Here is a 54,428-nt window from a genome sequence, read left to right on the forward strand (position 1 = left end):
TCAGTGTAGTGGGTGCATCCGGTAGATGCACATGTACCATTGGTGAAAGCACGGGACACCCCTCAACCATCCGGGAACCTCCCCGGAATTCCGAGAGGAACGACCGCAGATGACCCGGGCTCAGGATTCCAGAACTGAAACCTGAGTAGGGCGACTGGAGACCGCTGCGATTCGCGATGAATGACGGGACGTCAAAGCCCGACTGAAGCTTTCCGAGCCACAGCGAAGAGCAATCCCGGCAGGACGGCTTGGCCTTACCGGCGGCGGTCGAGGAGAGGTGACCGCCGTGGTCGCGAACGAGAACAGGGTGGGCGTACAGGCAGGGGCCGACTGCGGCCAGCGCTGGGCCGCTCTTAAAGATTACAGAAGGCGCAACGTTCTGACCTGCGAAAACGTGAAAGTTGTATGCTCCCTGGCTGCATACAACGCGTCGCCGGAGCCTGAGTTGTATGCACGTAGCTGCATCAAGGGATGTGAGCAAGGGGCACGCCGTCTCGGTGCATCGTTCCGCGAATAACATGTCAACCCTGGTATGTTATGCGCCTCGATGATCTTCGTGAGGAGGGCCAGTGGCCCAGTCCCAGAGGCGTAGCGCGCCGGCCGACGCTAGGGCCGTACGCCCGGCACCGGTCCCTCAGCAGCCCGATGACTTCAACGGTCTGGAGTCCGCGCGGGACCTGCTGAAGAGGCTGGAGGAGCTGGGGCGGAAGGGCGGCACCTTCTCCACGAAGGGCGACTCGAAGCCCTACGCCTTCTACGGCCGGATCCACCTCAGCGCGTCCCAGCGGCTCCAGGACGAGCTGTGGAAGTTCGGCTTCTCCTCGATGGCGAGGAACGTGCTGGACCACATGACGGTCCACCACGACGACCAGGCCATGGTGAAGATGACCCAGCGCGGCCTGGCTGAGAAGTTCGGCTGCTCGCAGTCGAAGGTCTCCCGCTCCATCGGCGAGCTCTCCCGGCAGAACTTCGCCTGGAAGGAGAGCAGGGGCATGTACCGGCTGCACCCTCTGTACGCCTACCGTTGGGGGAGCGAGAAGCAGCACGCCCTGGTCAACAAGCTGGGCCCGAAGGTCCTGACGGCCCGCGAGATCGTCATCCCGAACGTGAGGAAGGCAGAGCGATGAGCGACAGCCCCATCCCCGGCTTCCGCAACCCGGAGGCCTTCGAGGTCCTGCCGAACGCCCGGCTGAACCCCACGGCGCGCGACGTCTTCGACATCCTCCAGGCCCGCCAGGAGCCGTGCGGCCTCGTCAAGATCCGGCAGGCCGACCTCGCCAAGCGCCTCGACATCAGCCAGGCCGCGGTCTCCCGCGCGATTGGCCAGCTCAAGGACAAGGGCCTCCTCGACGGCCGGCACCGTCAGGGCAGCGTGCTCATCCACCCGCTCTTCGCCGCGTACGAATCGCTTCCCCACATGCTCAACCACCTGAGCGACCCCGACACCTTCGTGTGGCCGCTCAACTTCCCCACAGGCGAGATCCGGCCCCCGCGGGCGAGCGACGCGCGCACCGACACCGGCTTCGACCCCAACCCTGATCCCGATGGCGGCGAGGACGCTCCGGCTCCCGAGACCCGGCCAGCACTCCGGCTCGCCGGCTGATTCCCCCTCCACGAGCGAAGGCTCCGCACCCTTGGTGTGGAGCCTTCGCTCGTTGTCCTGGAGGTGTATTCACTCAGGCTGCATACACCTCCAGGGTGGGGCGGTGCTGGCCCTCGGAACCGTTGTGCGCCCTGAAGCCGCCGACGTCGGCCCCGTCGGCTGGGGCGAGCTGTCGGTAGCGCTAGGGGAACTGTCTTGTTCTGGAGCAGCAGAACAAACGGCAGCGGCCCCGGTGGCCGTGCTGCGTTCGTTGCTGCCCGGGTTAGGGCGGCCTTGCTACTCGTGCAGCACCCGTGTGCCGTCTGGGCCGTGCGAATACTGCGCTGCACTCCTCGCCGGGCGTGCAGCGGCCCTCTTGCACCCTTCACCACCAGGAGCAGCAGGACGTCGGCGGGAGCAGCACGGTGGCGCTGCTCCGGACGGTGACAGCCGCCAGGCGGTCGCGGCCTGACGGGGGCGGGACGCGTCTTGCACCCCATTAGTAGGTAGTACAGGTAGTACCTACGTGCGGGTTGAGTTTCCTTCCCCCTGAGGCAGAGCTCGGGTCGGGGGCAGCGAGACGGTGGCGACGGAGGAGGGAGCGCCGGCGCCCGTCATGGAGCCGTTGCCGAGGTGCAGGGCGCTTCACCGTTGCCCGAAGCGCTGTACGCCGTTGTGAGCGCCTTTCAGGGCCTTGATCGTCGGCTCGGGAGCCCGGAGGGCTCAGAACGCCGCAGACGGCCGTACAGCGCCGGGAAGGATCATGTGCGCCGGGCGGTGGGGTCGGCCTCAGCTGAGGAGAGGGCGGGTGATGTGTGCCCGCGCGGCGAGCTTCGCCCTCAGGGGGAGAGATCTACAACCCGCACATAGGTACTACCTGTACTACCTACCAATGGGGTGCAAGACGGGTGCCAGCCGGTCCGGGCCGGGGCCCTGCCAACGGGGACTCTGTTGCACTCGTGCGTTGCCCCGGCGTGTTGCAGGGCGCACCCTCGGCCTGGAGCTCTGGGCCGACGGCGGCGCGGCGATGGGTGCAAGACACCTCAGGCGCCTAACGTGTCAAGCTGCGGCGGCGAGTTCGACCGGGAAGGCGGTGTGTTCGTCGAACAGCTTGTGGTGCTGGAGGCAGTGGTAGAGCTGTCCGAGCATGCGGTTGAAGAGGTTCCTCTGGGCTGAGGCATGCCAGTCTCCATGGTTGTCGCGGCGCCTTCGGTAGTGGGCTTTGGCGCCTGGTGAGGCAGTGATGGCGGAGAAGGCCCACAAGTAGCCGGCGTGGTTAAGGCGGTCGTTCTTGACCCACCGGCGGGTGATGCTCGACTTCTTGCCGGAGGCCCTGGTGATGGGTGAGGCGCCGGCGTATGCCTTCAGGCCACGGGCGTCGGCGAACCTGGTGCGGTCGTCTCCGATCTCGGCGAGCACCCGGGCACCGATCTGGACGCCGAGGCCGGGGAAGCTGAGGATGATCTCAGCGTCCGGGTGCTGAGGGAAAGCCTCTTCGACCGCCTTGGCCAGGTCGTCGGCGGCGGTGCAGGCTGCCTGGAGCTGGACCAGGAGCGCGAGCATCTGTTTGCCGAGCGCGTCCTCGACCAACGCCGGCTGGTGGGCCCAGTCAGCGCGGAAGACCTCCCGGAGCCGTTCGGCCTCGGCTGCGATGCCGCGTTGGCGGCCGGCTCGCTTCAGAGCCGCCTGCAGCTGCGTGCGCGAGAGCTGCGCGGCTCGCGTCGGTGTCGGTGCCGCCTTGAGAAGCTCGTGGGCTTCCGGCCGACATAGACCGTTGCGCCAGGACTCGAAGGCGGCCAGCGCGGAGGGGTAGTACTCCCGCAGCAGGGAGCGGAGCTGGTTGGAGATCTGCTGCCGGTTCCAGGTGGCGTCCTGCTGGGCACGTGCGAGCACGGCGACTGCGCGGGCCAGGTCGCTGTCCTGCGGCAGGGGCCGGTGGGCGTGCATGTCGGTGCGAAGGATGTTGGCCAGGACCAGGGCGTCGCCGGGGTCGGACTTCTTGCGGGAGACGCTGTGGCGGTCCCGGTAGCGGGCCGCGGCCATCGGGTTGATCGCGAACACTTGCCGTTTGCCGGTTCGCAGCACCGCGACCAGTAGTCCGCGGGAGGTCTCGATCGCGACTGGGATCGGGGCCTCCTCGGTGTCGCCGTATTCGGCGAGAAGGTCCAGCAGGATCTTGTAGCCGGCCGCATCGTCGGTGATGTGCCGCTTGGCCAGTAACTGGCCGCTGTCGTCGACCAGGGCGACGTCGTGCGTTCGTTCGGCCCAGTCGATGCCGCAGTAGATCAAATCTTTCCCCTCCATCATGCTATTCCTGCTGCTCACGAGCTCGTGCGGAACCACGCGGCGACCTAATCCCAGGACTCAGCCTCATGGCCGGTCCGCCACCTCAGTAGCCGTTCGTGGCACCAGCTCGTCCCACGGGCCTCGGTCTGTAGCGGGAGCTCGAACGGCTCGGGCTTCTCAAGAGGTCACCGTGAAGCGGGCTCGTACCACCAACACCAACGAGCGATCTTTCGACGGGTGTTGACGCTCGGCGACGTTGGACGACGCCGATCTTTCGGTAGGCATCGCGTGCCCGGAGGGACGTCAGTCGTCCGTCCAGCGCCGACGGGCGCCAACACCTGTTCGAGGGTGGTGTGCTGCGGGAACGCCGCACGCTCTGCCGGGAGGCGTCGCAACGGCCCTGACTCGCGAAGGCGTCCGGCCGACGTCCACGCAGCACACCATGAACTCATCACCGCTGGTGAAGGCCGTGAAGGCACCGGATGCCGCAGCGGTCCAGCGGCGGCTGCCGCGAAGGTGCCGGACGCTACCAGTCTCCAGCGAGGCATCGCGGCCAGAATGCTGTTAGGTATCCGCCCGGCACCCGTGAGCGCCACCATCCATAAGGGAAGCGTGGTGGTGGCCGAGGAGGCGTCGGGACGCGCACGGTCTTGCACAAGTCCTCAGCGGGAACGGGGTGCAAGTAGGCATCATCCCGGCGCCCGCGCGACCACCACCAGCATCCACGGGACCGTGGTGGCTGCCGCGAAGGCGTCGGGCGCCGCCGCTCTGGGTGCAGGCATCCAGGCCCGGAGCATGACAGGCATACGCCCCACGCCCACGCGACCACCACCACTCGAGCAGTCCGCCGGGCCGCTGTCCCCCGGACTGCTCTTAACTCCGGATTAGGGTGCAAGGCGGGTGTCGAGCCCGCTGGCGAGGACTGCCCGGCTGTACTTCCGGTACTTCGCCTACGGCGGGTGGGAAGAGCGCGCCCGTCATCAGGTCAGTCAGTCCTAGGTCTTCCTTATACGCGAGCGATCCCTCACCAACCGACAGACCCGATCCCTCACCAACCAACGAACATGCGGAGAGGCCGGCCGGGCCCGGCAGCACGCGGTCGGCCTGGTCCAGGACGTCGCGGGTCAGACCTCGAGGTAGGCGACCACGACCACGGTCCGCAAAGCCGTGACCCAGTACAGGAGGCGTACGCGCTCGACCTCGTCGGCATACTCGCGCAGCTGGGGGCCGGCGGTGTCGCCGGGGATCGGCTCGCCGACCTCGGGGTCGACGGAGACGACGACCAGGGCGCGGTCCAGGGCGTGGATCTCCGCCTCGCTGGTGATGTTCTCCAGCTGCTTGGCGGCGGAGTCGGAGAACGCGATCCGGGCGCGGCGGGGGCCGTGCTGCGGGGGCATCAGGCGACGGCCGGGCGCTGGGAGGCGAGACGGGCGAGGTGGGCCTCGCGCAGCTCCTCCCACGGGGTGCACTGCTCGGGGTCGGGCAGGCCGTTGGTGGCGATGTCCTCCAGGACGGCGGCGAACCGGTCGGCGTCGGCGCGGGTCCTGGCCGCGTACGCGCGGACCGCTTCGGCGGCCGCGGGCTCCAGCTGCCGGGCGGCGGTGTCGGCGGGGGCCGGCTGTTCGCTCATCGAGGACTCCAGGGCGAGTAACTGGCGGGTCTCACCACGGTATCGCCGGGCAAGCGGGGCGGGGACCGCTCTGGCCGAATTGGGGATCGGTTGCATCCGTAGCCGCACCCGGAGGGGCGTCACGCTGATCGACGCGAGGCCGGAAACCGGGGGTCAGCCCCGTGATTACGGGGCCGGTGGGCAGCGTGACACCCCAGCGTGACAACCGGATCAAGGGGCGCGTGACACAGGAGCGTGATGTCCCGTGCCATTGAATCTTGACCGTTTGTCACCGAAGGTTGACCGGTGCGTGCCCGCGTACCGCGGCGGGAGCGTTGGCACGGCTCCCCCTCGCCTTCCCCTGCCCCGTGGGCAGGGGAAGGCGAGGGGGGCTGCTACTTGTCGCGCTCGCAGAGAGCGACGGCCTTCACCGAATACACGTGGAACTTGGCCACCCACGCGTTGGGGGTCACCGCGGACGGACTGTTGCTGTCGACGAAGTCGGCGGGAGAGCCGCCGTTCGTGAACGCCGGCGAGCCCTGGTAGCCGCCGCCGATCAGGTGCGATCCGCTGGGGCACTGGGCCAGCGACACGCCGCCGTTCGAGGACTCGGGCCCGACCACGGAGAAGGTGCTGTCATCGGCCGACGCGGCCCCTGCGGTGACGAGACAGGCCGCTGCCGCAAGGCCGGTAACGGCCACCGCACTCAGTACACGACGCATGTTGCTCCAATCAACGGCGAGAGCACGAAAGCCCTCTGGCAGACGAGACAAGAGCGCACCCCGAAGACCCGAGCGGTGCCTCACCGTGCAGTCATCCCTTCGAATGATCTTGTTGCGGCATCCGATCAAGCTGAGCGGCTGATCATGACTGCTCCGGCGGCAGCATCAATGCCACCAGTCAAAGTTCAGTGGCAAACGGTCAAGGTTCGATGGCACTCGACACCGACCGCCCGCACAGAGCGTGATCACCCCCAGAGGGGGCTGTCACGCTGTCGTGCCTGTCACGCGCAAACGGCCCTGGAGGGGGTTTCGAGGAGTGTTCCGCCCTCGGAACGCGATCATTTCGGACATTCGGGCGGCTGGTGTCACGCGGTCAGCGACGGCCGTGACAGGTGGCGTGACAGGGCACGTGACAGCCAGATTGTGACGCTCGGTGAGCGTGACGCCGATTGGAGCGGGACTCCCCCAGTCCCCCAGGAAGGTGTCCACCAGCGGATAGGCGGCGTCGGTCCCCCAGATTCCCCAGCTGCCTAACAGGGTGCTGGGGAATCTGGGGGACCGCTCTCGGTGATCAGTTCGCGAGCGGCGGCCAGACGTGCGGCCCGGTGCACTGTCCGCACCGCAGGCGGCGCAGCCGGCGCATTCCAGGCAGAACTGCTTGGGGACGCGTGGGCAGTCGCAGATCGGGTTGTAGTCGGGATCGTCGTCGCCCTCGAACCAGGGCTCCCCGAGCGGCGGCGCGTAGTCGACGTGGACCTGGCCGTCGGCCGTCAGGTCCTCGTACCGGGTGCCGCAGCCGGTCACCTCCGAGGCCACCACCTGGTCGCCTGCGCTCACCGGTCACCCGCTTCCGCCAGTTCGGCGGGCGCGAGGCTGCGCTCCAGCCAGGCGGCGAGCGCAGCGGTGGCCTCCGGGTCGGCCTGGGCAAGGCGGCCGGCGAACCCCAGCTCGCCGTCGGCAGCCGGGGCGCCGGTGCGGGCGAGCGCGGTGAGCAGGGCGGCGTGGGCTCACACCGATTCGGGCAGCGAGTCGGCGGCCGTACGCGCGGCCGGGTCGGCGTAGTGTCCGGAGCGGTCGGCGAGGGCCTGCGCCAGCCAGCCGTCGACCACCGGGTGGTAGTCGCCCCGGTGGACCAGGACCTCGCGGGCGGCCTCGTCTCCCGGCCGGGTCTCCACGGTCCGGTCGAGTCGGCCGGCTCGCATGTGCGCGGCGAGTTCGTCGGCGCGGGCGGCGAGCTGCTGCTGCTCCTGGAGGCGCTGCTGCTCGGCTTCCTCGGCTCGCCGGTCGGCGGCGAGCTCGTCCTGGACGACGGCGTCGGTCTCCGGGGCGTAGACGCCGCCGGCGGTGACGAGCAGCTGCGTGATGCGCTCCCACTCAGAGACTTCCGCCGGGCCGCGTTCGTCGTCGGCCAGGTCCTCGCGGTCGCGGTCCATGTGCTGCCGAAGCCGGGCGTCCTCGAGCGCGGCCGCGGCCTCGGTGACGGTCATCCCGGCGGCGCGGCGGCGCGGCGGCGCACCGCGCGGCGGCCGACCTTCGCCTGGTCGACCGGCCGGCGGGGCGCGGGCGTGCCGGGCGCCGGGAAGCGCCGACGGCGGGATCGGGGAACAGGGGTGCTCACGGAGCCTCCCGATTGTCGCGGGAACAGGTGACGGAATATCCGGCCGCCAGGCGGGTGCGCGGCAGTCGTAGACAGGTTTATAGCAGCTACGAATTCCGCGCTGCTAAAAGCGGATGTCGAGCCACTCCACATCTGCGAATTTCACCTCCAGGCCCGCACGGCCGCCACCGCCTTGCCGGAAATAGGCGTCCGCGATGGCCTCCGCAACCGCGTCATGCAGATCACTCTCCGTCGCACCCTCCCCCTGTGCGGCGAGGATCGCAGCCGCGCGGGAGGGGGAGACGGCGACTGTGATGTCCCGTACCCGGCCCGCGTCCGAGGTGCCCTCCGGACCGAGGCCGAAGTACGCCCGGCAGGAGATGACCAGCCCGCCCGAGGACGCCGCACGCTGCCTCGCCTGCGCTCTGACCTGCGGTTGCCACTCCGATTCGGTCTCCCGCACCAGCGCCGCCTGGAGACGCTTGTTCGGCTTGGTGGAGGCACCCGAGAGGTAGCGCTGCACCGTCTTGCGGGAGACGCCCAGACGCTCGGCCAGGGACTTGGTGGAGCCCTTCTCCCGCGTGCGAAGGAATTTCATCTGCGCTCGCGCGGATTTCGGCGCGGGCCGGGTGAACAGGGCCCGCTCCGCTCGGGCGAGGCCGTCCAGGATCTTGGCGCGCGTCCTGGCCGCGCGCTTCGCATCGTCAGCAGTCATGTGATCATTTCGCCCCGCCGGGCCTGTGGACAGAGACCGGCGGCCGGGCCTGCCTCCCGTGGTCGGCATGACGACGACTCCCCCGGACGGCCCGCCGGTGCCGGTGCGGTCCTGCCCGACGGCCAGGAGCTCACCGCCCGCCTGTGGTCCCGGCGCCAGACGCCGCGCGGCTGGCTGTACGAGGTGGGGCTGCCCGCATACCGCAACACCGAGGACGGCGACGTCCAGGCGGCTGAGTACCGGGTATGGGTGCGCGCCCCCGAGCACGTCCGGCCGGTCGACGGCGTCTCCTACGACGTGGTGCCCACCGAGAGGCTGCCGCCGCCGTCGCCAGTGCGCGAGGCGCTGGGGCCGCGCCGCCCCTCGGGGTGGGTGCTGCAGAAGGCCGGCGGCCGCGGGCCCGGCGGCGCCGTGCTCCACGCCGTCGATTGCACCGAGGCGCCGCAGAACGCGCCGCTGCTGACTCTGGAGCGGGCGCTGGACGTCGCGGAACAGCCCGGCACCCGCCTGTGCTCCATGTGCGGCGCGGCGCAGGAGCTGGATCCCGTGCTGCGCGGCTTCGACCACATCGACGGCGGCTGATCTCCACCCTTGCGGGTGACGGCGCCCTGGTCGGCGTGGACGCCGGGCCGCTACGTTCCCCCTGACCTGGTGATCGAAGGGGGAGGGCGTGGGGATGGGTGAGCAGCGGGGCGCGTTACGGGGTCTGCGGGTGGGTGGTGATCGTCATCGAGGTGCCGGTGTACCTGGTGTGGCTGGTCCAGGTCGGCTACCTCACCGGGCAGGAGCTGCCCCGCGGCGACATCGCGCGGTGGGCGCCGCCCGTGCTGCTGCAGCCGGTGGCCGTGCTGTTCTGCGTGATGGCCGGCTGGACGTGGTGGCTGAGCGTGGTGGCCCGCACCCGGTCCCCGCTCCGGGAGGGGTGGATCATCGCATCGCTGGGGTTCGTCGCGGTCAGCTCGGTGTTCTGCGGGGTGGTCTCAGTCGACGACCCGTCGGTCTCGGTGGGCCTGCTGAGCGCCGCCGTGACCGGACTCGGCATGATCGGGATGTTCTTCATCCCGGCCGCCGCCTCCCGCCAACTGCCGGACGTCATCCGCCGGCGCGCGGCCGAGCGGCGTGCCGATGCGGGCCAGGCCGAGGCGGACGACGCCTGATTGCCCGGACCGGCGCCCGCGGGGGATGCTGCGCGTCCGACAGCGAAGGGGAGAGGGTGTCCGAGTACGACGAAGAGGCCGCTGGCGAAGCGCTCAGGAAGGCTACTGAGCTGCTGCCGGACGATGGCATCGACGACGGGAGCCGAGGCGGCGCAGCAGGCTGTCCAAGAGGCTCTCCAGGTGCTCCCCGGCACGCCGGAGCCAGGCTGGACGCCCGAGCAGGAGAAGCAGATCCAGGCGATGGTGCACGAGCTGCGCACGGTCCGGAAGATGGACCGGCCCGGAGCCGGCCTTCTGCGTCGGCGTCGTCAGGAGCAGGCGCGCAAGCGCTACGTCGGCCTGGCCATGTTCAGCGACCCGCAGCTGGTGGACGAGGCCGAACTGCGCATGTGGAAGCAGAACATGACGGTGGCCGTCCTGCTGGAGTTCGCGGTCAGCGACATGCGCCGAGACGACGTGCAGTCGGCGGTGACCCGTCTGGAGATCGTGCACGCCGCAACCTACGCCGACCTGACGGAGTTCAAGCAGAAGATGGCCGACGGGGAGCAGGACGACGACGCCGGCAGCACGTGACCGTACTACGATTGCCGCGTTGGACACGGCAGCGCGTGTATGAACATCCGACCCCCACGGCTACGCGTGTGAGGCCCCGCACCGGCGCATCAGCGTAGGGCGGGGCCTCACGGCTGTCACCGGGGGGCTACCTGCGCGCGGTGGTGTTCTCCCGGATCGCGGCGGCGACCTCCAGCAGCGTGTACGCGAGGGCGGACAGACCTGTGCCGGCGGCCCGGACCAGGGCGTCTTCGTTGCCCATCTGTGCGTCATTGTGGTCCATGGCCCCGGCCCGGCTGGTCTCACCGGTCGCAGGACTCAGCGTGGTGTCCTGCGTGCGGGCCTGTCGGCGCCAGAGGCGTTTCATCCAGCCGGCCAGTGTCACGATGAGTGTGGCGCCCAGGCTCCCGAGGAATTCGGGCAGCGCGGCGGAGAGTACGTTCACTTCAGTCTCCGTGCGGTGCGGTCTGCCGCCGCGGCCCGGTCCATGTGGCGGTCGCCCAGTCTCCGGAGTTTGCGCCGCACGCTGTCTCCGAACTGCCGCTCGTAGCTGAGTTCCCTGGCTACCGAACCCCAGGAGTCGCGGGCCGCTGACCACTCCAGGGCTAGGGCCTGCTCGGCAGGTCGCATCGCCTTCAGCACCGAAGCGATCCGCGTGTCGAGCTCGTTGGACAGCAGCTTCTGTTCGGGGGTGCGGTGATCGACCAGCAGGTCTTCGACGGTTCGGGTCGCGTCAATCGGCTGCCCCAGCAGGAGGGTCCGCTTCCCTCTTGCCTTCCGCTCCCACAGCGGCTGCAGCTGGCTGTGGTGCTCCTCCGCCTCACGCTTGAGCACGCCCTTGACGTAAAAAGCACCGTATCTGGATGCCAACAGGTCGACCCAGTCCCCTAACAGGGCCATCTCCACGGCTTCGCGCCAGCGGCCGGGGTGCCGGCCCAGTACGTCTTTGGTGAACGCGTCGACAACCTCAGCGTCGCCCTCAAGTGCGGCGTTCCGTGCGAGGAACGCTTCATGTACATGTGGATGGAACGCGATCAGCACGGGCGGCCGCCTGAGCACGGCATCCAGCTGCAGCAGAATGATTGCGAGGAATTCGGCACAGTCACGGGGTCCGAAGATTTTCTTCGCCAGGTCCTCAGCTGAGGACTGCGTATCTCCTTCCTCCGGTGGCAGTTCTGCCAGCACAGCTGTTAGCTCGTGCTTGTACTTGCGGAACTCCTCGATCAATTGGACTGCCAGATGGATCAGGTGCTCGCGATGGCAGATCCTGGTGCCGTCGGCACCGTCCGTCTCTGCGTAGAACGACTCGAGAGTCTGCTCCATAGACTCAGAAGCTGTACGAATGCGGTCCTGCAGGGAAGTTGGATCTGGTCGGGGCGGTGTGTTCACGAGGAACTCCAGCGGCGTCAAGGTGAATGAGTGCATGAGGCTTCTCCACCTAGGCCCGGGAGCGCCTTGGCCCGGCAATAAATCTCGCAGCCCTCTCTGTGATCTACGCCACACCATCTCTGACCTGGGGCGCACCGCCGGGCTCGCCTTCCGGCATACCCCCGCAGGAAATGCGCGGCCGTTCAGATCCGCGTGTAGCTGCTGCTGAAGTTCATGGACACCGCGATGAAGAAGGACGACTCGGTGGAGACGCTCGCCCGGATCGAGGCGCTGAACGCCGTGACGTACGAGGACTACCAGCAGGCCAAACGAGCGCTGGCAGACCGTGAGCCGAAAGACGTTGAGCCAGTCAGGTGATAGGGGCGAGGGAGGCGCGAGCGCGTGGTCCATCGTGGCTGTGTGAACCAGGAAATGATCGACCAGGTAGGGCACTTCACCGCCCGGATGCCGCATCAGGGTGAGCCTTACGAGCCCTCTCCTGTCCCGACGGCCACCGTGCAGGAGCATCGATGCTCCGAGGAGGCGTGCAACAGGTGCGAGGCCAGAGACGCGCTCGCCACGGGCCGCGATGTGTACGCGGACATTGAGATGAGCCTCAAACGGGTCCGTGATCTTCTCGAAGTCGCGGCCCTTATGGGGCCAGCCGACCATGACGTGCGGATCTCTTATCTGGACAGCCCCATGGCTCCAAGAAGCGGGTGCGGTTCCGGCGCACTCGTCGACGCCGCGTACCGAAGTGTCAACGCGGCTCAGATGCTCCTGTGGGCGGCCCGCGGCCAGGACTTTCGCTATCTCGCACGGGCCAACAGCTTCCTCACCGCCGCGGCGTACGGAGCCGCCCGCGCCACGGACCGCATGATCGTCTTCGCGGGAATCCCGGAGAGCCGTGAGGGGGCAGTTTCCGCCTGAGGTGATGCTGGCCTACCCAGTGCGGGCCCCCCACCGTGGTGCACGTACGGGTCGGCTACCTCACCGGGCAGCGCCTGGACGACGAGCACGCCGCTCGGTGGGCGCTGCCTGTGCTGAGCGTAGTGGTCACCGGGCTCGGCAAGGTCGGGCTGTTCTTCATCCCGGGCGCCGCTCCCAGACCTCATCCGCCGTCGCGCTGCCGCCAGACGCACGGGCCCGGACCGACCAGGTACCACCCGGCCGTGACCGGAGCCGTGCACGGGGCGTTGGACACGGCAGCGCATGAACATCCGACCCCCCCCCGCGGATACGCGCGTGAGGCCCCGCACCGGCGCAGCAGCGCAGGGCGGGGCCCCACAGTGTCCGGGTGACCATGCCGCTCTGGACGGCGGCATCTGGCGGTGGATGTGTGGAAAAGGTGTGCAGGGAGAGTGGTGGGAACGTCATCCTGGACACCATGCCGAACCTCGCACATCCCCTCTTCAGCGCTCCGGTTGACGGTATCGACGCCGAGATGGTCCGCGGCTTCCTGGACCTGGAGTTGGAGGAGAGTTTCACCGTCGACTACAAGCGCGGCTTTGACTCGGCGGCCGAGACCGTCGCCGCGATGGCGAACACCTACGGCGGCCTCATTCTTATTGGCGTCGATGCCCGCCAATCCGACAAGAACCTGCCCGGCCCTCTGGTCGGGGTCAAAGCGATCGACAAGGACCGGCTGGTCAGCAAGATGGCCACCACCTTCGATCCGCCCGGGTGGACACCCGACGTCATCCCGGTCACCGTGGACGACAAGTTGCTCCTGGTGGTCCGCATCGATCCGGACACCGTGCCACGGCCGCTGTTTCACCAAGGGGCGGTCAGGATCCGCCTGGACGGTCGCAACGCGACCGCCGACCGCCGCCTTGTCGAAGTGATGTTCCAGCAGGCCGACGCGGTCTCGCCTCAGACGTACTTCAGCGACCCGCGCTTCGCACCCGACAATCACGCGGCACCCCACAACCGGGATGCCTACCGCACCACGCCGCCGGACATGGTGATACGCGCCGCAGCTTCCCGTCCCCTGCGGCGGAATTCGGCCCGCCTACGCCTGCACGGCACAACGGTCGACGCGCTCATACAGGCGCTGAGCGCACCCAGCTTCACCGGTGGGCACGTGTTGCCGGAACGGCTGCACCTGTTCGCGCGGCGTGTGGACGCGCAGCAGTACCAGGAGCCGTGGGCGATCGATCCCGAGCACGGCCACGCCTGGTTGGTCCGGCTCGCCGCCGGCCACCAAGCCCCCTCCACTCAGGACGGCCCTCGTGTACGGCTGGAGTGCACGGTCAGTCTGGCCAACAACGGTACGAGCCTGGACGTTTTCTTCGATCTGCTGTTCTGGACCCAGGGTCAGAAGATCGCGGATGACCTGTGGGTGCAGGGCTGTTACGAGGCAGTACGGGCCCTCACCCACGACGCTCTGCCGACTCTTACCGAGCGCCTGCTCGGGACGTCGCTGACGCCCGCTCCGCCGATCGAGCTGCACATCGCCTCGGGCAAGAGGGAGCAGCCGTTGCTGGATGACACGCTCAGTACGGAGTGCCTCGGTCAGCGCACCGGGACCGGCGGTCTTCGCCGCGGCACCGACTACCTGCCGGACGAACTCGTGGCCACCGGCGACCTCTCGCAAGCGGTCACCGAGGCCCTGCGCAACATCGCCCTGGACTGGCGCTACCTTCACCCCCACCTTCCTCTGATGCACGACTGACCATCGCCATCACCGGCCGCTCGCGAGGCACGATGCCGGTGCCGGGCGCCAGGCGCCCGGCACCGAGGGGTGGGTCAGCTTCACGGCGACGGGGTTGTGCACCTGGGGCACCCTCGCCCCTGCTTAACGGCCGAGAGGCGGAACCGGCTGACCAGACCGCAGGTGACGCACTGCGCGGTCCACGGTGCGGTGACAGAGCGGGGGAAGGGTTCGACCGGGAGGAGGCCAGCGTTGAACATGACACCGTTGGCCCGGCGTTGCCCTCTCCAACCGCGCCACATCCTGCGCTCTTGGCTGTCGGCCGTCTTCCTGGCCTCCGACTCCTCTTTCTCCTTGGCCTTCACCCGGTGATATGCCTGGATGTAGATGTGGAACTGGTGCTCCTTGACCTGGCAGGCGTACAGGTAGGCCCGCAGCTGCTCGACGCTGCTTGGCAGCTGCTGGCGGTGGGATATTCGGTAGGCGACGCTCCGGGACAGGAACGCGAACGGCTTCCGCGTCTCGTCGGCTTCGCGAGCAGCCTGTACCCGGTCTTCCAGTTTCTGCATGGGAGGGCGGTTGTTCTCTTCCCAGACCCTGGCCAGGGCCCTGCCGAGCTCGTCGCGTGTGCTCACCATGCTCGGGTGCGGGGCTTGGGTCAGGAAGCGTCGCTGCCGTCCAGGAGGCCGGGTGGCCTTCTCGTACAGCTGTTTTGCTTCCTCGGCGTCGAGACCGAGTTTGGCGACGTATCCGTCCACCACGGGCTTCTTGGGTGCGACAGTTCCGGCTTCAGCCCGCTGGACGGTCGAGGTCGACTTTCCGATGGTGTGGGCCGCCTGAGCTTGAGTGAGCCCCAGCGCGGCACGGCTGCGACGCAGAGCATCGGCCAGCTGACCCACGGCGCTGTCAGCGTCCGGCACCTTCTTGAGGCGCCGGACCTTCCGTACGGTAGTCATGGCGTGGGGTCAGATCGGGGTGGCCCGCAGCTCGACCAGCGCTGGGCGCAGCAACGCGGCCAGCCTGCCAGTGGTACAGGCCCGCGCTACCACGGCGCCGAAAAGGCCAGCGCAGCCGACGACGAGGACCGCGGTGGCCGGCTTCATCCCCTTGAGGATCAGCACGGCCACGAAGAGGACCATGACCGCGATGATGACGACCTCGGGGCCGCTCGGGCGCGGCCGCGGGTCGACAAGGGTGTTCAACATGCCTAGCTCCTACTTCAATTGCGCGTAGCTGTGCAGGACGTCGGTGGTCCTGCTTCCAACCAGGTTGTGCCGCTGGGCGGTTGGCTCGCCGGTCGCGGTAACGGAAATGCTGCCACTCCATGACCATGCGTCATGACCGATCGAGGAGTTTTATTCACAGTCATCCCACCCTCGAATTCGGTTCGCGATACGCATAAGTGAGAGCCATAGGGCAAATCATTGGCCAAAGGGCAAGCACTCTCCGTAATGAAGAAGGCGCCGACCAGGGTGGCTACGGAGTCGCTCGCCAGTGCCAATTCGGCAGAACGCCACAACTGCGTAGATGATCATGTAAACACCCAGACGCAAACCAGTTTGGCTTGCCCTCAACGCCCCGAGACTGGGACGATTTTTAAGCCCCTGCGCCGCGTAGCTCCAACCAGGTTGATCAGGGACACCGTGCGGGCCCTGGTTGGCTCCGGGCCCGCAACGACGAGCCGACGGCATGCGCTGTCGGCTCGTCCGCGTTTCCCAGCCGTGCGTTGGCGGCACCGTGCCGACTGACCAGATGGACGCGACAGTCCTCCTACAAGACGCGAGGCGCCTCGTTCCCGGCAGTTGGGATGCCGGTGTGACTGAGCCCTTCGGTTGGCGGATGAGCACCGCAGTTGGCGAGTTGAGCGTGATATCTGGCAGTGGCTAGCTGGGGCGCTACGGGGTGTAGTGACTGGCCTGTGCTCCCAGGACGTTCAGCAGAGCCAAGATCTCGGCGCTGGGAGATCCCGGCGGCGCGGTGTAGAGCACGAGGTACTGGTCTCGGTCGGTGAGAGTGAGCGTGTCGCAGTCGACAGTGACCTCCCCGACGGCCGGGTGGCGGAAGGTCTTCGTGAGCATCGGGATGGTCTTTACGTCGTGCCGTTCCCAGAGGCGGGAGAAGTCGGGGCTGGCATCACGGAGTTCGCCGACGAGTCCGGTCACCGCGGGATCGGTGGGGTAGCGGGCGAGGGTGGTGTGGAGCTGCGTCACGACGCCCAGCCGGAAATCGGCGGCGTCGGAGAGCCCGTAGAGCGTCGCATCGGCGCGCTGTGGCCCGGGGAAGGCCCGGCGCGCGAGGTTGCGGTCCTCGGGGGCGAGTGGGGCGAAGTCCTCCATGAGCGCTGCCGCGAGGTCGTTCCAGGCGAGGACCTCGAAGGCGGCGGACATCACGAAGCCGGCCGTTTGCGGCAGCCGCTGAAGGAGCGCGAGGATGCTGGGGCGGACGTCGCGCCGGTGCAGTCCGGTGCGGTTCGGCGCGGTGCCCGCGAGGACGTGGAGGTGGCCGGCCTCCGCGTCGGTGAGCCGCAGCGCTCCCGCGATCGCGGCCAGGACGTCGCCCGAGGGGCGTGGCGCCCTGCCCTGTTCGAGGCGGGTGTAGTACTCGGTTGAGATGTGCGCGAGGACCGATACCTCTTCGCGGCGAAGACCTGGTGTGCGCCGGCGCGGGCCGGAGGGGAGGCCGACGTCCTGTGGGCGGAGCCGCTCGCGGCGGCTGCGGAGGAATGCCCCGAGCTCCTGCTTGTCCATACGGCAAGTGTGCGCGCAGCCGGGCGGCGGATCCTGGTACAGCCTGTGCCTGTATCCGGCCGGCAGCCGACCGGACGCTGTTGCCATGACGAACAACACGGACACCACCGACGGCGCACCCATCGGCCTGCTCAGCGGCAAGATCATCTTCATCACCGGCGCCAGCCGCGGCATCGGAGCGGCCGCAGCCCGGCTCTTCGCCTCCGAGGGAGCCGCTGTCGTGCTCGCCGCCCGCAGCACCGACGCCCTCGACCGCATCGTGAAGGAGATCCGCGCCGACGGCGGCGTCGCCGACGCCGTCACCTTGGACCTCGCCGACCCCGCGAGCGTCCGCGCCGCTGTCGACCACGTCGAAACGCTTCACGGACGGCTGGATGGCGCCTTCAACAACGGCGCCGTTCCCCAACGGCAGTTCGGCCCGGTCGAGACCACCAGCGACGAGGACATCGACGAGCAGTTCACCGTCAACTTCCGTTCGCACTGGACGGCCATGACCACCGAGGCCGCGCTCATGCGGCGGGGCGGCGGCGGGGCGATCGTCAACACCTCCAGCATCGGCAGCCGCCGCGCGAACCCCGCCCTACCCGCCTACGGCGCCATGAAACGCGCGCTCAACAGCCTCACCGAGACCGCCGCGGTGAACTGGGCCGGTGACCGTATTCGAGTCAACGCCATCACCCCCGGCGGCACCTCCACCGAAATGATCGACACCTGGGAAGCAGCGACTCCCGGCATCGTCGAACAGATGACCAAGTCGATCCCGCTCGGTCAGATGGCGGAGCCTCGGCAGATCGCCGAGGCGGCCGCGTGGCTGCTCAGCGACCGCGCCTCGTACGTGACCGGCGCGATCCTGCCGGTCGACGGCGGCGCCGGCGCCTGACAAGAGTGACCCGGGTCCTGATACGCGCTTCATCGCCATCGTCAACGCTAGCGGTCACCTGCTGCACGTCATGAGATTGGACGACTCCTGGCTCGGCTCGGTCGACCTGGCCGTGAAGAAGGCCAAGACCTCGGTGCTGTTCCGGATGCCCGGTGCAGCCCCGGAGCTGTTGGCGTCTCCCGCGGCACCGCCGACCGAGACGTGCACGTGGCCGAAGCCGCCGCCAAGGCGTACTGCCCCGCCCGCCTTGCAGGGATCGACCGGCGACTGCACCGGTCGGGGCCCTTGCTCCGGCCGCCCGAGCGGTAAGGAAAAGCCAACGTCCGCCACCCGGGATGCTCGCCAACTACAGCGCTCCTTCGCCACCTGAAGCGCTCAGTCACATCCGGGCCTCACGGCTGTTCGGGCGCGGCTGCTACAGGTCGAACTCGAGGTGCTCGATGTCCGTGAACCGGACCTCTTCCAGGCTTCCGGCGCGGCGGCCGCCGTCCTGGAAGTAGACCTCCTTGAGGGCTTCGGCGGCGATCTCCTGAAGGCGGGCGTCGCTGGCGCCCTGTTCCTGGGCTTCGAAGAGGCGGGCGGCGTAGACCGGGGGCAGGGCGACGGTCAGGTGCCGGATGCGGTCCTGGTCCGTCGACCCGACCGGCGCGGTGTAGCCCATGCGGGCGCGGGTGTCGATGACGATGCCGCCGGTGGTCGCCGCCTTCGCCCTGGCCTTGGCCCGGATCTGCGGCTGCCACCTCTTCTTCACCTCGCGCTCTATGCGCGCGGCGAGGTCGGGGCGGGGCTTCTTGATCTGGTCCTTCACGTACCGCTCGACGGTGCGCTGGGAGACCCGCAGCATCTGAGCGACCGCCTTCGTGCCCTTGAGCTGCTTGACCAGGTACCGCATCTGCGCGCCGGCCGACTTCGGCGCCGGGCGCGTGAACGCCTTCTGCACCGCGGCCTCCAGGCCGTCCCCGAACAGGCTCATCGCCGCCTTCTCCTACTCTCCGTTGTCGGCGTCGGTGACGGTGCCGTCCTTGATGTACCGGGCGAGGTTGAGCTCCGGCGCGTTGAACCGCTCGCGGACCTCCTCGCCCCACAGGACGGACTGGGTGCCCTCGTGCTTGACCAGGCCGGGGTTGATGCCGAGCTTGAATCCGCCGGGCAGCGGCTTGCCGTCGCGGTAGGGCAGAAAGTCCAGCGGCGAGGGGCCGTTCGAGGCGTAGACGACGCAGTCGGACAGGATCGCCACCGGGTACTGCCCGGTGAACGCCGCGTGCTTGACGATCTTGCGGTGCAGGTTCATCCGGGTGCGGGAGATGACCGCCGCGCGGATGTCCGGCCGCCAGGTCGGGCGGGACAGGGCCCGCCACGGCTCACCGGGCCGCCAGCCCTCGCCCCGGGGGCGCTCGCGCAGCTTGCCCAGGCCGCCCTTGACCGTGGCCTTGATCGCCGAGACGACGATCGCCAGCTCCGGGTCACGGTCCTTGTAGCCGTTCATCGCGGCGAGGAAGTCGGCCGGGGCGAGGTCGGCGTCGACGCCGAGGTCGGCCATCGTGGCGAGGTAGGCGTCGCGGAGCCGGTTGTACCAGCCGTCCAGGTACCGGCCGTTGTCGTACCGGACCCACGCCTCCAGCGGGCGCACCTCGTAGCCGAGCTCCACCGCGTAGGCGACGGTGGGCGTGGCGTACCAGGCCGGGCCGGTCGGGCGCTCGCCCTTCGGCGTGAACGGGGAGGGCAGCAGGCTGCCGTCCAGCTCCACCCACTCCTTGCCGACCTTCACACGGGACAGGTCGACGTGGGACAGGTCGACCAGCCACGAGCCGGGCAGCTTCGGATCGAACGCGGGGGCCTTGACGTGCGTCGCCTCGCCCAGGCCGACGATCAGACCGTTGGCGCCGGCGGCGAAGGCCATGTTGACGTCGATGCCGACGAGGTGGCGCAGAGTGCACTCCGCGTCGGTCATCGGCCGTGCCCAGTCGTACGCCTCCTCGAACAGCTTCTCCGCCGGGCCGCGCACGTGGAACCGGGGCAGGTCCTTGAGGACGGGGTGGCCGTCGGGGACCTCGCACGGCGGGAAGTCCATCGGGTCGATGGCGTCCTTGCCGAGCGAGCCGGGGTTGTGCTCGGAGTGCCGCTTGCCGTCGGCATCCGGCTCGGAAGCGCGGGTCGGCGGGTGCAGCGCCGTCATCAGCTCCAGGCCGGTCACGGCGGTCGAGCCGCGCGGCGTCATCACCCTCGAGGCGTACACGCCCAGGACGCGGGCGAGTTCGGCCGGCGGGAGCTGGGCGGCCTCGCCCCAGTGCCGGGTGTCCAGCGCGTTCCAGGAGGGGATGCACAGCTGCACGCAGGCCCGCTCCGAACCGGTGGCGGGGCGGTAGATCCGCGCCCACGGGCCGAAGCCGCGCTTGGTCAGCTTCCACTCCGCCCTGGCCAGCTGCTTGATGACCTTGTGGCCCTCGGGCAGGCGCCCGGAGAGGCGCTCCTCCTCCGTGAGCGTGACGGGCAGGCCGTACCGCTCCAGCGCGGACGGAGTGAGGACGATCAGCGGGTCGGCGTCCTTGCCGGGACCGGCGAGCTTTGGCTGACCAAGCTTGGCCTCGCGCAGCGTCCAGTCCACCAGGGTCGGGATGCTCTTGGCGTGCACGTCCAGGACCAGGCCGCCGGTGCAGTACGCCAGCACCGTGCCGTCCTCCTCGACATTGACGACAGCCAACGGGCCGTTCTCGAAGCGCGGGTCGGCGCCGCCCGCCGGGGTGCCGGCCGGGGCCGCCTTCCGTGCGCCGGGGCGACGCGACGCCGACGTGCTCCTGGCGGTGCGCGCCGGGCGGGGCGCGGCGGCCGGAGCAGCAGCAACGGGGGCCGGGGTGGCGGGGGTCTGGGTGTTCTCGGTTGCAGTCATGACCGCAGCCTCGGCCGCCGGGCCTGTGGACAGAGATCGGGCTTCCGCCGGGTCGGGGGCGCCGATGAATGCGGCGGGCGCTGGGGCCGGGTAGAGCTCCGCGAGCTGCTTGAGCAGCCGCGCGTACGCCTCACGCTCTGGGCCGCGCGGCTCGGTTGGCTTCGTGAGTGACTCCCAGCCGGACACCGTGGCCCGACGCACCCTCAGCGCGCCGGCGACGTCGTCCAGCGTGAGGCCGTGCGCGGTGCGCAGCCGCTTGCGCTCCGCCGCCGGCGGCAGCGGAGAGCGGGACGCGACCAGCGCGTCGACCGCGTCGAACAACTCGGACATGGAAGACCTCCTCTCTACATCCTATCCCATTAACCGTACAAACTACGGTATGACTAACGTACGTTTACCGTACGTTCCGCGTACGGGCCGGAATGGCGACGCCGAGGGGTTCGAGCCGCTCCGGCGTTGGAGGCCTCGGCGCCTCTTGGTCAGAACTTCTGCTGAACTGCTGAACTTCAGAGTTGACGCGAGTTGCTTATGCTGCTTAACTTCGAAGCGAAATTCAGCTAAACGAGGGTCCTTGGGCCACTGATGGCAGGAGACCGCATGGCCACGCTCAGCATCCACTTCGACCCCGCCGTCATCGCCCGGCTCACGAGCGCGAGCGGCGATGACACCATTCACGTCACCTTGTCCCTCGGCGGCGGATCCGACACCGAGGCCGCGGCGCCCGTCGTCCCCCACGGGCCGCTGGCCGCGCTGATGCAGGCCGGCCTGCTGGAGCCGGGCACGGTCCTCACCTTCCACCAGCGCCGCGCGAACCGGTCGGGCCGTGCTGTCGTCACCGCGGACGGCCAGCTCATCGTTGACGGCCACTCCTCTGCGTTCCCCTCCCCGTCGAAGGCGGCGGAAGCCGTCACGGGCAACGTCATCAACGGCTGGACCCTGTGGCACACGCCCGACGGATCCACCCTGGACCAGCTGCGCCAGAAGCTGGACACCGAGTAGCCGGCCCTGCGTTCCGGCCCCCGTGCGACGCGCGCGGGGGCCGGAACGGCGCACCGGATCGGACGGTAGAGCTCGAACGCGGCCGGGAGACGTTGGTGGAGAAGTACGGCGAGCTGTTCGCCGAGGTGGTCATGCCGAAGCTGACGGCGGGCGCGGTCCCCCAGGAGCACCCGGTGGCGGTGTTCGTGGCCGGGCAGGCCGGCAGCGGCAAGACGCTCGTGATGGACCTGGTGCACGCCGCCCTCGAACGGCGGGGCGGCGCGGTGCGGGTGGACCGGGACACCTATAAGACGGTCCACCCGCACTACGCCGCCTTCCTGGCGCAGGACGTGCGGACGGCCGGGGTGAGGGTGCGGCGGGTGACCTACCGGTGGCAGGCCGAGGTCGAAGCCCACGCCCACGGCCGCCGGTACGACGTGGTGGTGGAAGAAGCCCTGGCCGACCCGGCCGGGTGGCTGGCGCGGCTGGCCGCCTACCGTACGGCCAGCTACCGGATCGAGGTCGTGGCCCTGGCCGTACCGGAGGCTGTCTCGCAGCTGGGTGTGCTGGACCGCTACCTTCGCCTCGCCGAGGAGGGCCGGGCCCGGTACGTGGGGTGGGACAACCATGATGCCTGCGCGGCCGCGCTGCCCGCCGTTCTCACCGACCTCGAGGCCGGGCGCCTGGCCGACAAGGTCGTCGTCGTCCGGCTTCTGTGCACTGGATGAACGCATCGACTCACTCGTACCGCTCGCCGATAGAGCGCTCAGTGAGTCGACCATCCCGGTCGTAGGTTGACCCAATGGTTCACGGCGGCAGGTAGTGCCGCGATTGGCCGCGACAGGGCGGTTACCAGATGGTTGGGTCAGATGTCCCGGGATCCTCCATTCTGCGGACCTGCCGCTCCGGCGCTCGTACAGTCTCAGCGTGGTCATGCTGGCGCCGATGCACGCGGAGATCGTGCGTGTGCCGGTGAGCGACGAGCTTGCCTACTGGACAGTGCTGGCCGGGCCCACCCTGAGCGTGGTCGGCGATATCGACGACTATCTTCGTCACCTGCGGTTCGGCCGAGCCTGCAAGGAGTCGACGACCAAGACCTACGCCGGCCACCTGAAACGACTACACGTCTGGTGCGATGAACGCGGACTCTCCAGGAGTGACGCCGCCTTCCGGCTGGCGACGTACGTGATGCACCTGCGGACCACGCGCCGGGCGACCAGTGGCCGTGGGTTCGGACGTCTGCCGGAGGAGTCGGCGCTTGCACCGGCTCTAGCTGCGAACCACGGGTTCTACCTGCATCTGGCCGACCTCGGGCGCGTGGAGGCCGGGGTCATCGACGCGCTGTTCACGACGGTCCCGGCCCGGTCCGACGGCGGAACCGTCGCGGTCAGGCCGCGCATCCGCGTGGACTCGCGGCCGAGTCACGCCTCCGCGCGGCCGCCGGCCGCGACGCATGACGAGTTCGCTGGTGTTCTGGGGGCGGCGCAGACAACTCGGGACCGGTGCATGGTGGCCCTCATGGCCTGCTGCGCGCTGCGGGTGGGGCAGTTGGTGTCGCTGAAGCGTGAGGACATCCACTTCGTCCCGGTTGGCCGGACCGTTCCGGGGTGCTCCTACCTTCAGGGTCCGCACCTGCACCTGCGAAAGCGGGGCGGGCATCCGAAGGGCGCGGCCAACAAGAACCGCGGCACCGTCATCCTTCCGGTGCCCAGCCCAGTGGAGATGCTGTACGCCGACTGGCTGCGAGAGCGGATCGGCATCCGTCGAGCCGCCGACAGCCCGTGGGCTTTCGTGACCTTCCCCGGCCCTACCGGCGATCCGGGCGGCGAAGCGCTCAGCGCCCGCCGGGTACAGGACCTGCTGGCCGACCTGTCCGCACGGGCCGGCCGCATGTCGGTCGGGCGCAGTCGATGGCTGCGGTCAGTGCGGCTATGGTCGGTGTCCTACAGCGGGTAGTGCTGGTCGCGGTTGAGGGTGACGAGCTGCACGGTGGTGAACTCCTTGACGGAGTCGGTGCCGCCGAAGCGTCCGTAGCCGCTGTCCTTGACGCCGCCGTAGGGGGTCTGCGACTCGACGGCGAGGGTGGGGCCGTTGATGTGGACGTTGCCGGTGGCCCAGCGGGAGGTCAGTTCGAGGGCGCGGGTGACGTCCTTGGTGAAGATGGCGCCGGACAGTCCGTACTCGGTGTCGTTGGCGATCTCCAGCGCGTGCTCGGCGTCGCGGGCGCGTACGACCGCCGCGACCGGGCCGAAGGTCTCCTCGCGGTAGACGCGCATGGCGGGTGTGACGTGGTCGAGGACCGCCGGGCGCATGAAGGTGCCGGTGCGTTCGCCGCCGGTGAGCAGGGTGGCGCCCTTGGCGACGGCGTCCTCGACGAGGGCGGCGACGGCGGCGGCCTGTGGCTCGCCGATCAGGCAGGCCAGGTCGGTGCCGTCGTCCTTGCGCGGGTCTCCGACGCGCAGCGCGGCGGCGCGTTCGGCGAGGCGGCTCGCGAGTTCGTCGGCGATCGGCTCGTCGGCGACGATGCGCCCGGCCGTCATGCAGACCTGGCCCTGGTACATGAAGCTGCTGAAGACCGCGGCGTCGACCGCCGCGTCGAGGTCGGCGTCCCGGAGCACGATCAGCGAGTTCTTGCCGCCGAGTTCCAGCAGGACGGGCTTGAGGTGGCGGGCGGCGAGTTCGGCGACGATCCTGCCGACCTTCGTCGACCCTGTGAAGTTGACGTGGCGCACGGCCGGGTGCTCGACGAGGGCGCGGACGATGTCGGCGCCGTCGGCGGGGGCGTTGACGATCACGTTGGCGACGCCCTCGGGGAAGCCGGCCTCGGTGAGTACTTCGCCGAGGAGCAGGTGGCTGCCGGGGCTGAGTTCGGAGCCGCGCATGACGGCGGTGTTCCCGCACGCCAGCGGTACGGCGACCGAGCGGGTGGCGAGGGACATCGTGCCGTTCCAGGGGGCGATGCCGAGGGTGACGCCCATGGGGCGGCGGATGGCCATGTTGAAGACGCCGGGGCGATTGGAGGGGATGATGTCGCCGCCGATCTGGGTGGTCAGCGCGGCGGCCTCGCGCAGGTTGTTCACGCCCATGACGGTGTTGTGGTGCACCCATGCCTTGGTCGCGCCGACCTCGGCGGTCATCAGCCGCTGGAGGTCGGGTATGCGCTGTTCCAGCAGGTCGGCGGCGCGGTTGAGGAGCCGGCGGCGTTCAGCGGGCAGGGTCTGCGACCAGGCGGGAAAGGCCGCGGCGGCCCGGTCCACGACGGCGGTCGCCTCGGCGACGGTCGTGGCGGGGGAGGTGGTGGCGACGTTTCCCGTGAGCGGCTCGACGCGCTCGAAGGTGGCACGGGCGTCGACCGTGCGGGAGGTCTCGGTGGAGGTCATGGTGAGCTCCCTTTCTGTGGGGCAGGCGCGCCTGGCTCCAGGCGTGTGCTGGTTCGGGAACGGGCCTGTCGGCCCTTCGGGGTGGGCGGGGTGTCCCGGTCGGGGCGGCCCCGCCCGTCGTCCGGTTCAGCCCGTGCCGAGTTCGCGCCGCGCGTACTGGGCGAGAGTGGTGGGTTCGCGGCCGAGGAGCCAGCGCAGCACGTTGGGGTTGCCGAGGAGGCCGTAGCGGTCGTAGTGGGTGGCGAGCCGGATGAAGCCGTCCACCGTGTAGTCGGGGGCGTCCTTCGGGAGGGTGTCCCGGACGTCGACCTGCTCGGCGCGTACGTCCGTGCCGCCCGCCCCGGCCAGGACGCGCGCGACGTCGTAGCCGGTGAGGGGGTCGGCGGCGCACAGCTCGTAGGTCGCCCAGAGGTGTTTCGCGGGATCGGACAGGACGGTCGCGGCGACCTCGCCGACGTCGGCGAGGTCGACGAAGGACAGCGGCCGGTCCAGGGAGAAGGGCTGCCGGAAGACACCGGTGCGCAGGCAGTCGGCCACGTCCACGTTCTGCATGTAGTGCATGGGCTGGAGGATCGTGAACGGCAGCCGCGAGCCGAGCAGATGGCGTTCGACGGCGAGCTTCGACTGGTGGTTGAGCAGCGGCTCCAGCTGCGGGTGGGTCACCGACATGAGGACCACGTGCCCGACGCCGGCCCGCTTGGCGGCGTCGAGGACGTTCTGGCCCATGGTGATCTCGCGGGGGTCCATCGGGGGGCCGATGTGCACCAGGGCGTCGCAGCCCTCCAGCGCGGTGTCCAGTTGGTCGGGACGGGTCAGGTCCGCGACGGCTGCCTCGCTCGCCCCGTACGAGCGGGCCTCGTCGAGGCGCGGGGGGGAGTGCACCAGGGCGCGTACGTCGTGCCCCGCGGCGGCCAGTGCGCGCAGGACGTGGCGGCCGGTGGTGCCGGTGGCGGCGGTGATCGCGATCATGGGGTTGACTGCCTTCCGATGCGGGTGCGGTGTGGGAGCGTGGGGCGCCAGGGGCGCGTCACCGCCCCGGGGCGCGGTAGCGGTCGGCGATGTCGGCCCGGTTGCCGTCGGAGAGCAGCTCCCGTTCGGCGTCGGTGAAGCGGTCGACCGACCCGGTGTCGGCCAGTCCCGGGACGCAGACGGTCTCGCCCAGCTCGACGGCGGCGGCGGTCGCCGTCGCGACGTCCTGCGCGGACATGACGCCCGGCTGGTTCTCCTGGCTCTGGTTGCCGGACCACTCGGTGGCGACCCGGCCGGGGCAGACCACGGTGGCGGTCACGCCGGTGCCGGCCAGCTCGGCGGCCAGCGCGCGGGTGAACGCCACGGTGGCGGACTTCGCCGCGGCGTACATGGTGCGCGGCGGCAGCGTCATCGAGACGGCGTCCGTGTCCAGGGTCCGCTGTCCGGTGCTGAAGGCCAGCAGCGAGGCGATGGTCACGACGGCGCCCTCGCCCCTTTCCCGCAGGGAGGGCAGCACGGCGTGCGCCAAGGTGACCGGGGCGGTGGCGTTGAGCCGCCAGAGCTGGTCGATGTCGGCGGCGGACAGGTCGTGCAGCGGCTTGTAGCCGGACACGCCGGCGCAGGAGACGAGCAGCCGCACGTCGCCCCTCGCCGCGCGCCCGGCGACGTCGGCCAGGCCGTCGGGGGTGGCCAGGTCGGCGACGAGGATCTCGGTGCCGGCGCCGCTTCCGGCGGCCTGGGCGGCGACCTCCTGCAGGCGGTCGCGGCGCCGGGCGACCAGCACGAGGTCGTAGCCGCGGGCGGCGTAGGTGAGGGCGAGGGCGGCACCGATACCGCTGCTCGCGCCGGTGATGAGGGCAAGAGGACGATTCGTCATACGAAGAAGGTATCAAATTTTTGATAAGCATCAAAAAATATACGGCGGCCAACATCTGTAAGCTTGTCGCATGAGCAGTCGTCCCGCGCCCGGTGCGCCATCCCCGGCGGAGGAGATCTTCGGCCGGGTCGCCTGGGCACTGCGCCGCGCCGACCTGATGCTGCAAGCGGTCAAGGAACCCCCGCTGCGCGGCGTCGGCATGCCCGGCTCTCAGTACACGGTGCTGATCACCCTGCACGCGTCCCCCGGGCTGACCGGGGCGGAGCTGGCCCGCACCATCGGAAGCACCCCGCAGGCGGTGGCCCTTCCGCTGAGCAAGCTGACGGCGCGGGGACTGATTGAGCGCCGGGCGCATCCGCGGCACCGCAGCGTCCAGGAACTCCATTTGACCGACGCCGGCCGCGAGGAACTGGCGAAGGCCGAGGACGTCGTCATCGACCTGGAACGCCACATCCAGCGGTCCCTGGGCGACCAGCGGTACCTCCAGCTGCGCGAGCTCCTGGGACAGGTCATGGAGGAACTGCCCCACTGGACGCCCCCTCCGGCCTCCTGAAGCGGGCCTCACGGCACCGCCCGCCACCGTCAGGCGGCCGGGGAGAGTTCCCGGGGGAGTTCGCTCCCCCGGCCCGTGGACCTGGACCGGTCGGGCAACGCCTCGACGCGTTTCGGGCATGGTCGGTCTGCGGGTAACGGGTGGTGTCGCCGCCGCCTGCGTGCCAGTTGTCCGGGCCATCGGTGCCTGGTTCAGGGGATCAGTACGGTCTTGCCGAGCAGGGCGCCCCGCGCGGCCTCCTCGTGGACGTCCACGATGTGGGCGAGGGGGCGGCGGTCGGCGACGTTGATGCGCAGGTTTTCCGAGGCCACGCGGTCCAGGAGCTGGGTCAACTGCGCCGCGTCGCTGCGCACCGCCATCCGCACGACGCGCACGCCGCGGCCCGCCTCGGCTCCAGGTGGCGTGGTGCCGGTCACGAACGCGCCGTCGTCGGCGACCAGCTGGGCCAGGGCGGCGGCCTCCTCGGGAGTGGACGGTGCGAAGTGGAGCACCAGGTCGAACGGTCCGTTCGCGGCTTCCGCGACCGGGGCGGCGGTGTGGTCGAGGACGTGGTCGGCCCCGTAGTCGCGCACCCGGCCGGCGCTGCGCGGGCCGGCGCTCGCGGTGACCTCGGCGCCGGCCTGGTGCGCGAGCTGGACCGCGTAGCCGCCGACGGCTCCGCCGGCGCCGTTGACCAGGACGCGCTGCCCGGCCCTGAGTTCGCCGTGCTCGAACAGCGCCTGCCAGGCGGTAAGTCCGGTGGCGGGCAGCGCCGCCGCGTCGACCAGGTCGACGCTCTCGGGCACGGCGGCCAAGATCTCCGTCGGGGCGAGTGCGTACTCGGCGGCGGCACCCCCCGTGTTCAGCGGCAGGAACGCGGCCACCCGCGTGCCCTCGGCCAGGCCTGTCACGTCCGGGCCAGCTGCCGCGACGGTCCCGGCGAGGTCCACGCCGGTCGTGTAGGGCAGCTCGAGAGGGAGGAACTGGCGCATGGCTCCGGAGCGGAGCGCCGCGTCGGCGGGATTGAAGGAAGTGGCGGCGACCTTGACCAGCACCTGCATGGGGCCGGGCGTCGGGGTCGCGACCTCCTCCGCGGAGAGCACCGAACTGTCGCCGTACTTGTGGAAGCGGACTGCTTTCACGTTGTCCTCCTGCTCGTGAGTTTCTCGGCCCTGTGTGCGAAGGGCCGGTTGGTTCAGACGTCGGCCGGCGCGCGGTCGATGACGGTCATCTTCTCCTCGAGGGTGGCCTGGACCTCGTGGACCTCGCCGGTGACGCCGGCCGACTCCAGGGCCTCGCGGACGGTGCCGGGCGGGGTGTCGGCGAGGCGGACGCGGCGTCCGGTGAGGGTGACGGGCAGGCCGGCGCGGTCGAGCGCGGCGAAGGCGTCGGCCCAGTGCTCGGTGTCCACCTCGCAGGCGGTGGTGTCACCGACGATCTCGCGCTCGGTCCCGGCGGCCCACCGCCTTCCCCCGGGACATCAGGACGAGCCGGTCGCACTGCTGGGCTTCCTGCATGTAGTGGGTGGTGACGAGGACGCCGGTCCCCCGTTGCGCCTGGTCGTGGACCTCGTCCCACAGGCGGGCGCGGGCCAGGGGGTCGACGCCCGAGGTGGGCTCGTCCAGGACCAGCAGCTCGGGGCGGTGGGCGAGCGCGATGGCGAAGGCGAGCTGGCGCTGGAGGCCGAGGCCGATGTCGGAGACGAGTCGGTGCTCCAAGGCTGCCAGCCCCTGGCCCAGCCCGGCCGGTTCGGACCCGAAGGCGGCAGCGGCGAAGGAGGCGTTCTCGGCGACGGTGAGCGTCGCCCAGAGACCGAGGCCCTGGGGGACGTAGCCCAGGCGCCGCCGTGTGGTGCGGTCGGGCGCGCGGCCGAACGTGGCCACCGTCCCCCCGGTGGGCAGCGTCAGGCCGAGCAGCATGCGGATGACGGTCGTCTTGCCCGCGCCGTTGGCGCCGAGCAGGCCGACGATCTCGCCGGGGGCGACGTCCATGGAGACGGCGTCGACAGCGGTGAAACCGCCGTACCGCTTGGTGACGCGGTCCGCGCATCAAAGCATCGCCTCACAGATCACACACAGCCTGACCTAGGGCTATGGCCGCGCCCGGTGCGCAGAATACGCCGTGCCGGCGAAGTCCTGTACGCCAACGAGCTCACGCCCCAGGGCCACTGGCGCCACCCGGTCGGTGCACGCGAGGCACTGCTGGCTGAGCGGTTACGCCCCTGGAGCGCGGCGCAGACCGGCGTCTTCCGCCGCCAGCTCGCCGAAGCCGACCGGCGAGCGCACGATCCGCGGCTGCCCGAGGACTGGTCGCTGGCGGTGCGGCGCGACGCCGAACGCGCGGCTGCTCTCGCCGAGCCGCTGCGTCGCACCGCCCAGATGCGGCGGGAGGCAGAGTTGTTCGGGCACGAGCACCAACCTCTTCAAGGGAAGACGGCAAAAGGATCATTGTCGGCCGCGGCCGGTTTCGCGTCCACTTTCGGCGGCTATCGGTCCGCGCTGACCAGAGTGCCTGCTACGGCAGGCCGTGCGCCGTAGGTTGGGGCCGAGACGATCATCACCCTGGGGGATCCATGGCCGACCTGCGCGCGCTGTTCAGCTCCAACAACCCGGCCTTCGACGCCGCGGAGGCATTCACCGACCGGCAGCACCAGTGGGCCCTGGTCGCCGCTGCGCTGGAGGAGCACCTGAGCCGCACCGCCGCCCCCGGCTTCGACGTGGAGGACCTCGAAACGCCCCGCACCAACCTGATCGTCTTTCACGGCGTCGGCGGCGTCGGCGGCGTCGGCAAGTCCACCCTGCTCCGCAAGATCGAAGCCGCACTGAGCGCCGCCGAACACCGCCCCGACCAGTGGGGCGCGCCCACCTGGACGCAGCGGCTCCTGCCCATCCGGATCGACCTGGCCCGCTCCGCGTCGACCGGCTCGGACTTCGAACGGTCATCCTGACCATCCGCCTCGCTCTCGCCGGAGCGCTGGGCCGCACACTGCCTTCCTTCGACGTCGCGCTGCGCCACTACTGGGAGCACGTCCACCCCGGAGAACCGCTGGACGAGTACGTGCGGCGCACCGGGCTGGCGGGCCGCTTCGCGAAGATGCTGCCCCAGCAGTTGCAGGCCGGAGTCGGCGAGGTCGCCGCCGCCCTGCAACTGCCCGGGCTGGTCGGCTCCGCCGCCGGACAGCTCACCTCCGCGCTCGTCCAGGCGCTGCGCGAGCGTCAGAACGCGCCCAGGCCCTGGCCGGCGCCGCACGGACCGCGGCACTGCTGGAAGCAACCCCCGACCTGGAGGCGCTGTCCTACTACCCGCACCTGCTGGCCTGGGATCTCAGCCGCCTGCCCGCGAAGAAGCGGCTCACGCCGGTGGTCCTGCTGGACACCTTCGAGGACACCGGCGACCGCCACCGCGACTTCGAGCGGCTGCTGCAGCGCCTGGTCTGGCTCATGCCGAACGTCTTCTTCGTCATCGGCGGCCGCAGCCGGCTGCCGTGGGCCGATGCGGCGCTGCACGGCCAGCTCGACTGGACCGGCCCCGCGGCCTGGCCCGGCCTGGCCCTGCCCTCGGCCGCGGTACCGCAGCCGAGGGCGGCCGCGCACGCCGGCCGCCAGCACCTGATCGGTGACCTGTCTCCCGAGGACTGCGACGACCACCTCGCCCGCCGCCTCACCCTCGACGGGCAGCCCCTCATCGGCGCCGACATCCGCGCCGCGATCACCGCCCGCTCGCACGGCCTGCCCCTCCACCTCGACCTCGCCGTCAGCCGCTTCCTCGAGATCCGCCGCACCGGCCGCACCCCCACCCCGGCCGACTTCGACTGCACCTTCCCCGCCCTCCTCGCCCGCACCCTCTCCGACCTCACCCCCGACGAACGCCACCTGCTGCGCAGCGTCGCCCTGCTGGACGCCTTCGACCTGGACCTGGCCACCCGCGCCGCCGGCCTCACCCAGCAAGCCCCGGCCCGGCGCCTGACCGAGCGGCCGCTGATCACCGAGAACCCGTACGCGCTATGGCCCTACCACCTGCACCGCGCGATCCGCAGCGCCGTACGCGACGACGACCACAGCGACGACCGCTGGACACCCGCCGACTGGCACCAGGCCGCCACTCGTGCCCTGGCCGCCCTCGGCGACCAGTGGACGAGCGCCGCCGCCCTCGCCCCCAGCCGCATGCTGCTGGTGGCGTGCCTGCGCCAGGGCCTGCGCCTGGCCCGCGACCATCGCCTGACCGGGCTGGGCTGGCTCATCGAGGCCGCCTTCGCCTACACCGACGACTCCGTCTGGGAACCCCTCACCCTGCCCACCACCGAGGCCCCGGACACCCCGGCCGACGCCGTGGCCGAGCTCCTCACCGCCATCGCCCGCCGCCAGCGCGAGCACCGCCAGCGCACCGCCGACCGCCTCACCGCCGTCCTGGACACCGGCCTGCTCCCTGCCGAGCTGACCGAGATGGCCCTGTACTACCGGGCCAAGGCCCACAAGGACCTCAGCCAGAACGACGCCGCCCGCACCGGCATGCAGCAGGTCGCCGACATAGGCGGCCGCCTCGCCCCCAAGGCCCGCCGCGGCCTGGCCAACCTGGCCCGCCTCGCCGGTGACTTCCCCACCGCCCTGGCCGCCGTCCCCACCCTGGGCTGGAAAGGCCGCCACTACCGGGTCCTCGGCGACATCCGCTGGTCCCACGCCGATACCGCTGCCGCCGTCACCGCCTTCGAAACCGGCCGCGCCGAGGCCGAGCAGCACGGTGCCGTCGGCGAACGCGCGATGATGCAGGTCCGCCTCGCCCTGGCCGTCTCCTTCGCCGACCCCGACCGGGCCGACGACGAACTCGCGCTCGCAGACCAGCTCCTCGACGGCCTCGACCAGCGCTCCAACACCCTCCTCGCCCAGGTCGTCGCCCTGATCAAGGACGCCGGAACCGGCGGCGTCACCCACCGCGCCCAAAGCCTGCACGCCGACATCGAGGCCGCCGGCCTCCCCTTCCTGCACCGGTTCGTGGAGCTTGCCCTCGCCTTCCACCACGCGGTCCGCGGCGAGGACCAGGAGCTGGCCGCCGTCATCGGCCGGCTGCGCACACTCACCGCCACCGGCGACTTCGCCTACTTCACCGACATCGCCCACTTCATGGCCGCCCTGCCCCTGCCCGAGCCCTCCACCATCCGCTGGACCACGAGCGAAGACCATGTCCGCTCCGCGTGGCGCGGCCTGGTCCAGGCCCGGCAGGAACACCTGCTCGGCGACAACTGACACGAACGCGCGGCGGCCCCGACCAGAGGTATCCGGTCGGGGCCGCCGCACGCACGGGCAGGGCGCTGAACGTGTAGAAGTCAGCCTGCGTCGGGACGCCGGCCCACCAGCTGGGTGAGCAGCTCGACGATCTGCGCCTGATTGCGGTCGATCTTCTCGGCCAGCCCGCGGACCGCGCCGGCGAGCTCGTCCACCTTCCCATCGAGGTTGCCGACCTTCTGGTCAAGGTTGCCGACCTGGAGACGCACGGCGGTCAGGTCGCTCTTGACGATGCCGAATTCCCGATCAGTACGCTCCGAGACCTCCTCGAAACGGCGCGTCAGCGCGGCAATCTCGCCCTGTGCGATGGGGTCCTCGGGCACGCGGGTCTCCTGCCAGATCATCGGATGGCCGTCAGTGGCCCTCCACGATATCGCGGGCTCCGCCCCTCCATGCCGACCAGTCACGGGCCTCCCGGCTCCAGCTCCGTGAGTCTGTCAGCGGCGCTGAATGCGCTGCAGGTCCTCCAGCAGCACTTCACCCTGCCGCAGACAGGATGGTGCGGGCGACGTCGGTGTCGGTTCGTCGGCGCAGGGTCGGCGGGTGGGAGGCAGCAGCCTCCAGCATGCGGCTGGTTTCGGCCTGAGCAACCGGTGCCCTCAGGCCAGATGACCCGATCTTCCGGCGGTGGAAGCCCCGCACGAGGCAGCATACGTAGCGAATTCGCACGACTACTGAACGCGACGAAATGGGGGATGATGGCCCGCCAGCCGAACCCGGATCTCACCACCACCCTGACGATGCTCCACACCACCGTCATGCACACGGATCAGAGCATCCGGGGCGCGCTCGACAAAAGTGTCGAGAAGCTGGAGTCGGCCGGCCAGGCCGCGCAGGAGAAGACGACCAAGGAGGTCGTCGACGAGCTCGGCCGGATGCGCACGGACTTCCGCGACGTCCGCAACAAGCTGAACACCAGCGGTGAATCGCTCAACAGCGCCGTCCGCGACGTGGTCGCCCAACTGCGCGCCGAATTGCGGGAAGTCCGCATCGCGCTCGCGGACCTCACCCCACCCGCACCGGCGCCGCACCTTGCCGCTCTGCCTGCCCCCGCCCCGGCCGTCCACGAAGCAGCCGGCGCCGACGGTGAGCGCACCGACCCTGCTGCCGCACCGGTCGCCACCGTCACTGAACCCGACGAGCTCCCGGTTGCTTCGCCCCCCGCCTCGATCCCGGCGCAGCGCTCCACCGATCAGAACCCCTCACCCGGTACAGCGCTGCAGGAAGACGCGGTCCGCCAGGCCGTCCGTGAGGTTTTCGCCGAAGAGCTCGCCCCCGTGCTCGCCGCACTGAACGCTGCGGACAACAGCAACAGCGCGACGGGCGGCCGGCATGACGTCACCAACCGGGTGCTCGAAGCAGCCGCGGAAGTCAGGCAGGAGGTCAGCTCCGCCGTGGAGGAGGCCCGATCCGAGCTTGCCGTGATGCAGCGGGAGATCGCGGGACTGCGTGCCGCCGTGAAGGAACTGCACCCCCGGCCGGACACCACAACCGAGACAGCCGAGGTGAGCCCGGAGCACAGCGTCCTGCTCAAGACGGCGGCCCGCGTCTCCTCCGCCAGCCTGCTGTGCCATCGCGATATCTGGGAGTTCATCACCGCCCACGCCGGACAGCACCCGCACTTCCGAGTGCCGCCGCGGGTCGCCGACGAGAAAGACGAGCGGATCCGCGCCGCACTGTCCGGCCGCTCCCTGATCGCCCTGCTGATCAGCCTGCACTCCATCAAGCACACCGCCAGCGACGGTGACGGCGACCAGGAACTCGCCGCCACTCTCTATGAGCGGATCGAGGAAAGCCTGACCGGCCTCTCCACCGGCGGTGAGCCGGTCACCATCACCCTCGACGACCGCACAGCCTCCGCCCCGGATGACGAGAGCCACGCCGAGGGCGACGGCGAGCCCGAAGACACCGGCACCCCACCGGCCTCCACGGAGCACGACCCGGAACCCGGCGACGAGGCCGGCCCCACCGCCGGGTGAAGCGTCGACACAGCCGGACCGCCCGCCACAACTGCTCCCCTCACGCCGTGGTCCACGGCTCAGCAGGCTGCGCGCCGGCCTGGTGGACTGGCACACCCGTCTTGACGACGCCTGAAGGAGAACATGATGAGACTCGTCCGGCTGGCTGCGATCAGTGCGCTCACCATCCTGATGGCGGTGTTCACACCGCACGTCCTGCGCACCGAATCGACGTGGCAGGCCGCGGCCTGGCTGGTCGTGCTCGCCGCCGCGCTCAGCGGCATCGCCGCGTTCATCCGCGCGGAGCTGCTGCTCCGCCACCTGGAGCGACAGTCTGACAGCGACGTTCCCGGAACCTGACCGGCACGACCAGACACCCGAACCGGCGCCCATGCAAGGCTCACGGTTGACGCCTGGCGGGCGCAGCAGCAAAGCAGAAGGCCCTCACCAACTGGTGAGGGCCTTCCAAGGTCTGACCCCGGTCGCATGACGTAAGCCAGAGGCTGAACCGGGGAATCTGCCGACCATGATACATCAGGGGGGTGCAGATACAACCGACGGCGGAGCAGCTCAAGCTCCTGGAACCGCTAATTTCCCGGCCCCGCCTGGCTCCCTTCTTTGCCGCCACGGCCACGCCGCCGGCGGCGATGGAGCTGTACCTGTGGAACGCACGTCTGTCGGCCGCCTTCGGCGAGGTGATCGCCCTTGCCGAGGTCATCCTGCGCAACGCCATGGCGGAGCAACTCGCCGCCGCGTACGGGGCCACCTGGTACGCGCGTGCCGAGCTGTTCGACGACCGCACCATGAGCGGCTTCAGGACCACGTGGCGCAACATCACCATGCCCGCCGACCCGGCGACCGGGAAACCGGCACAGAAGACGCTCCAGGCGGTCCCGGCCGGGAAGATCGTCGCGGAGTCCACCTTCGGCTGCTGGGTGAACCTACTCGACAAGGGCGGCACCCGCGGCGACGGCCCGTACCGCAAGAACGTCGACTACGACTCCACCCTGTGGCGCAAGGCACTCCACAAGGCGTTCCCGAACAGCGGCGGCAAGCGGACCACCGTGTTCACCACCGCCAGCCACGTCCGCTCCCTGCGTAACCGCGCCGCCCACCACGAACCGCTGATCGACGGCGTTCCCCTCCCGGGCCAGACCGACCGCCGCGGCCGGGCCCGCCGGCTCACCCTGCCCGACGCTCACACCGAAGTCCTGCGCCTGGTCGAGTACATCGACAAGGACGTCGCCACCTGGCTCGGCCAGACCAGCCGCGTCCCCGAGCTGCTGCGCACCCGGCCCTGACCCGCGTCCGGGTTGGGCGCGCAAGCGGAGCCGGTCGGGTGGCGCGGTCGTGTCTGCGGCTGCGGGGTGCTCGTTGTCCGGCGGGGGCCGACGAGCAAGGGAGACCGCGATGGGGCGGATCAAGAAGAAGCGCGTGGAGCGTGACGCGCGCCGCCAGCCTGGGGCCCAGGCGCAGGCGGCGCCGCCGTTCCCGCAGGCGGAAGTCGAGCGGGTCATGCGACTGTGGGACCGGGCGATCGACACCGGGTTGATGGCCAGCGGCGCAGATGTGAAGTACCACTTCACCCCGGACGGCAAGGTGCTCTCCGTCGCGGTCGGCAGGAGCGGGCAGGTGCTGGCCAACGGCGAACGGCTTACGCCGTCGGTGGCTGAACGGCTGCGGGAGGAGATGCCGCTGCTGGCGGGGATGGTCACCTTCTACGAGAACAACCAGCTCGCCGGCCGCGGCCTGGACGGTGCGCCCCAGGACGGTGTGATGCCCTTGCTTCCGCCTGCTGGCCCCGACCCGATGCCGGCGGTGGATCAGGAAGCCTTGGCCGCGGCTCAGGCCGCCACCGCGGTGCTGGTACACCAGGGCAAGGTCGCCGAGCCGGTGGGCGCGATGGTGATCCCCGCCCAGAGGGGCGGCGTGCTGTTCGCCGTCGGAGGCCTCGACGGGGAGCTATACGTCAACGGGCGGGCGCTCACCCGGCAATGGGCCGACACTTTGCGGTCCGAGGTGCCAGAACTCGCCTCGGACCTCGACCGGCTCCAGGCCATGCGCGCGGAGTGGCTGGACGCGCCCTCGCAGGACCGCACACTGGCGCTGGTCGGCAGCTGCACCGACCCGAACTGTCACACCCCCCACTGAACGAAGGCGCAGGCGCTGGCCGGGCAACGCATGCGACGGCCTCTCATTCCGAAGCAGGGCGAGTTCACCAGCTTTCTCCCCCCGGCGCCGCTTACGGTGGCCTGGCCGCCTGCGCACACGCCCGGCACGACGGGAAGCGGCGGCATGCATGCATGCAGATATGGCACGGGAGGAAGACCGGGATGACGCAGGCCGCGGTGAGCGAGCTGGACGAGCGGGTGCCGGGACGCCGCTGGACAGTGCGTCTGGACGCCGCCAGCCGGGGCAGTGCGGCCGTGCGCATCTCGTGCAGCCGTCCGGCCTGTGCCGATCAGCGCCTGCCGTCCGCGGCCGCCGGCCGCGCAGCCGCCATCGCCCACCTCAAGGCCCACCTGCGCGCCGCCCCCGCCCCCAGGGCCGGGGCGTACTGCGCATGCAAGCTGGAAGGCTGCCACCCCCACATCCCCGACACCGGCCGGCACACGCGTGCCGAACCCTGGCGGTGCGGCGGCCCGGTCGTCCTGGCCGTGATGACGGACCGGGAAGGACGCTGGTGGCAAGCCATGGAATGCTGCTCGAGGTGCGCGGCCGCCACCCCCGGCGCCAAGACCGCAGCCACCTCCCAGCCGCTCAGCCCGCAGACCACCAGCCGCCAGGCCCCCACAGCGAAGGGCACCGGCACGAGAGGGCCGCAGTTCTCCGACCACCAGGCCGCCTCCGGGACAGCAGTGCCGGCTCCCCGCTCCGCACCCGCACGGCGCCCCTCGCAGCAGGCGAAAATCGCCCAGCGGGTCATCCCCCACAATCTGCGACCCACCGCGCTGCGGGACGAACTCGTCGAACTCGGTGACCACTTCCGCGCCTACCAGCAGCGAACCGAACCCGACCTGGCGCTGCTCGCCGACCTCCACGAGCGAAAAGCCCGCGCCTTCATCGCCTGGGCCGACGCCAGCGGCATCCTCAGCCTGCGGGTAGAGGCCGTGCGTGCCAAACAGGCCGCCGCTGCCGCCCGCTTCCAGCACGATCAGCGCACGGGCGGGGCCTCCAGCGGCCCCGGGCAAGCCGGTACCGGACCAGCCGGCAGTGAGTCCATCAGCAGCACGGAGGCCGCTGACAGTGGGCCGGCCGTGGACCGACTGCTGACCGTGCGAACGCAGTGGGACCACGCGCGCTCTGTCCTCGCGCACGTGGCCGACCACAGCCCGCTGCCCGGCCCGGAGGCACGGCTGCTGGTACTGATGCTGACCCTGCGCACCGCGCACAAGGGCACCGGCAACCTTGTCGGCCAGGACATCACCGCGCTGGGCCTGACCGACCCGGAGGACCTGGTCGAGAAGCTGACCGGCTGCGGCTGGCTCAGCCTGCCCGGCACCGCCAGCGACCTGCTCGCCTCCCGGCCGGAGAACCCCACCCCGATTACCGTCCCCTCCCTGGTGCCCCACGAGGACAAGGCAGGCCCGTTCACGTTCGGCAAGAAGATGCGGCCCAAGCTCTCCGGCTGGGCCCAGAAGGTTATCTCGGACAAGAAACTCCGCAAGGCCAAGGCCACCGCCGGCACCCGGCTGCTCGCCCTTACGCTGGCCACCCAGACCGACGCCTCGGGACGCCTCGGGCCCGGCGGCCAGGGCATCGCCCTGCCCGCTCTCACCACCTGCGTTCCGGTCGAGACCGGTGAGCTGCAGCACCTGGCCGACCAGCTGACCGCAGCGGACTGGCTCACCGACGCCGTCCTCACCGATGACCACCTCACCGGGCAGCTGACCGAACGCGTGCTCCCGCTCACCTGTCCCCTCCAGGCTTGACGTACAGGACCCGTCCGAGTGAACCGGTGACGGTGTCGCCCGTCCCCGGCCGTGGTCGTGCTGGATGCTGGTCGCAACTGGCCCGAGGCGGGCCACGTTCCGACCGCCGCCCGATCCGGCGTACCGGAACGCAAGGAGCGTGGCATTGCACTGGCCTGCACCACCGTGATCACCCAGCAGCTCGTCAGTGTTTGTAGGCGTGCCGGGATCGGGCCGAGGCGCGTCAGGAAGGCACTGTCGTGAGCGACCGCTCCTCGTGGGGGTCCCGCAAGCTCCGCTACTGGGCCGAGTGCAGTGGGCAATCCCGCCGCGCCGGCCTTCGAACCAGCCAGCCGGCGCCCGCGGCCTCGCCGGCGCAGGCGCGGCTGGAGAGCCGCGTCCTCGAGCAGCTGGGCATCTCCCCGAGTCTGTGCGCGCACCCCTTCGGCATCGCCTCACTGACCAGCGCCAGCACGTCCCTCACCCTGCACCTTGACGCCTACATGGGCCAAGAGCGGTACTCCTTCCCCGAGCACTGTCTGAGTCGTCTGCTGCCTGCGACTCCCTCACCGGGCAGCGGGGGCGATGTGCCTGGCATCCCTGGCCTGCGGGTGAGCGGCATCGAGGCCGGCGGCCGACAGCTGCACCTGCACACGGTGAAAGACCCTGGGCAAGCGGCAAAGCTCGTGCTTGTTCTGCCCCGCGGGCTGGCAGAGGGCTGGGCCGACATCGAACGCCGACACCGGCACTGGTACGAAGACAACGGGCTGCGACCGTTGTGGACGACCCCGCACCTCGATGCCGTGGAATCCGACTACCTCAACGCCTACCCCCTGACTGAACGCTCGCGAGCCAGGCGGGCCGCGGTGGGCAGCGCTCTGCTCCGGCGTATCGCGCTCTTCCACACCGTCACCGCCTTCTACCGGGTCCAGTGCTGGGACGACGGTGACAGCTGGAAGATCGACGCCCGCACCGCCCACCCTCGGGCCCTGTGGCATGACCAGCTCCTGCAGCGGCTGTGCCACCCTCGATGGGGCCTGCCCGTGCACGTGGCCCACCGGTTCTGCCACTGCGCCGAACCGGACGCCCCCTATCAGTGGGGCCACACCTGCGCCTTCTACTTCGGCAGCCATGACGAAGACGACTGCATCTATCTCCGCGTCCACGCCAGCCCTGAAGGACGCGACTACGACCGGCAGATCGAGACCCTGCGTCAGGTGGGAGCAGCGCAGGACTGGATGGCCCGAGCTTTTCCACGCCGCGCTGTCCAGCACCACGACCAGCACCATCAAGAGGAACAACTGCGGTAGCGGCACGTCGCTCACCCACCGAGAGGCGGCTCATGCCCGGACCGGACCTGCCGCCGTCGGGGGATCCCATGACCGTGGAAGCGTTGCTCAGCCGGTGGCCCACCGGCGCGCAGAAGGGTGGAACTCCTTCACGGCGTGCTCGTCTTCGTCGGCGACTTCGACGAACGTGACCTGGAGACGGCGAGGCGTACCTATCCGGGCCGTCGTCCGGTGCTGAATGCCGACGGCGGCCTGCAGGTGCATCCGGCCGGAGTGTGTGATCCGACGCCTCTCTCCTGCAGGAAAGCGGGTGACCCATCAATTCCCTTGCGCTGCCGCCTGGGAGCAGAACGCTGGTCAGGGCCGTTGTCAGTGGCCACCCGTACCCTCGTTTTGGGGTATCAGGTTCTGAGCCGGAGGCAAAATGGTCAGGGATTCACGCCGTGTGCAGACAGCGGTGCTTGACAACGCCGACTCCGAAGATCCGGTCGAACTTCCCACCGACGCGGTCGACCTCGAGCTGTTTCGCCAGGGCCACGTGGGCCGCACCTTCTGGTGCGGGGTGTGGCTGGGCGGCTGCGGAGGCCGGCTGACGACCAGGCTCTGCACGGATAAGATCTGCCACTTCGCGCATGTTCCGGACCCCGATGCCCCCGACTCCCCATGTCGCAGGACAAGTTCGAGGTCCTCCGGATCGGGCAGCGCCGACCACCTCTACGTCAAGGCCGCCGTGGCTGACTGGATGGCCCGGCACGGCCTCAGCGGCGACACTCGCATCCTGCGCGACCCGACCGGAGAGGTCAGGCTGGGCGCCCAGATCACCGCAGAGCCCAGCGGACACAAGCCCCTGCGCTTCATCCTCGACCACTCCGCGCTGCTCGTGCCCGGCGAGTTCGACGCCGGCACGGTGTTCGGCCCGGGCATCGAGCCGGACCCGCGCCTACTGCGCGAGCAGGGCTACGTGCACCGGGTGCGCTGCGTGTCCGAAGGGGCGCACCGCAAGGTGCAGTTCGGTACCCAGAGCAGCGACGGTGCGGTCGAATGGTACGACTTCACCGCGGACAACGTGCAGCTGGCGCCCGAGGGGCTGTCCACTCGGGCAGCAACGGAGATCCGGCTGCGGCGCAGCCACACCGTGCCGATCGGTGCGCACGCACGCGACCTCACCGCGAAGACCCCCGCCGCGTCCGCATCCACGTCGGCCACGGCAGTACCGGACACGCCCGAGGACCGCACCGAGCTGGTGAAAGCGCTGCGCGAGGCCCTGGCCGGCCGCGTCAGCGTGACGCCACTGCAACGCTGCCTGGACCGGCTCGAATCAGCCACCCGGCAGGGAGCTACCGCCCAGGAGAACGAACTCATCCGCCAAGCCTCCGACGTGCTGCTGCAACTGCGCCGCGGCGTCGGCGCTGCCGCACCGGCCCGGCCACAGCGCAAGAAGCCGACCCGCTTCCTCCCCGCACCCACCGCGGCGCCTACCGAGGAGACGAGCACCCGCCCGGCGAAGAACGCGCACCAGGAGCGGCAGACCCGTCGCGCGGCGGTCCGCCAGGCGAGGAACATCCTGCAGCGCCTCACCCAGCCCGTACCTCTCTCCGACGCCGAAATGCAGCAGATGGGACGAGACCTCACCACCACGCTCAATACCGCCGGGGACAAGCTCCTGCCCAGCGAACGCCGCAAGGCCCAAGCCTGGATCGACCACCCGACCCAGCCGGGACCCGCCCGTACCCCCTTCGAACGCCACACCCTGGCCCCCGACCACCTGCGCTCCGCCGCCACCGCCGTTCGCGGGGCACTGAAGAAGGCAGCCCGTGAGCAGACGACCACCAGCTGGAACAGGCTGCAACGTCAGCTCGGCTCGGCACTGCCTCGCATGACCGCTGCCGAACGCATCACCGTCCTCACCCTCGTCGACCAGCAGACGCCGAAAGACCAGCCTCTGCTGTCGAGCCTGGTCGCCGCAGGTGATCCCGGCATGGCGGCGGCCTACCGCGAGGTCGCTGCCGCACTGGGCCTGGAAGTTCCTGCAGACGACGAACTGCGTGACGTCTTGGAAGCCGACGTGCAGCAGGTCCACCACCACTGGCGCCACCAGTAAGCTGCGCGGCCGCCAGCCCTTTGGACACTCGCACCGGGCAGATGAAGGCCGCGCAAGGAGGTCGACTTCGTGAATCGCGCCCCGCTCCGGCCCAGGTGCGCCGTACGGTCGCTTCTACGGATGGCGACCGGGCGGTGACGCCGGGTCAAGGGTTGGGAGGGGATCCGAGGATGGTCAATGCCCGTACGTACCCGCTGTGGCGGGATCTCGCGATGAGCGAGGGCCTCCCCAAGGAAGCCCTCAAGACGGTGATCGAGGCCCTGTGCACTCCGGCGACGACGCCGGACGGCTTCGACGTCCAGGCCGACCGGTGGCGGGAGGAAGCCCTGAAGGACGCGCTGCCCGTGCTGCTGGCCCGGACCCCTGCCAAGCGGCTGCGCGGCCGGCTGCTGGTGCACGCCGACGGGAAGACGCTGGCCGCCCTGGCGGCCGACGGCACCGTGACCACCGCCGACGTGCCCGCCATCCTCCGGCACCGCCGGGCCTGGGCCGGGCTCATCTCCGCACTGGCACGCCACCCCGACCAGGTCGAGGCGGCCGTCGCGCTCCTGCCCCGCCTCCCCCAGCATGAGGTGGAGCAGGTCGTCCGGGACTGGGACCCCGACCGCTACACCCGCACCAAGGACACTCCGCCGGCCCCGCCCGTGCCGCCAGAGCTGTTCAACGCAGTCCTGGAAGCCTGCCTCACCCCGCTCGCCGCGTACCTGCTCCACCCGGAGCCCGAAGAGGGCTGGGAGGCCGTGTCCGCGCACTCGAAGGACTGGTCGCTGGAACTGGGCGGCCGCGACGGCTGGGCGATGCTGGCCCGCTGCCCCGAGCGGTGGGCGCAGCTCACCGCGCACCCCGTACTCGGGGCGGCCGTCCAGCACCTGCTGCTGGACCAGGCCGAGACGCAAACCCTCGAGGACGCCCGGCTCCGCGCCGCCGACCCCGAAGGTGAGGAACTGCCCGCCGACCCGGCGCCCGCGCTCAGCGAGGAGCTGCTGCTCGCCTGCCTCCCGGCCCTGTGCCTGCCCGAACTGGCCGACCTGCCCAACCCGCAGGTGACCGCCCGCCGGACCCTGCACCACATCGCAAACCGCGTCCGCAACAACCCGCGCCTGGCCGACCTCGCCGCCGACCAGCTGCACGCGGCCGCCGACGCGCTCGTCACCCGCGGCCAGCTGCTCACCTGGTCCGACAAGCAGGAGAACGACTACGAGTTCGACGGCCGCGTCCTGCGCCTCGCCGAGGACCTGGCCCTCCTCAGCGCCAACCCCGACCACCTCGCCGGGGCCTGCGCCCAGCTCGCCCGGCTGGATCCGCCGGCCGTCGTCTCCCCCAAGCCGAGCCGGACTCTGATCCGCGTCCTCGACAACGTCAACCCGGACCACGACCGCCCGGCCCGGCTCCTGGAACGCCACTCCGAGCACCGCCGGGTCCAGGCCCTCACCGTCCTCGCCGCCAACCCGTACACCCCGCACACCGCCGTCGCGGACGTCCTGAACGGGCTGCACCCCGCCGAACTGGCCTGGATCGCCGAGAAGGCCGACGGCCCCGACTGGTTCCTGGCCGCGACGGCCGCCGTCCCGGTGCCCGAAGACGAGGACGACGGTGTGGTCCGGCTGGTGGACGACGAGGAACTCGGCAAGCACCCCGACCCCGCCGCCGTCCTGCAGTCCTGGCTCGACTCCCCCGCCGCCGGTGAGATCCTCTCCCGCTCCGGGGTCTACCGCGCCGTCGTGAAGTCCCGCTACCGCACCCCGGAGCACCTGCGCCAGATCCCCGCCGACGAGGTCCTCGCCCGCCACGAACCCGAAGTCGCCCTGACAATCCTGCTGGAGCACTGCGGGCGCAGCACCAAGCGGTGGGAAGCACTCGCCGCCGCCATGACCTTCGACTACAACGACGAGAAGATCACCTTCGGTCAGCTCCTCGACTCCCTGCACCCCGCACCCGCAGAGGCGCAGCCATCCTGACGGGACGCGCAGGCCGCCGCGCGGAGTTGTAGGTTCTCACTTTCGGTGTCAGGCGCCGACGCTATGACCTGGACGTTCCCCTCCAATCTCACGACGTGTCGGCAGGCGGCTGTCTCAGACCGATGTCATTTCCTCAGACTGCCCAGTCGGCTGCGCCGGACCTCATGAACCTGCATCGGCGGCCGTCCGTTCCATCCACTCCAGCACCTTCACTGCTTGCTCGATGCGGTTGACGATGTCCTTCTTGGAGGCCGTGTCCAAGGTCTCCGGGATCTTGTCGAAGGTGTCGGGAAGGACGTCGAGGAGACCCCAGATCTGCTCGCCGGTGCTGACGGTCAGCAGTTGCTGGCACCTCCACTGCAGCGGCACCTCGGGACGGTGCGTGAGCCGCTGCACGAGTGTCGGGAGCAGGTAGTGCGTCGCTTCTGCGGCGAGGTGCTCTCGTAGCCAGTCGACCGGGAGCCGCTGGCTGAAGCCATGCATGGCGGCCTCCTGGGCCAGGTCCAGGAGCTGAGCGGTGTCGACGGCTCGGACGGTGCGGGGAAGGGACGGGGTCATGTCGCGATGATGCCAAGAAGCCAGTGCGGCGCCGAGAGGTCAGCTGGGCCGGGATGCGATCTGCTGACGGGCAGGGCCCCAGATATCCTCGAACTCCTCGAAGGTGAGTTGTTCGGGGTCGTGGCCCTCCCAATCCGAGACGGGCAGCTCGGCAGTGATCCCGAATCTGCTGTCGTAATCACCGAGGCGGCCCGCGTCGCGGGCCCGCTGCCACTCGGCGACGGAGGCTGCTGCGATCGGGATCAGCTCTGGCCCTTCGAGTTCGACCTGCCGGATCACCCAGCCTTCGGCGTCGACCTCGAAGTAGAACCAGGTGTCTTCCTCGTCCCAGTAGCAGCGCATCCATGTGGTCACCACGCCATGATGCCGGGCCGGATGCGCCGCCCTACTCCGCTCTATCTCATGGCTGGGCGATGAATCCTGCGGATCGGTCGAGCTGGAAAGGAGAACCGACCCGGGTTGGATCCCAGCCTTGATCCCGTGCCTCTCGAATGCTGGCAGCAACGTGAGCTGGGCGAATGGGCTCCGTCTCGACGCCCACCCAGTTGCTGGGATGGGCCTGGCCGCTGGTGACGATCAAGGTTGTGCCCGACTGGCTGCCGCCGACCGCTTCGACCGCGTAGGTGATCGGTGTCCAGCAGAGTCCCTGCATGTAGGAGGGCTTCCTGCGGACCCGCCAGCGGTACTCGATCCCGTCAACGGTTATGCGCCGGGAACCCTTCTTGTTCAGCGCCATCTTTGCCTCCTCCGCTGTTGGACTCTGCTGTGTCGCCGCGGTCGCGAAAAGCAGGTTGCACGCGAACGTACCGAGCGTTGTCGCCGACAAGCGCCTGCGGGACTACGGATGGGTTGATCAGCCCATAATTGGTGTCAGTGCCGAGCGACCCGGCGCATCGCACCCCTGGGTGCGCTTCACCGCGATCGGAGAGCATCGTGAAGAACAGCGCGTTGTGGCGAGTGGTTGACAACGAGAGTGGTACCCAGTCCATCGTCAGCACGCCCTCCGAGGCGGTCGCGTTCGTCAACAGCCGGTTCGACACCGATGACGACGACGAGCCCTTCAGCATCACCGGGGTCGGCCCTCTCCTCCCGAAGCCGCTCGGGATCATCACCGCATGGGCTGCCAAGAAGGACGGCGAGCGAACCGACGGTCGTACTGCGCCGATCACCATCAGGCCGGTTGTGACGGATAACGCCATCGAGTGCGATGACGTCGTGCTCTGGGGCGACGTGTATGTGTCATGGGACCACGACATGTACACCGTCGAGGGGCCGGACGGCTCCGAGTACAGCGAGGCTTACAGCGCAGCCGAGTTGAGCGAAATCCTCGACGAGTACGCCGACGACTACGAGTACGCGCCTGAAGGGCCTGACAGCCACAGGTGGCCGAAACTGGGAGAGTTGATCCCCTACGGGGCCCAGGAGTGTGCCAAGCGGTTCGGGCACCTTGACGACGACGCCCTGCTGTGGCTGGCTGCCACCCGCATCACGCTCGCCGTGTGGCGCAACACACCCGTCGAGAACTGGCATGCCGGTAAGAGTCCGCTCCACGACGGCACGATGATGCGGATCAACGTGGCAACCACCCGATCCGTGCGCTCGATGCTGTCGTTCGACCATGTCGACTGGATCGCTGTCGGTCTCGCGATCGTCAACCCGTCTCGGGTTCTACCGACAGGGCAGTCCGTGCTCGAGCTCGGGCTGGCCTGCCACAACCCTGATGACCCGGCGCACGAGGTTGATCCGCGCGAAGAACTCGCGGAGATGGCGCAGGACGCGATCGCTTGGGGGCGAACGTACTGTCTTCGCGAGAGGGAGTTCGGCCTGCGAACCCTGATCGAATTCTTCTGCGCGTCCGACAACGGCTGGTTCGGAACACCGAGTTGGGGGCGCATCGTCGATCGGTTCCTTACGGCTGTTGACGACCGGGAGAATGCGCACTGGCGCATGCACCGAGACGAGCCTTGGTTCGACGAGTGGTTCACCAACCGCCCGGCCGACATTGCGGACACCACGGAACTTCGTCGGCTGCTCCATGCCGGGCCCGACCTGCTGTCCGAGGAGGCCGCCGAATGGTGCGTGGATGGTGCCATCGGCTACGTCTGCCGGGACGACCACGCGAACGGCTGCCTGCGGTGCGGCATCCCGCTGGCAACGGAGTCCCCCAACGAGTGAACGTGGGCGCCAGCGTAGAAGCAGCAATCCACTGACCGCGCTTTCCCGCCTACTCGGCGGCCTCCCCCTGCGGAGCCATTCGTGGCTCCACTGACTGGAGATGTGCGGGTGCTTCCGACGGATCTGTGGCAGCAACGCTGGCCCGGCTGCCCGCCGGTCGGTTACAAGTTCCGCGAGCCCTACAGGAATGTCTGGGTCTGCTTCCACAGTCTGCCGGAGTCGAAGCGGTACCTGGAGAACGATCCTCAAGCAAGGTCATCCAAACGAGTGATGGGATTGTCCAGCGATTCTCAATCCCGTGTCAGATCGGCCAGTCACATGACATGGCGACTGAGAAAATGACACGTAATTTGAGAACCTACAAGTGGGCTGTTTCCATTGGAAACGGCGCGCGCAGTCCGCGAGAGCTGTAGGGTCTTGCGGTCGATGGGAGAGCACTGTGACCTGCGGGTTCTGCGGCCGTCTCACCACTGGCTTGTGGGTCCTGTCTCACGAGCGTGGCATTTCCTATGGAGTCGGGACGCCACCGCGTCGCCCCTCACCCCGCCGCGCTTTGGAGTGTCTCCCCAGTGGGGCTGCCGTCTCAGAGGGTCTTGATCATGCCGCCGTCGATGACGTAGTCGGCGCCGCTGATGTTGCTGGCCACGTTGGAGAGGAGGAATGCGACCAAGGCGGCGACCTCCCGTGGTTCGGTGATGCGTCCGGTGGTGATGTTGAAAGCCTCCGGTATCTGCTGGAGGAACGCACCGTGCTCAGCCCCAGCTCCGGCTGCCACCTTGCTGCCGAAGCCGTCGGGGTCCTCCCAGAGGGGTGTGCGAACGACTCCGGGAGAGACGGTATTGACGCGCACTCCCTGAGGGCCGAATTCCTCGGCCAGGGACTTTCCCAGTGCGGCGAGGGCCGCCTTGGCCGCACTGTAGGCGACCGGACCGGCCGCGGGCAGCCGGGAGTTGATGGATGAGATGTTGACGATCGCTCCGCGCTGCTCGATCAGGCTGGGCAGTGCCGCGCGGCTGGCTCGGACTGCGCTGAGCAGGTTGAGGTCGAAGACGCGGATCCACTGGGTGTCGTCGGTATCGAGGAAGCCGACGGGCTCCACGTCGTCCCCGGCTCCGACGTTGTTCACCAGCAGATCGATGCCGCCCAGTTCCGTGAGGGCACGGTCCATGAGGGTGGTGACACCGTCGGCGGTGCTCAGGTCCGCCGACACCGTGAGTGCTCCGGTTTCCTTCAGCTCGGGCGTGATGGTGCGGGCAGCGCCCATGACGCGGACGCCTTCGGCGATCAGCGTCCGGACGACAGCCAGCCCGATGCCTCGGCCGGCGCCGGTGACGACAGCCGACTTCGAGGTGAGGTCGAGATCCATGATGCTCCCGTTCTTGAACTGTAAGTACAAAATGCGGGCAGAAGAAGCCCCGGGACTGGCGAGCGCCGCGGCCCGGGTCAGAGGGAGTCGGTCATCGCGTTGATCACCCGGTCGAGCCGGTCCGGCCCTTCGGCGACGCGCGCCATGAGCCGCATGCCGACAACGGTGTTCAGCAGAAGGCTCCCCAGTGCGGCAGGGTCGCGTCCGGGCTCGATTTCTCCCGCCCGCTGACCTTCCTCGATCAATGCCCGGAAGACACCCTCGGTGCGGTCGAACATGCGGCGGACGAGTTCGGTCGCCGTCTCGTCGACGCTCGAGAGTTCCGCCGCGACATTCACGGCCATGCAGCCGCGGCGGTCCGGGTCGGCAAGGTCCATCTCGGCGAGGAACCTCAACGCCTTGCGGAGGCGCGCCTTGACCGGGCCGGACTCCTCGAGCATCTTCACGAGAGCGAGGGCCTGGCTGTCGCGATAGCGGCGGAGCGCTTCCTCGAACAGAGAGTGCTTGCTGCCGAAGGTGTTGTAAAGACTTCCCTTACCGATGCCGAGCGCCTCCACCAAGTCCTGCGGAGTGGTGGCGGCGTACCCCTTCCGCCAGAACACCTCCATGGCCTGGTCGACGGCGATCTCCGGATCGAACTGCTTGGGCCTTGCCATGACCGGTACGCTAGCACCTTTCTTGACCTGTAGGTCAAAAAACAGGAGTTCGTCAGTTGCGGCACCGCAGCAGTCGCGATCTTGGATCCGAACGGCGTGGGCCGCCCCCCTATGACCACTGCCCGCATGGTGGGGTAGGACAGGCCAACCACGAAACAGGTTCCCTGGTCGGTCGCGCAGAGAGAAGTACGGCTTGACCTGTGAGTCTCGGCCGGATGCCAACGCTCGAAAGGGTGAATACGCTGAACAGGGAGTCTCAACATCGCTTCACATGTGCAGGCGGTGTGCAGTCACACCTGAGACTGTGAAGCCGAACCTGAGACCCTACAAGAGCAGGGTCAGTCCTGCGACATGTCAACGAAACGCCCATAGTGGCCTTGGAAGGCCGTTGCGATGGTCGCTGTGGGCCCGTACCTGTGCTTCGCGACGATCAGGTCGGCTTCGCCGGCGCGGGGTGAGTCCTTCTCGTACATCTCTTCGCGGTGGATGAGGATGACGAGGTCGGCGTTGTCCTCCAGCGCGCCGGAGTCGCGGAGGTCTCTGAGGAAGGGCCTCTTGTCGGTGCGCTGTTCGGGGCCGCGGTTGAGGGTGGAGACGGCGATGACGGGGATCTGGAGTTCCTTGGCCAGGTACTTGAGGCTGCGGGCGATCTCGGAGACCTCTTGGTAGCGGGATCCGAGGGGGCGGGTGCCGTAGTTGAGCAGTTGCAGGTCGTCGACGGCGATGAGCTTCAGGCCGTGCTGGCGGTGCAGGCGTCGGCAGTGCGCGCGGAGCTCGGTGAAGTTAGCGTAGGGGTCGTCCTGGAGGTAGAGCGGGGCGCCGGAGACCGCGGGCATCCGTTTGGCGAGGCGGGTCCAGTCGTCGTCGGTCATGGTGCCGGAGCGCATGTGGTGCAGGGCGACGCGGGCCTCGGCGGCCAGGAGCCGCATGGTGATGTCGGTGCGGCGGGACTCCAGTGCGAAGAAGGCTGCGGGCAGGTTGTGCTTGATGGCCGCGGAGCGCAGCAGGTTCAGGGCGAGGGTGGAGGTGCCCATGGAGGGGCGGCCGGCGATGACGATGAGCTGGCCGGGGTAGAGGCCGCCGGTGAGGGCGTCGAGGTCGCTGAAGCCGGTGGGGATGCCGGCGATCTCGTCGGGATTCCTGCCGATGGCCTCGATCTCGTCCAGGGCGCCTTCCATGACGTCGGCCAGCGGGTGGGACTGCGGGATCCGGAAGCGGCTGCGGTTGGTGGCGGCGAAGATCTCGGCCTCGGCGGTGTCGAGGGCGCGGTCGACGGTCTCGGCGGTGACATCGGTGGTGAGGTCGTCGATGCGGGCGGCGGCCACCATCATGCGGCGCAGTGCGGCCATGCCCTGGACGGTGCTGGCCGCCTGCACCCAGGCGTCCTTGGATGTGGGTGTGCCGGCCAGCTTCTGCAGGTAGACGTGGCCGCCGACGTCGGCGAGCTCCTCGTGCTTGGCAAGCTGGTCGGCGACGCTGCGCATGCCGGGGTCATCGTCGCGGGCGTAGACCTCCAGGATCGCCAGGTAGATCCGGCCGTGGGCGGGACGGTAGAAGTCGTCGGGGTGGAGGAGTTCGACGACATCGGCGATGGCTTCGGTGGAGCGCAGCATCGCGCGCAGGACGGTCGCTTCTGCTTCCAGGTCGTGAGGAGGCTGCGAGGTCGGGCTGTCCTGGGTCACGGATCTCCTCCACGTCGGCCCGACCAGCGGGTCCTTGCGCTCAGCGGCGTCCAGCGTAGCGACGGTGCAAGGGGTTGCCGTGTGGGTTCAGGCCGGCCGGTCGCGGTCGGCTCGGGCCCGTGCCGCCGCCTTGGCCCGCACGACGTCGGCCGGGACTGCGGCCGGCCGGTCGGCGTGGGAGGGGAAGAGGTGCGTGGGCTCATGCGGAGCCGAATCCGCCTGGCATCGGAGGGCGTCGGCAAGCCGCGCGTCCTCGCGCGGGGCCTGGGCCGCTGCCACGAAGGCGTACGGCACCCATGCCGGGGCCGGCACCGGAACTGGCGAGCCGGGCTCGGGCGGCAGGATGACGACCCTGGACACGGTGTTGCGCCCGAGGGCTTCGTTCACGTCCTGCACGATCCGGTCCGCCGTCAGGCGACCGTGGGTGCACCAGGCCACGGACTTCCCGCGCAGGCTCAGGGTGCCGGAGACCGCATCGAAGCTCACGGCGATCAGCTTGTCGGAGAGGGGTCCGCCGACTGCCGGCCACTGACCGACCACCGTGGTGTCCTCGGGGATGGGCCAGCCGAAGTGCTCGGCCATCTCCACCATCGCAACGGCGAGAGGGACGGGCTGCGGACTTCCCGGCTGCAGCTGAGGCCGCCACGCTCTGCGGGCAGTGCGGCCCCGCTGCCCCCGAGCGGCGCGCTTGGCATGGTGCAAAGCGATCAACGCCAGATCGTCTCCGCCCGGCCTGGCCCCGTACGGCGTCTGCCCGACCACCGGTCCTCCTTCCTCCCAGCATCGCGTCCCAGTCTGGCCTAGGCGGAGACAGCCGCGAGCGGTCATGCTGCGGATCCCCCGGTTCTGGCGGCGCGTTCCGGCTGCGCCCGGGTTAGGTCGCGGCCGGCCTTCTCCTCGCGGGCCCGGCGCAGCGCGGCGGCCTCAGTCGCCGCGGCTTGGCGGCGGCGCTCTGCACGGGCCTGCTCGATCGGCGCCGGCGCATCATCCGCGACGACGTCGGGCTCGGGGAACGCCCGGCGCGACAGCTCCCGCATCGCGGCGGTCTGCCGCTCCACCGCCTCCGCGATGGCCGGGTCCGCCAGGGACGGCCGGGCGGCCTGCCGGTGCGCCTCGATCGCGCGGCGGTAGCCATCCGGCGGGGTGCGGCGCTCCACCGGCGCGGCGGGCGCGGTCGGCTGCGGGGCCAGGACGGCGGCCGCCGTGGCGGGGCCGGCCTTCACGGGCGCGGGCGCCAGGACGTGGACGGCGCGGACGTTCGCACCCGGCACCCGCGCGTTGGCCGCCGCGATCAGCTTCGGTGCGTTCCAGCGCAGCTGCGTGCCGTACGCGGGGGCGTCGGGGGCGACGTCCAGGCGGCCGGTGTCCGCGTCGAACTTCACGGCCTGGACCCGCCCGGCGAGTTCGGGCGCGGCCGCGGCGAGGATGGCGTCGAACTGGGCGAGGACGCTTCCGCCGGCGGCCGGGGCGGCCATGCCGCGCTCGGTCATCATCATGCCGATCGCCGCGCCAAGCCCGAGCGGATCACGGCCGTCCCGGCGTACGGCGGTACTGGTGCGCCGCCTCGGCTTGTTCTTCCGGGTGCCGCCGTTCTTCCTGGCCGCTTCCCTGACCGCGATCAGGGCCTGGCGCGCGAGGTCGACCCCGGACAGTTCGCCGCTGCTCATGCCTGCCCCCAGGTGAGGTGCCCGAGGACCAGGTGGTGGGTGCCCGACAGGCGCTGGGCCTCATCGACGAGCTGGTTGCTGAACAGGCGCCTGGCCGACCTCTCGCCGTACCGGTCGATGTGGTCGAACACGACGCCGTGGTCCTTCACCGCCCGCACTCGCCAGGCACGGACCTGATCCCGCGTGAGGTCCTCGAGGACGAGCTCCTGCTCCTGGTCGTCGACCTCGTCCAGCACCGGGCCGGGCATCACGGCTGCGGGACGCGGCGAGGGCACCACCACCGGCGCCAGCGGCTCGGCAGGGACGGCTGCCAGGTGCGCGGCCGCGGCCTCGGCACGAGCCTTGGCGCGCGCCTCGGCTGCGGCGGCCTGCTGCTCCCGGACCTGCTCCCACCGGCGGGCCTTGGCCCACGCTTCGGCCGTCACGTCCTGGTGCAGCTGCTGCGCGACGGCCGCGCGGCGCTCGCTCTCGGAAGCGCCGGGCATCGCGGCGTCAACGGCGGCCGCGACCGAGCGCCGGTGGGTCCGGCGGTCATCCTGCCGTTCCTCGCAACGGGGGCAGTTCGCGCCCGAGTGGAGCAGGGTCCGCTCGTCGCACCGCACGTCGCTGCACTGCTGGCGCTGCGGCAGGCCCCGGCCGATCAGCCAGCCCACCGGCTTCGTGATCTGCCCGCCCAGCCGCATCTGCTCGGCCAGCCGCCGGGCGAGCCGGTCGGCGAGGGCCTGCGGAGCGGCCGATGGACCGATCAGACCCTCCAGCCGCGCCAGCTCCCTGCGCACGGCGGCCACCACCAGGTGGCGGGCAGCCGGACGGTCCAGCCGCGCCCACACCAGGTCGACCGGGGCCAGGACAGCCTGCAAGTCCTCCGGCGGCAGGGGCACGCTCCCCCGCTGCTGCCTGCCCTGGCCTCCGCTGTCCACGACCCGCACCGAGCCGCCGGCCACCGGCCCGCGGCCAGGCTTCTTGCTGCTGATCGACGGGGGCTTCTTCGGCTGTTCCCCGCGAAGCGGGCTGCCTTCCGCCACCGGCAACCTGGTCCCGGCAGCGGTGCTTTCGCTGTCGGCGGCCTGGTCCTCGCGCACGCACGCGCGCTCCGGCCGACGGCCTTCACCCCCACGGCCTTCGCCGGAAAAGCCACCAGAGAGCTGCGGGGGAACGACGGGAGTAACCACAGAAGCGTGGTCTGCGTGGAGCTCTGCACTATCGGGACGCTCCTGAACCGCCGCATCCCCGGCCCCCTCAGCACCGCCGATCCCAGACGTACCAAGGGCGCCAGCCGCAGCGGCCGGAGCATGATCTCCGTACGCACCATCGGGACGCGCCGAAAACACCGATCCGGGCCCTGAAACAGCCTCCAAGGAGGCCACGGTGCGGCCGTACGCACGGGCGACCGGAAGCAGCATGACCTTGCCCCGACCGTGCATCCGCGTCGACGTCGCCTTGCGCTGCCGCGCCACGACACCGGCCTCCGTCAGCCGTGCCAGCACCTTCCGGGCCCCCGACGGCGAGCAGCCCAGCAGCCGGGCCAGCGTCGCCGCCCCGCGTCCCTCGCGCTTCTTCACCGAGCCGCCGACCAGCTGCAGCCAGCCCGACGCCCGCGTGTTCAGCACCATCAGCAGCAGCCCGAGCCGGTCGGTCGCCGCGCCCTTGCCCGTACGGCCGGCCAGCAGCCCCGGCGGCGTCGGCTCCTTGTCCTCCGGCGTCCAGCCGTGCCCGAACAACGCCTCGCACAGGCGCAGCAGCGTCGCCAGCTCCGCCTTGTCCAGCGCCAGAGGATGCGCGGCCACGCCGCTTCTACGGGCCCGCCACAGCGGCATGACCAGACACTCAAGGCCGGTCGGGTGACCCTCCGAGTTCCTCACGACCTTCGTGTGCAGCCCGTCCGACTTCTTTAGCGGGGCCAGCGCGTTGCGGTGGACCGACGACTCGCCCACCCCCAGCCAGCGGCCCAGCTCCGCGACCCAGATAGACGTCTGGTTGTCGTTCTTCTCGCCCATCGGTGCCCGTGACTTCGCGTACAGCACCACAGCTGCCAACTTCGCCACGTCCTTCTGACCGGCGATCGACGGGTCCGCCAGCAGCGCCTGGACCGCGTTGCGCAGCCGCAGCCTCATCGCGCGACCAAGACGCAGCGGGTCCTCCGGTCCCTTGCCGTCCGGCTTCCCCGGGGCCGGCACCGACCGCAGCCGGCGACGCGAGGACCCGCTGGCGAACTCGGTCCGAGGGCGCGGAAGCATGGCGGCCGGTGCCGCCACGGCGCTCATTGGCCCACCGTCCCGGCAGGAGCGGCGAACACCCCGCGGAGCGAGGTCGTCTGTGTCGTCACCGGGCCGGTGT

58 protein-coding genes are annotated in these 54,428 nt (G+C 70.0%); 26 read left to right on the forward strand and 32 right to left on the reverse strand.

All coding sequences use genetic code 11. The features are described from left to right. Positions 1-569: 569 nt before the first annotated feature. Positions 570-1,127, forward strand: a complete 558-nt coding sequence (locus AB0927_RS25800; protein ID WP_366670083.1) for a replication/maintenance protein RepL — start codon at positions 570-572, stop codon at positions 1,125-1,127. After that, positions 1,124-1,603, forward strand: a complete 480-nt coding sequence (locus AB0927_RS25805; RefSeq protein ID WP_366670084.1) for a MarR family transcriptional regulator — start codon at positions 1,124-1,126, stop codon at positions 1,601-1,603. Before AB0927_RS25800 ends, AB0927_RS25805 begins: the two co-directional genes overlap by 4 nt. Positions 1,604-2,641: 1,038 nt before the next feature. On the opposite strand, the gene AB0927_RS25810 is transcribed toward AB0927_RS25805, so the two are convergent. The 8 genes from AB0927_RS25810 to AB0927_RS25845 all read right to left on the reverse strand — a co-directional run bounded on the left by AB0927_RS25810 (position 2,642) and on the right by AB0927_RS25845 (position 8,511). Further along, a complete protein-coding gene (locus tag AB0927_RS25810) occupies positions 2,642-3,889 on the reverse strand; it encodes an IS110 family transposase (RefSeq protein WP_366670085.1) in 1,248 nt (415 codons plus the stop codon). Positions 3,890-4,992: 1,103 nt separating this feature from the next. Then, positions 4,993-5,265 (reverse strand): hypothetical protein, encoded by a 273-nt coding sequence (locus AB0927_RS25815; RefSeq protein WP_366670086.1) that lies wholly within the window; start codon positions 5,263-5,265, stop codon positions 4,993-4,995. Then, positions 5,265-5,498, reverse strand: a complete 234-nt coding sequence (locus AB0927_RS25820; RefSeq protein WP_366670087.1) for a hypothetical protein — start codon at positions 5,496-5,498, stop codon at positions 5,265-5,267. The genes AB0927_RS25815 and AB0927_RS25820 overlap by 1 nt, the downstream gene beginning before the upstream one ends. 374 nt (positions 5,499-5,872) lie before the next feature. Next, positions 5,873-6,199: a hypothetical protein gene (locus AB0927_RS25825; RefSeq protein WP_366670088.1), complete on the reverse strand. Its 327-nt coding sequence runs from the start codon at positions 6,197-6,199 to the stop codon at positions 5,873-5,875. Between the two features lie 264 nt (positions 6,200-6,463). Continuing rightward, positions 6,464-7,036 (reverse strand): hypothetical protein, encoded by a 573-nt coding sequence (locus AB0927_RS25830; protein ID WP_366670089.1) that lies wholly within the window; start codon positions 7,034-7,036, stop codon positions 6,464-6,466. A 170-nt stretch (positions 7,037-7,206) separates the two neighbouring features. Beyond that, entirely contained in the window at positions 7,207-7,686 is a 480-nt protein-coding gene (locus AB0927_RS25835) for a hypothetical protein (protein ID WP_366670090.1), read from the reverse strand. Further along, on the reverse strand, positions 7,683-7,817 hold the full coding sequence (locus AB0927_RS25840; protein ID WP_366670091.1) for a hypothetical protein: 135 nt from the start codon (positions 7,815-7,817) through the stop codon (positions 7,683-7,685). Before AB0927_RS25840 ends, AB0927_RS25835 begins: the two co-directional genes overlap by 4 nt. Before the next feature lie 103 nt (positions 7,818-7,920). Continuing rightward, positions 7,921-8,511, reverse strand: a complete 591-nt coding sequence (locus tag AB0927_RS25845; protein ID WP_366670092.1) for an HTH domain-containing protein — start codon at positions 8,509-8,511, stop codon at positions 7,921-7,923. Here AB0927_RS25845 and AB0927_RS25850 point away from each other — a divergent pair, their 5' ends adjacent. The 3 genes from AB0927_RS25850 (at position 8,512) to AB0927_RS25860 (ending at position 10,241) form a co-directional block, all read left to right on the forward strand. Further along, positions 8,512-9,093, forward strand: coding sequence for a DUF6233 domain-containing protein (locus tag AB0927_RS25850; protein ID WP_366670093.1), 582 nt, complete (start codon positions 8,512-8,514; stop codon positions 9,091-9,093). Between the two features lie 98 nt (positions 9,094-9,191). Continuing rightward, positions 9,192-9,668 (forward strand): hypothetical protein, encoded by a 477-nt coding sequence (locus tag AB0927_RS25855; protein WP_366670094.1) that lies wholly within the window; start codon positions 9,192-9,194, stop codon positions 9,666-9,668. A 123-nt stretch (positions 9,669-9,791) separates the two neighbouring features. Next, positions 9,792-10,241: a hypothetical protein gene (locus AB0927_RS25860; protein WP_366670095.1), complete on the forward strand. Its 450-nt coding sequence runs from the start codon at positions 9,792-9,794 to the stop codon at positions 10,239-10,241. A gap of 127 nt (positions 10,242-10,368) precedes the next feature. On the opposite strand, the gene AB0927_RS25865 is transcribed toward AB0927_RS25860, so the two are convergent. Together AB0927_RS25865 and AB0927_RS25870 are read right to left on the reverse strand one after the other, a co-directional pair. Continuing rightward, on the reverse strand, positions 10,369-10,665 hold the full coding sequence (locus tag AB0927_RS25865) for a hypothetical protein (RefSeq protein WP_366670096.1): 297 nt from the start codon (positions 10,663-10,665) through the stop codon (positions 10,369-10,371). Next, the gene (locus tag AB0927_RS25870) at positions 10,662-11,543 is read right to left on the reverse strand and encodes a hypothetical protein (protein WP_366670097.1); all 882 of its coding nucleotides are present in this window, start codon (positions 11,541-11,543) and stop codon (positions 10,662-10,664) included. The genes AB0927_RS25865 and AB0927_RS25870 overlap by 4 nt, the downstream gene beginning before the upstream one ends. Positions 11,544-11,822: 279 nt before the next feature. Between AB0927_RS25870 and AB0927_RS25875 the strand changes: the two genes are divergently transcribed. From AB0927_RS25875 to AB0927_RS25885, 3 genes are all read left to right on the forward strand, one after another. Further along, entirely contained in the window at positions 11,823-11,966 is a 144-nt protein-coding gene (locus AB0927_RS25875) for a hypothetical protein (protein ID WP_366670098.1), read from the forward strand. A 42-nt stretch (positions 11,967-12,008) separates the two neighbouring features. Next, positions 12,009-12,518 (forward strand): hypothetical protein, encoded by a 510-nt coding sequence (locus AB0927_RS25880; RefSeq protein ID WP_366670099.1) that lies wholly within the window; start codon positions 12,009-12,011, stop codon positions 12,516-12,518. 457 nt (positions 12,519-12,975) lie between these two features. Continuing rightward, the gene (locus tag AB0927_RS25885; protein WP_366670100.1) at positions 12,976-14,262 is read left to right on the forward strand and encodes an ATP-binding protein; all 1,287 of its coding nucleotides are present in this window, start codon (positions 12,976-12,978) and stop codon (positions 14,260-14,262) included. 80 nt (positions 14,263-14,342) lie between these two features. Here the strand turns inward: AB0927_RS25885 and AB0927_RS25890 are convergent, their stop codons facing one another. The 3 genes from AB0927_RS25890 to AB0927_RS25900 all read right to left on the reverse strand — a co-directional run bounded on the left by AB0927_RS25890 (position 14,343) and on the right by AB0927_RS25900 (position 16,988). Beyond that, positions 14,343-15,197, reverse strand: coding sequence for a helix-turn-helix transcriptional regulator (locus tag AB0927_RS25890; RefSeq protein WP_366670101.1), 855 nt, complete (start codon positions 15,195-15,197; stop codon positions 14,343-14,345). A 9-nt stretch (positions 15,198-15,206) separates the two neighbouring features. Beyond that, positions 15,207-15,446 (reverse strand): hypothetical protein, encoded by a 240-nt coding sequence (locus AB0927_RS25895; protein WP_366670102.1) that lies wholly within the window; start codon positions 15,444-15,446, stop codon positions 15,207-15,209. Between the two features lie 690 nt (positions 15,447-16,136). Beyond that, entirely contained in the window at positions 16,137-16,988 is an 852-nt protein-coding gene (locus AB0927_RS25900; RefSeq protein ID WP_366670103.1) for a helix-turn-helix transcriptional regulator, read from the reverse strand. 85 nt (positions 16,989-17,073) lie between these two features. Here AB0927_RS25900 and AB0927_RS25905 point away from each other — a divergent pair, with 85 nt between their 5' ends. Together AB0927_RS25905 and AB0927_RS25910 are read left to right on the forward strand one after the other, a co-directional pair. Further along, positions 17,074-17,868, forward strand: a complete 795-nt coding sequence (locus AB0927_RS25905) for an SDR family oxidoreductase (RefSeq protein WP_366670104.1) — start codon at positions 17,074-17,076, stop codon at positions 17,866-17,868. Positions 17,869-17,938: 70 nt separating this feature from the next. After that, positions 17,939-18,238: a hypothetical protein gene (locus AB0927_RS25910; protein ID WP_366670105.1), complete on the forward strand. Its 300-nt coding sequence runs from the start codon at positions 17,939-17,941 to the stop codon at positions 18,236-18,238. A gap of 45 nt (positions 18,239-18,283) precedes the next feature. On the opposite strand, the gene AB0927_RS25915 is transcribed toward AB0927_RS25910, so the two are convergent. Both AB0927_RS25915 and AB0927_RS25920 read right to left on the reverse strand, forming a co-directional pair. Continuing rightward, positions 18,284-18,841 (reverse strand): XRE family transcriptional regulator, encoded by a 558-nt coding sequence (locus AB0927_RS25915; protein WP_366670106.1) that lies wholly within the window; start codon positions 18,839-18,841, stop codon positions 18,284-18,286. Positions 18,842-18,853: 12 nt separating this feature from the next. Beyond that, positions 18,854-21,085: a transcriptional regulator gene (locus AB0927_RS25920; RefSeq protein ID WP_366670107.1), complete on the reverse strand. Its 2,232-nt coding sequence runs from the start codon at positions 21,083-21,085 to the stop codon at positions 18,854-18,856. 267 nt (positions 21,086-21,352) lie between these two features. Here AB0927_RS25920 and AB0927_RS25925 point away from each other — a divergent pair, with 267 nt between their 5' ends. The 3 genes from AB0927_RS25925 (at position 21,353) to AB0927_RS25935 (ending at position 23,689) form a co-directional block, all read left to right on the forward strand. Further along, entirely contained in the window at positions 21,353-21,754 is a 402-nt protein-coding gene (locus AB0927_RS25925; RefSeq protein WP_366670108.1) for a DUF4357 domain-containing protein, read from the forward strand. Between the two features lie 95 nt (positions 21,755-21,849). Beyond that, positions 21,850-22,461, forward strand: coding sequence for a zeta toxin family protein (locus tag AB0927_RS25930; protein WP_366670109.1), 612 nt, complete (start codon positions 21,850-21,852; stop codon positions 22,459-22,461). Positions 22,462-22,660: 199 nt separating this feature from the next. Then, positions 22,661-23,689 (forward strand): hypothetical protein, encoded by a 1,029-nt coding sequence (locus AB0927_RS25935; RefSeq protein WP_366670110.1) that lies wholly within the window; start codon positions 22,661-22,663, stop codon positions 23,687-23,689. Here the strand turns inward: AB0927_RS25935 and AB0927_RS25940 are convergent. The 3 genes from AB0927_RS25940 to AB0927_RS25950 all read right to left on the reverse strand — a co-directional run bounded on the left by AB0927_RS25940 (position 23,677) and on the right by AB0927_RS25950 (position 26,959). Then, on the reverse strand, positions 23,677-25,113 hold the full coding sequence (locus AB0927_RS25940) for an aldehyde dehydrogenase family protein (protein ID WP_366670111.1): 1,437 nt from the start codon (positions 25,111-25,113) through the stop codon (positions 23,677-23,679). The two genes, AB0927_RS25935 and AB0927_RS25940, sit on opposite strands and share 13 nt — an antisense overlap. A gap of 126 nt (positions 25,114-25,239) precedes the next feature. Continuing rightward, on the reverse strand, positions 25,240-26,082 hold the full coding sequence (locus AB0927_RS25945; RefSeq protein WP_366670112.1) for an NmrA family NAD(P)-binding protein: 843 nt from the start codon (positions 26,080-26,082) through the stop codon (positions 25,240-25,242). Positions 26,083-26,140: 58 nt separating this feature from the next. Further along, positions 26,141-26,959, reverse strand: a complete 819-nt coding sequence (locus AB0927_RS25950) for an SDR family NAD(P)-dependent oxidoreductase (RefSeq protein ID WP_366670113.1) — start codon at positions 26,957-26,959, stop codon at positions 26,141-26,143. Positions 26,960-27,029: 70 nt separating this feature from the next. Between AB0927_RS25950 and AB0927_RS25955 the strand changes: the two genes are divergently transcribed. Then, positions 27,030-27,512, forward strand: a complete 483-nt coding sequence (locus tag AB0927_RS25955) for a MarR family winged helix-turn-helix transcriptional regulator (protein ID WP_366670114.1) — start codon at positions 27,030-27,032, stop codon at positions 27,510-27,512. 191 nt (positions 27,513-27,703) lie between these two features. On the opposite strand, the gene AB0927_RS25960 is transcribed toward AB0927_RS25955, so the two are convergent. From AB0927_RS25960 to AB0927_RS25970, 3 genes are read right to left on the reverse strand one after another with little or no spacing between them, the layout of a single operon-like run. Beyond that, on the reverse strand, positions 27,704-28,633 hold the full coding sequence (locus tag AB0927_RS25960; protein ID WP_366670115.1) for an NADP-dependent oxidoreductase: 930 nt from the start codon (positions 28,631-28,633) through the stop codon (positions 27,704-27,706). 53 nt (positions 28,634-28,686) lie between these two features. After that, positions 28,687-28,902 carry a hypothetical protein gene (locus tag AB0927_RS25965; protein WP_366670116.1) on the reverse strand — a complete coding sequence of 72 codons (216 nt, stop codon included), beginning with the start codon at positions 28,900-28,902 and terminating at the stop codon, positions 28,687-28,689. Positions 28,903-28,918: 16 nt separating this feature from the next. After that, positions 28,919-29,482 carry an ATP-binding cassette domain-containing protein gene (locus AB0927_RS25970; protein WP_366670117.1) on the reverse strand — a complete coding sequence of 188 codons (564 nt, stop codon included), beginning with the start codon at positions 29,480-29,482 and terminating at the stop codon, positions 28,919-28,921. 114 nt (positions 29,483-29,596) lie between these two features. On the opposite strand from AB0927_RS25970, the gene AB0927_RS25975 reads away from it, so the two are divergent. The 3 genes from AB0927_RS25975 (at position 29,597) to AB0927_RS25985 (ending at position 32,731) form a co-directional block, all read left to right on the forward strand. Beyond that, entirely contained in the window at positions 29,597-30,028 is a 432-nt protein-coding gene (locus tag AB0927_RS25975) for a hypothetical protein (RefSeq protein ID WP_366670118.1), read from the forward strand. Between the two features lie 35 nt (positions 30,029-30,063). Beyond that, positions 30,064-30,438: a hypothetical protein gene (locus AB0927_RS25980; protein WP_366670119.1), complete on the forward strand. Its 375-nt coding sequence runs from the start codon at positions 30,064-30,066 to the stop codon at positions 30,436-30,438. Between the two features lie 412 nt (positions 30,439-30,850). Continuing rightward, positions 30,851-32,731, forward strand: coding sequence for a hypothetical protein (locus AB0927_RS25985; protein ID WP_366670120.1), 1,881 nt, complete (start codon positions 30,851-30,853; stop codon positions 32,729-32,731). 80 nt (positions 32,732-32,811) lie between these two features. Here AB0927_RS25985 and AB0927_RS25990 read toward each other — a convergent pair whose 3' ends face one another. Beyond that, the gene (locus AB0927_RS25990; protein ID WP_366670121.1) at positions 32,812-33,114 is read right to left on the reverse strand and encodes a hypothetical protein; all 303 of its coding nucleotides are present in this window, start codon (positions 33,112-33,114) and stop codon (positions 32,812-32,814) included. Positions 33,115-33,465: 351 nt separating this feature from the next. Between AB0927_RS25990 and AB0927_RS25995 the strand changes: the two genes are divergently transcribed. The 6 genes from AB0927_RS25995 to AB0927_RS26020 all read left to right on the forward strand — a co-directional run bounded on the left by AB0927_RS25995 (position 33,466) and on the right by AB0927_RS26020 (position 39,949). Continuing rightward, a complete protein-coding gene (locus AB0927_RS25995; RefSeq protein WP_366670122.1) occupies positions 33,466-34,749 on the forward strand; it encodes a hypothetical protein in 1,284 nt (427 codons plus the stop codon). 123 nt (positions 34,750-34,872) lie between these two features. Beyond that, positions 34,873-35,088: a hypothetical protein gene (locus tag AB0927_RS26000; RefSeq protein ID WP_366670123.1), complete on the forward strand. Its 216-nt coding sequence runs from the start codon at positions 34,873-34,875 to the stop codon at positions 35,086-35,088. 182 nt (positions 35,089-35,270) lie between these two features. Further along, positions 35,271-36,029 (forward strand): Abi family protein, encoded by a 759-nt coding sequence (locus tag AB0927_RS26005; RefSeq protein WP_366670124.1) that lies wholly within the window; start codon positions 35,271-35,273, stop codon positions 36,027-36,029. Between the two features lie 109 nt (positions 36,030-36,138). Continuing rightward, positions 36,139-36,879: a hypothetical protein gene (locus AB0927_RS26010; RefSeq protein ID WP_366670125.1), complete on the forward strand. Its 741-nt coding sequence runs from the start codon at positions 36,139-36,141 to the stop codon at positions 36,877-36,879. 182 nt (positions 36,880-37,061) lie between these two features. Then, on the forward strand, positions 37,062-38,660 hold the full coding sequence (locus AB0927_RS26015; protein WP_366670126.1) for a hypothetical protein: 1,599 nt from the start codon (positions 37,062-37,064) through the stop codon (positions 38,658-38,660). 239 nt (positions 38,661-38,899) lie between these two features. Beyond that, positions 38,900-39,949 carry a hypothetical protein gene (locus tag AB0927_RS26020; RefSeq protein WP_366670127.1) on the forward strand — a complete coding sequence of 350 codons (1,050 nt, stop codon included), beginning with the start codon at positions 38,900-38,902 and terminating at the stop codon, positions 39,947-39,949. 87 nt (positions 39,950-40,036) lie between these two features. Here the strand turns inward: AB0927_RS26020 and AB0927_RS26025 are convergent, their stop codons facing one another. Then, a complete protein-coding gene (locus AB0927_RS26025; protein ID WP_366670128.1) occupies positions 40,037-40,192 on the reverse strand; it encodes a hypothetical protein in 156 nt (51 codons plus the stop codon). Positions 40,193-40,373: 181 nt separating this feature from the next. On the opposite strand from AB0927_RS26025, the gene AB0927_RS26030 reads away from it, so the two are divergent. Together AB0927_RS26030 and AB0927_RS26035 are read left to right on the forward strand one after the other, a co-directional pair. Next, complete coding sequence (locus AB0927_RS26030; RefSeq protein WP_366670129.1) at positions 40,374-42,029, forward strand: hypothetical protein; 1,656 nt, start codon at positions 40,374-40,376, stop codon at positions 42,027-42,029. 170 nt (positions 42,030-42,199) lie between these two features. Then, positions 42,200-43,987 (forward strand): hypothetical protein, encoded by a 1,788-nt coding sequence (locus tag AB0927_RS26035; RefSeq protein WP_366670130.1) that lies wholly within the window; start codon positions 42,200-42,202, stop codon positions 43,985-43,987. A gap of 162 nt (positions 43,988-44,149) precedes the next feature. On the opposite strand, the gene AB0927_RS26040 is transcribed toward AB0927_RS26035, so the two are convergent. From AB0927_RS26040 to AB0927_RS26050, 3 genes are read right to left on the reverse strand one after another with little or no spacing between them, the layout of a single operon-like run. Continuing rightward, positions 44,150-44,545, reverse strand: coding sequence for a hypothetical protein (locus AB0927_RS26040; protein ID WP_366670131.1), 396 nt, complete (start codon positions 44,543-44,545; stop codon positions 44,150-44,152). 39 nt (positions 44,546-44,584) lie between these two features. Beyond that, complete coding sequence (locus tag AB0927_RS26045; protein WP_366670132.1) at positions 44,585-44,899, reverse strand: hypothetical protein; 315 nt, start codon at positions 44,897-44,899, stop codon at positions 44,585-44,587. A 46-nt stretch (positions 44,900-44,945) separates the two neighbouring features. Further along, on the reverse strand, positions 44,946-45,281 hold the full coding sequence (locus tag AB0927_RS26050) for a hypothetical protein (RefSeq protein WP_366670133.1): 336 nt from the start codon (positions 45,279-45,281) through the stop codon (positions 44,946-44,948). A gap of 197 nt (positions 45,282-45,478) precedes the next feature. Here AB0927_RS26050 and AB0927_RS26055 point away from each other — a divergent pair, with 197 nt between their 5' ends. Further along, on the forward strand, positions 45,479-46,720 hold the full coding sequence (locus AB0927_RS26055) for a hypothetical protein (protein ID WP_366670134.1): 1,242 nt from the start codon (positions 45,479-45,481) through the stop codon (positions 46,718-46,720). A 583-nt stretch (positions 46,721-47,303) separates the two neighbouring features. Here the strand turns inward: AB0927_RS26055 and AB0927_RS26060 are convergent. The 6 genes from AB0927_RS26060 to AB0927_RS26085 all read right to left on the reverse strand — a co-directional run bounded on the left by AB0927_RS26060 (position 47,304) and on the right by AB0927_RS26085 (position 54,355). After that, positions 47,304-48,086: an oxidoreductase gene (locus AB0927_RS26060; protein WP_366670135.1), complete on the reverse strand. Its 783-nt coding sequence runs from the start codon at positions 48,084-48,086 to the stop codon at positions 47,304-47,306. A gap of 77 nt (positions 48,087-48,163) precedes the next feature. Then, positions 48,164-48,742 (reverse strand): TetR/AcrR family transcriptional regulator, encoded by a 579-nt coding sequence (locus AB0927_RS26065; RefSeq protein WP_366670136.1) that lies wholly within the window; start codon positions 48,740-48,742, stop codon positions 48,164-48,166. A 338-nt stretch (positions 48,743-49,080) separates the two neighbouring features. After that, positions 49,081-50,424, reverse strand: coding sequence for a replicative DNA helicase (dnaB, locus tag AB0927_RS26070; RefSeq protein ID WP_366670137.1), 1,344 nt, complete (start codon positions 50,422-50,424; stop codon positions 49,081-49,083). An 87-nt stretch (positions 50,425-50,511) separates the two neighbouring features. Next, complete coding sequence (locus AB0927_RS26075; RefSeq protein WP_366670138.1) at positions 50,512-51,006, reverse strand: hypothetical protein; 495 nt, start codon at positions 51,004-51,006, stop codon at positions 50,512-50,514. Between the two features lie 242 nt (positions 51,007-51,248). Next, positions 51,249-52,091: a DciA family protein gene (locus AB0927_RS26080; RefSeq protein ID WP_366670139.1), complete on the reverse strand. Its 843-nt coding sequence runs from the start codon at positions 52,089-52,091 to the stop codon at positions 51,249-51,251. After that, complete coding sequence (locus tag AB0927_RS26085) at positions 52,088-54,355, reverse strand: hypothetical protein (RefSeq protein ID WP_366670140.1); 2,268 nt, start codon at positions 54,353-54,355, stop codon at positions 52,088-52,090. Before AB0927_RS26085 ends, AB0927_RS26080 begins: the two co-directional genes overlap by 4 nt. Positions 54,356-54,428 lie beyond the last annotated feature (73 nt).

This window comes from Streptomyces sp. NPDC048106, from assembly GCF_040706415.1.
In the GTDB taxonomy this organism is placed as follows: Bacteria; Actinomycetota; Actinomycetes; order Streptomycetales; family Streptomycetaceae; genus Streptomyces.

What these genes read in the sequence shown, in the direction of transcription:
- AB0927_RS25805 (WP_366670084.1), top strand. Translation starts at nt 1,124, where the DNA reads ATGAGCGACAGCCCCATCCCCGGCTTCCGCAACCCGGAGGCCTTCGAG.
- AB0927_RS25810 (WP_366670085.1), bottom strand. Translation starts at nt 3,889, where the DNA reads ATGATGGAGGGGAAAGATTTGATCTACTGCGGCATCGACTGGGCCGAA.
- AB0927_RS25815 (WP_366670086.1), bottom strand. Translation starts at nt 5,265, where the DNA reads ATGCCCCCGCAGCACGGCCCCCGCCGCGCCCGGATCGCGTTCTCCGAC.
- AB0927_RS25820 (WP_366670087.1), bottom strand. Translation starts at nt 5,498, where the DNA reads ATGAGCGAACAGCCGGCCCCCGCCGACACCGCCGCCCGGCAGCTGGAG.
- AB0927_RS25825 (WP_366670088.1), bottom strand. Translation starts at nt 6,199, where the DNA reads ATGCGTCGTGTACTGAGTGCGGTGGCCGTTACCGGCCTTGCGGCAGCG.
- AB0927_RS25835 (WP_366670090.1), bottom strand. Translation starts at nt 7,686, where the DNA reads ATGACCGTCACCGAGGCCGCGGCCGCGCTCGAGGACGCCCGGCTTCGG.
- AB0927_RS25845 (WP_366670092.1), bottom strand. Translation starts at nt 8,511, where the DNA reads ATGACTGCTGACGATGCGAAGCGCGCGGCCAGGACGCGCGCCAAGATC.
- AB0927_RS25860 (WP_366670095.1), top strand. Translation starts at nt 9,792, where the DNA reads ATGGCATCGACGACGGGAGCCGAGGCGGCGCAGCAGGCTGTCCAAGAG.
- AB0927_RS25870 (WP_366670097.1), bottom strand. Translation starts at nt 11,543, where the DNA reads ATGGAGCAGACTCTCGAGTCGTTCTACGCAGAGACGGACGGTGCCGAC.
- AB0927_RS25875 (WP_366670098.1), top strand. Translation starts at nt 11,823, where the DNA reads ATGGACACCGCGATGAAGAAGGACGACTCGGTGGAGACGCTCGCCCGG.
- AB0927_RS25885 (WP_366670100.1), top strand. Translation starts at nt 12,976, where the DNA reads ATGCCGAACCTCGCACATCCCCTCTTCAGCGCTCCGGTTGACGGTATC.
- AB0927_RS25890 (WP_366670101.1), bottom strand. Translation starts at nt 15,197, where the DNA reads ATGACTACCGTACGGAAGGTCCGGCGCCTCAAGAAGGTGCCGGACGCT.
- AB0927_RS25895 (WP_366670102.1), bottom strand. Translation starts at nt 15,446, where the DNA reads ATGTTGAACACCCTTGTCGACCCGCGGCCGCGCCCGAGCGGCCCCGAG.
- AB0927_RS25900 (WP_366670103.1), bottom strand. Translation starts at nt 16,988, where the DNA reads ATGGACAAGCAGGAGCTCGGGGCATTCCTCCGCAGCCGCCGCGAGCGG.
- AB0927_RS25905 (WP_366670104.1), top strand. Translation starts at nt 17,074, where the DNA reads ATGACGAACAACACGGACACCACCGACGGCGCACCCATCGGCCTGCTC.
- AB0927_RS25910 (WP_366670105.1), top strand. Translation starts at nt 17,939, where the DNA reads ATGAGATTGGACGACTCCTGGCTCGGCTCGGTCGACCTGGCCGTGAAG.
- AB0927_RS25915 (WP_366670106.1), bottom strand. Translation starts at nt 18,841, where the DNA reads ATGAGCCTGTTCGGGGACGGCCTGGAGGCCGCGGTGCAGAAGGCGTTC.
- AB0927_RS25920 (WP_366670107.1), bottom strand. Translation starts at nt 21,085, where the DNA reads ATGTCCGAGTTGTTCGACGCGGTCGACGCGCTGGTCGCGTCCCGCTCT.
- AB0927_RS25925 (WP_366670108.1), top strand. Translation starts at nt 21,353, where the DNA reads ATGGCCACGCTCAGCATCCACTTCGACCCCGCCGTCATCGCCCGGCTC.
- AB0927_RS25940 (WP_366670111.1), bottom strand. Translation starts at nt 25,113, where the DNA reads ATGACCTCCACCGAGACCTCCCGCACGGTCGACGCCCGTGCCACCTTC.
- AB0927_RS25945 (WP_366670112.1), bottom strand. Translation starts at nt 26,082, where the DNA reads ATGATCGCGATCACCGCCGCCACCGGCACCACCGGCCGCCACGTCCTG.
- AB0927_RS25950 (WP_366670113.1), bottom strand. Translation starts at nt 26,959, where the DNA reads ATGACGAATCGTCCTCTTGCCCTCATCACCGGCGCGAGCAGCGGTATC.
- AB0927_RS25955 (WP_366670114.1), top strand. Translation starts at nt 27,030, where the DNA reads ATGAGCAGTCGTCCCGCGCCCGGTGCGCCATCCCCGGCGGAGGAGATC.
- AB0927_RS25970 (WP_366670117.1), bottom strand. Translation starts at nt 29,482, where the DNA reads ATGGACGTCGCCCCCGGCGAGATCGTCGGCCTGCTCGGCGCCAACGGC.
- AB0927_RS25980 (WP_366670119.1), top strand. Translation starts at nt 30,064, where the DNA reads ATGGCCGACCTGCGCGCGCTGTTCAGCTCCAACAACCCGGCCTTCGAC.
- AB0927_RS25990 (WP_366670121.1), bottom strand. Translation starts at nt 33,114, where the DNA reads ATGATCTGGCAGGAGACCCGCGTGCCCGAGGACCCCATCGCACAGGGC.
- AB0927_RS25995 (WP_366670122.1), top strand. Translation starts at nt 33,466, where the DNA reads ATGATGGCCCGCCAGCCGAACCCGGATCTCACCACCACCCTGACGATG.
- AB0927_RS26000 (WP_366670123.1), top strand. Translation starts at nt 34,873, where the DNA reads ATGATGAGACTCGTCCGGCTGGCTGCGATCAGTGCGCTCACCATCCTG.
- AB0927_RS26010 (WP_366670125.1), top strand. Translation starts at nt 36,139, where the DNA reads ATGGGGCGGATCAAGAAGAAGCGCGTGGAGCGTGACGCGCGCCGCCAG.
- AB0927_RS26015 (WP_366670126.1), top strand. Translation starts at nt 37,062, where the DNA reads ATGACGCAGGCCGCGGTGAGCGAGCTGGACGAGCGGGTGCCGGGACGC.
- AB0927_RS26025 (WP_366670128.1), bottom strand. Translation starts at nt 40,192, where the DNA reads ATGCACCTGCAGGCCGCCGTCGGCATTCAGCACCGGACGACGGCCCGG.
- AB0927_RS26035 (WP_366670130.1), top strand. Translation starts at nt 42,200, where the DNA reads ATGGTCAATGCCCGTACGTACCCGCTGTGGCGGGATCTCGCGATGAGC.
- AB0927_RS26040 (WP_366670131.1), bottom strand. Translation starts at nt 44,545, where the DNA reads ATGACCCCGTCCCTTCCCCGCACCGTCCGAGCCGTCGACACCGCTCAG.
- AB0927_RS26050 (WP_366670133.1), bottom strand. Translation starts at nt 45,281, where the DNA reads ATGGCGCTGAACAAGAAGGGTTCCCGGCGCATAACCGTTGACGGGATC.
- AB0927_RS26060 (WP_366670135.1), bottom strand. Translation starts at nt 48,086, where the DNA reads ATGGATCTCGACCTCACCTCGAAGTCGGCTGTCGTCACCGGCGCCGGC.
- AB0927_RS26065 (WP_366670136.1), bottom strand. Translation starts at nt 48,742, where the DNA reads ATGGCAAGGCCCAAGCAGTTCGATCCGGAGATCGCCGTCGACCAGGCC.
- AB0927_RS26075 (WP_366670138.1), bottom strand. Translation starts at nt 51,006, where the DNA reads ATGGCCGAGCACTTCGGCTGGCCCATCCCCGAGGACACCACGGTGGTC.
- AB0927_RS26080 (WP_366670139.1), bottom strand. Translation starts at nt 52,091, where the DNA reads ATGAGCAGCGGCGAACTGTCCGGGGTCGACCTCGCGCGCCAGGCCCTG.
- AB0927_RS26085 (WP_366670140.1), bottom strand. Translation starts at nt 54,355, where the DNA reads ATGAGCGCCGTGGCGGCACCGGCCGCCATGCTTCCGCGCCCTCGGACC.